This window comes from Streptomyces sp. NPDC026062 (assembly GCF_055568375.1).
The window spans coordinates 1-52,342 of sequence record NZ_JBVHOQ010000049.1 but is presented as its reverse complement, the minus strand read 5'-3'; the positions used below and the strand labels follow the sequence as shown (position 1 = coordinate 52,342).

At 69.3% G+C, this 52,342-nt stretch carries 46 protein-coding genes, 2 pseudogenes and 1 CRISPR repeat array; of the genes and pseudogenes, 37 read left to right on the top strand and 11 right to left on the bottom strand.

The genetic code is table 11. The features are described from left to right. Nucleotides 1-66: 66 nt before the first annotated feature. From ACZ4LX_RS32705 to ACZ4LX_RS32695, 3 genes are all read right to left on the bottom strand, one after another. Nucleotides 67-732 (bottom strand): tyrosine-type recombinase/integrase, encoded by a 666-nt coding sequence (locus ACZ4LX_RS32705; RefSeq protein ID WP_467650538.1) that lies wholly within the window; start codon nt 730-732, stop codon nt 67-69. Between the two features lie 189 nt (nt 733-921). Further along, nucleotides 922-1,227 carry a MarR family transcriptional regulator gene (locus ACZ4LX_RS32700; protein ID WP_467650537.1) on the bottom strand — a complete coding sequence of 102 codons (306 nt, stop codon included), beginning with the start codon at nt 1,225-1,227 and terminating at the stop codon, nt 922-924. Between the two features lie 309 nt (nt 1,228-1,536). Then, complete coding sequence (locus tag ACZ4LX_RS32695) at nt 1,537-2,913, bottom strand: hypothetical protein (RefSeq protein ID WP_467650536.1); 1,377 nt, start codon at nt 2,911-2,913, stop codon at nt 1,537-1,539. A gap of 196 nt (nt 2,914-3,109) precedes the next feature. Here ACZ4LX_RS32695 and ACZ4LX_RS32690 point away from each other — a divergent pair, with 196 nt between their 5' ends. The 10 genes from ACZ4LX_RS32690 (at nt 3,110) to ACZ4LX_RS32645 (ending at nt 15,426) form a co-directional block, all read left to right on the top strand. Then, nucleotides 3,110-3,322, top strand: a complete 213-nt coding sequence (locus ACZ4LX_RS32690) for a hypothetical protein (protein ID WP_467650535.1) — start codon at nt 3,110-3,112, stop codon at nt 3,320-3,322. Nucleotides 3,323-3,568: 246 nt separating this feature from the next. Then, nucleotides 3,569-3,979 (top strand): DUF6415 family natural product biosynthesis protein, encoded by a 411-nt coding sequence (locus tag ACZ4LX_RS32685; RefSeq protein ID WP_458336861.1) that lies wholly within the window; start codon nt 3,569-3,571, stop codon nt 3,977-3,979. Between the two features lie 226 nt (nt 3,980-4,205). Then, the gene (locus ACZ4LX_RS32680; RefSeq protein ID WP_467650534.1) at nt 4,206-5,105 is read left to right on the top strand and encodes an endonuclease/exonuclease/phosphatase family protein; all 900 of its coding nucleotides are present in this window, start codon (nt 4,206-4,208) and stop codon (nt 5,103-5,105) included. Between the two features lie 221 nt (nt 5,106-5,326). Beyond that, nucleotides 5,327-6,064: a peptidase gene (locus ACZ4LX_RS32675; RefSeq protein ID WP_467650533.1), complete on the top strand. Its 738-nt coding sequence runs from the start codon at nt 5,327-5,329 to the stop codon at nt 6,062-6,064. Next, complete coding sequence (locus tag ACZ4LX_RS32670; RefSeq protein ID WP_467650532.1) at nt 6,061-7,158, top strand: GntR family transcriptional regulator; 1,098 nt, start codon at nt 6,061-6,063, stop codon at nt 7,156-7,158. The genes ACZ4LX_RS32675 and ACZ4LX_RS32670 overlap by 4 nt, the downstream gene beginning before the upstream one ends. Before the next feature lie 132 nt (nt 7,159-7,290). Then, nucleotides 7,291-7,464, top strand: coding sequence for an FxLD family lanthipeptide (locus ACZ4LX_RS32665; RefSeq protein ID WP_458336857.1), 174 nt, complete (start codon nt 7,291-7,293; stop codon nt 7,462-7,464). A 235-nt stretch (nt 7,465-7,699) separates the two neighbouring features. Beyond that, nucleotides 7,700-10,639 (top strand): lantibiotic dehydratase, encoded by a 2,940-nt coding sequence (locus ACZ4LX_RS32660; RefSeq protein ID WP_467650540.1) that lies wholly within the window; start codon nt 7,700-7,702, stop codon nt 10,637-10,639. Next, on the top strand, nt 10,636-11,904 hold the full coding sequence (locus ACZ4LX_RS32655) for a lanthionine synthetase C family protein (RefSeq protein WP_467650531.1): 1,269 nt from the start codon (nt 10,636-10,638) through the stop codon (nt 11,902-11,904). The genes ACZ4LX_RS32660 and ACZ4LX_RS32655 overlap by 4 nt, the downstream gene beginning before the upstream one ends. Before the next feature lie 16 nt (nt 11,905-11,920). Further along, on the top strand, nt 11,921-14,002 hold the full coding sequence (gene fxlM, locus ACZ4LX_RS32650; protein WP_467650530.1) for a methyltransferase, FxLD system: 2,082 nt from the start codon (nt 11,921-11,923) through the stop codon (nt 14,000-14,002). Between the two features lie 266 nt (nt 14,003-14,268). Then, nucleotides 14,269-15,426: a hypothetical protein gene (locus ACZ4LX_RS32645; RefSeq protein WP_467650529.1), complete on the top strand. Its 1,158-nt coding sequence runs from the start codon at nt 14,269-14,271 to the stop codon at nt 15,424-15,426. Nucleotides 15,427-15,826: 400 nt separating this feature from the next. On the opposite strand, the gene ACZ4LX_RS32640 is transcribed toward ACZ4LX_RS32645, so the two are convergent. Then, nucleotides 15,827-16,069: a DUF397 domain-containing protein gene (locus tag ACZ4LX_RS32640; protein ID WP_458336853.1), complete on the bottom strand. Its 243-nt coding sequence runs from the start codon at nt 16,067-16,069 to the stop codon at nt 15,827-15,829. Beyond that, the gene (locus ACZ4LX_RS32635; protein ID WP_458336852.1) at nt 16,066-16,920 is read right to left on the bottom strand and encodes a helix-turn-helix domain-containing protein; all 855 of its coding nucleotides are present in this window, start codon (nt 16,918-16,920) and stop codon (nt 16,066-16,068) included. The genes ACZ4LX_RS32640 and ACZ4LX_RS32635 overlap by 4 nt, the downstream gene beginning before the upstream one ends. Nucleotides 16,921-17,308: 388 nt before the next feature. On the opposite strand from ACZ4LX_RS32635, the gene ACZ4LX_RS32630 reads away from it, so the two are divergent. Next, a complete protein-coding gene (locus ACZ4LX_RS32630) occupies nt 17,309-17,818 on the top strand; it encodes a hypothetical protein (RefSeq protein ID WP_467650528.1) in 510 nt (169 codons plus the stop codon). 38 nt (nt 17,819-17,856) lie between these two features. Here ACZ4LX_RS32630 and ACZ4LX_RS32625 read toward each other — a convergent pair whose 3' ends face one another. After that, a complete protein-coding gene (locus ACZ4LX_RS32625; RefSeq protein ID WP_458336850.1) occupies nt 17,857-18,780 on the bottom strand; it encodes a formylglycine-generating enzyme family protein in 924 nt (307 codons plus the stop codon). Nucleotides 18,781-18,783: 3 nt separating this feature from the next. Further along, on the bottom strand, nt 18,784-19,566 hold the full coding sequence (locus ACZ4LX_RS32620) for an aminotransferase class IV family protein (protein WP_467650527.1): 783 nt from the start codon (nt 19,564-19,566) through the stop codon (nt 18,784-18,786). Nucleotides 19,567-20,070: 504 nt separating this feature from the next. On the opposite strand from ACZ4LX_RS32620, the gene ACZ4LX_RS32615 reads away from it, so the two are divergent. From ACZ4LX_RS32615 to ACZ4LX_RS32510, 22 genes are all read left to right on the top strand, one after another. Then, entirely contained in the window at nt 20,071-21,903 is a 1,833-nt protein-coding gene (locus ACZ4LX_RS32615; protein WP_467650526.1) for a glycoside hydrolase family 15 protein, read from the top strand. A gap of 213 nt (nt 21,904-22,116) precedes the next feature. Next, on the top strand, nt 22,117-23,628 hold the full coding sequence (locus ACZ4LX_RS32610; RefSeq protein ID WP_467650525.1) for a sensor histidine kinase: 1,512 nt from the start codon (nt 22,117-22,119) through the stop codon (nt 23,626-23,628). 68 nt (nt 23,629-23,696) lie between these two features. After that, on the top strand, nt 23,697-24,215 hold the full coding sequence (locus ACZ4LX_RS32605; protein ID WP_467650524.1) for a roadblock/LC7 domain-containing protein: 519 nt from the start codon (nt 23,697-23,699) through the stop codon (nt 24,213-24,215). Continuing rightward, nucleotides 24,212-24,643, top strand: coding sequence for a DUF742 domain-containing protein (locus ACZ4LX_RS32600; RefSeq protein ID WP_467650523.1), 432 nt, complete (start codon nt 24,212-24,214; stop codon nt 24,641-24,643). Before ACZ4LX_RS32605 ends, ACZ4LX_RS32600 begins: the two co-directional genes overlap by 4 nt. A gap of 7 nt (nt 24,644-24,650) precedes the next feature. Continuing rightward, entirely contained in the window at nt 24,651-25,283 is a 633-nt protein-coding gene (locus ACZ4LX_RS32595) for a GTP-binding protein (RefSeq protein ID WP_458336844.1), read from the top strand. After that, on the top strand, nt 25,283-25,927 hold the full coding sequence (locus ACZ4LX_RS32590; protein WP_467650522.1) for a GAF domain-containing protein: 645 nt from the start codon (nt 25,283-25,285) through the stop codon (nt 25,925-25,927). Before ACZ4LX_RS32595 ends, ACZ4LX_RS32590 begins: the two co-directional genes overlap by 1 nt. Nucleotides 25,928-26,012: 85 nt before the next feature. After that, the gene (locus ACZ4LX_RS32585; protein WP_467650521.1) at nt 26,013-27,257 is read left to right on the top strand and encodes an acyl-CoA dehydrogenase family protein; all 1,245 of its coding nucleotides are present in this window, start codon (nt 26,013-26,015) and stop codon (nt 27,255-27,257) included. A gap of 127 nt (nt 27,258-27,384) precedes the next feature. Then, entirely contained in the window at nt 27,385-27,876 is a 492-nt protein-coding gene (locus ACZ4LX_RS32580; RefSeq protein WP_458336841.1) for a DNA-binding protein, read from the top strand. 53 nt (nt 27,877-27,929) lie between these two features. Further along, nucleotides 27,930-28,493, top strand: a complete 564-nt coding sequence (locus ACZ4LX_RS32575) for a hypothetical protein (protein ID WP_467650539.1) — start codon at nt 27,930-27,932, stop codon at nt 28,491-28,493. Next, on the top strand, nt 28,490-29,065 hold the full coding sequence (locus tag ACZ4LX_RS32570) for a DUF6624 domain-containing protein (protein ID WP_467650520.1): 576 nt from the start codon (nt 28,490-28,492) through the stop codon (nt 29,063-29,065). Before ACZ4LX_RS32575 ends, ACZ4LX_RS32570 begins: the two co-directional genes overlap by 4 nt. A gap of 74 nt (nt 29,066-29,139) precedes the next feature. After that, nucleotides 29,140-29,625, top strand: a complete 486-nt coding sequence (locus ACZ4LX_RS32565) for a DUF6082 family protein (RefSeq protein WP_467650519.1) — start codon at nt 29,140-29,142, stop codon at nt 29,623-29,625. Nucleotides 29,626-30,017: 392 nt separating this feature from the next. Continuing rightward, a complete protein-coding gene (locus ACZ4LX_RS32560) occupies nt 30,018-31,124 on the top strand; it encodes a hypothetical protein (protein WP_467650518.1) in 1,107 nt (368 codons plus the stop codon). Further along, the gene (locus ACZ4LX_RS32555) at nt 31,111-32,160 is read left to right on the top strand and encodes an enolase C-terminal domain-like protein (RefSeq protein WP_467650517.1); all 1,050 of its coding nucleotides are present in this window, start codon (nt 31,111-31,113) and stop codon (nt 32,158-32,160) included. Before ACZ4LX_RS32560 ends, ACZ4LX_RS32555 begins: the two co-directional genes overlap by 14 nt. Then, nucleotides 32,160-32,609 carry a hypothetical protein gene (locus tag ACZ4LX_RS32550; protein ID WP_467650516.1) on the top strand — a complete coding sequence of 150 codons (450 nt, stop codon included), beginning with the start codon at nt 32,160-32,162 and terminating at the stop codon, nt 32,607-32,609. The genes ACZ4LX_RS32555 and ACZ4LX_RS32550 overlap by 1 nt, the downstream gene beginning before the upstream one ends. Then, nucleotides 32,606-33,304 carry an HAD family hydrolase gene (locus tag ACZ4LX_RS32545; RefSeq protein ID WP_467650515.1) on the top strand — a complete coding sequence of 233 codons (699 nt, stop codon included), beginning with the start codon at nt 32,606-32,608 and terminating at the stop codon, nt 33,302-33,304. The genes ACZ4LX_RS32550 and ACZ4LX_RS32545 overlap by 4 nt, the downstream gene beginning before the upstream one ends. Further along, complete coding sequence (locus ACZ4LX_RS32540) at nt 33,301-34,080, top strand: class I SAM-dependent methyltransferase (protein WP_467650514.1); 780 nt, start codon at nt 33,301-33,303, stop codon at nt 34,078-34,080. Before ACZ4LX_RS32545 ends, ACZ4LX_RS32540 begins: the two co-directional genes overlap by 4 nt. Nucleotides 34,081-34,160: 80 nt before the next feature. Next, nucleotides 34,161-34,931: a phytanoyl-CoA dioxygenase family protein gene (locus tag ACZ4LX_RS32535; RefSeq protein WP_467650513.1), complete on the top strand. Its 771-nt coding sequence runs from the start codon at nt 34,161-34,163 to the stop codon at nt 34,929-34,931. Beyond that, nucleotides 34,928-35,599 (top strand): L-threonylcarbamoyladenylate synthase, encoded by a 672-nt coding sequence (locus ACZ4LX_RS32530; protein WP_467650512.1) that lies wholly within the window; start codon nt 34,928-34,930, stop codon nt 35,597-35,599. Before ACZ4LX_RS32535 ends, ACZ4LX_RS32530 begins: the two co-directional genes overlap by 4 nt. Further along, a complete protein-coding gene (locus ACZ4LX_RS32525; RefSeq protein WP_467650511.1) occupies nt 35,589-37,709 on the top strand; it encodes a phosphoketolase family protein in 2,121 nt (706 codons plus the stop codon). Before ACZ4LX_RS32530 ends, ACZ4LX_RS32525 begins: the two co-directional genes overlap by 11 nt. Beyond that, entirely contained in the window at nt 37,706-38,542 is an 837-nt protein-coding gene (locus ACZ4LX_RS32520; protein ID WP_467650510.1) for a phytanoyl-CoA dioxygenase family protein, read from the top strand. The genes ACZ4LX_RS32525 and ACZ4LX_RS32520 overlap by 4 nt, the downstream gene beginning before the upstream one ends. After that, a complete protein-coding gene (locus ACZ4LX_RS32515; RefSeq protein WP_467650509.1) occupies nt 38,539-39,228 on the top strand; it encodes a helix-turn-helix transcriptional regulator in 690 nt (229 codons plus the stop codon). The genes ACZ4LX_RS32520 and ACZ4LX_RS32515 overlap by 4 nt, the downstream gene beginning before the upstream one ends. Before the next feature lie 247 nt (nt 39,229-39,475). Further along, nucleotides 39,476-39,907, top strand: coding sequence for a hypothetical protein (locus tag ACZ4LX_RS32510; RefSeq protein WP_467650508.1), 432 nt, complete (start codon nt 39,476-39,478; stop codon nt 39,905-39,907). Between the two features lie 239 nt (nt 39,908-40,146). On the opposite strand, the pseudogene ACZ4LX_RS32505 reads toward ACZ4LX_RS32510, so the two are convergent. The 3 genes and pseudogenes from ACZ4LX_RS32505 to ACZ4LX_RS32495 all read right to left on the bottom strand — a co-directional run bounded on the left by ACZ4LX_RS32505 (nt 40,147) and on the right by ACZ4LX_RS32495 (nt 43,267). Further along, a pseudogene (locus ACZ4LX_RS32505) lies at nt 40,147-41,487 on the bottom strand (amidase family protein). 98 nt (nt 41,488-41,585) lie between these two features. Then, nucleotides 41,586-42,794 (bottom strand): MAB_1171c family putative transporter, encoded by a 1,209-nt coding sequence (locus ACZ4LX_RS32500; protein WP_467650507.1) that lies wholly within the window; start codon nt 42,792-42,794, stop codon nt 41,586-41,588. Next, nucleotides 42,791-43,267: a hypothetical protein gene (locus tag ACZ4LX_RS32495; RefSeq protein ID WP_467650506.1), complete on the bottom strand. Its 477-nt coding sequence runs from the start codon at nt 43,265-43,267 to the stop codon at nt 42,791-42,793. Before ACZ4LX_RS32495 ends, ACZ4LX_RS32500 begins: the two co-directional genes overlap by 4 nt. Nucleotides 43,268-43,290: 23 nt before the next feature. After that, nucleotides 43,291-46,430: a CRISPR direct-repeat array (repeat unit 29 nt; unit sequence CGGCTCACCTCCGCTCGCGCGGAGAGCAC). 172 nt (nt 46,431-46,602) lie between these two features. Here ACZ4LX_RS32495 and ACZ4LX_RS32490 point away from each other — a divergent pair. From ACZ4LX_RS32490 to ACZ4LX_RS32475, 4 genes are all read left to right on the top strand, one after another. Next, the gene (locus ACZ4LX_RS32490) at nt 46,603-46,917 is read left to right on the top strand and encodes a CRISPR-associated endonuclease Cas3'' (protein WP_467650505.1); all 315 of its coding nucleotides are present in this window, start codon (nt 46,603-46,605) and stop codon (nt 46,915-46,917) included. A 359-nt stretch (nt 46,918-47,276) separates the two neighbouring features. Then, nucleotides 47,277-48,413 (top strand): serine/threonine-protein kinase, encoded by a 1,137-nt coding sequence (locus ACZ4LX_RS32485; protein WP_329539150.1) that lies wholly within the window; start codon nt 47,277-47,279, stop codon nt 48,411-48,413. Between the two features lie 130 nt (nt 48,414-48,543). Then, nucleotides 48,544-51,594, top strand: coding sequence for an SNF2-related protein (locus ACZ4LX_RS32480; RefSeq protein ID WP_467650504.1), 3,051 nt, complete (start codon nt 48,544-48,546; stop codon nt 51,592-51,594). After that, entirely contained in the window at nt 51,591-52,283 is a 693-nt protein-coding gene (locus ACZ4LX_RS32475) for a hypothetical protein (protein WP_467650503.1), read from the top strand. Before ACZ4LX_RS32480 ends, ACZ4LX_RS32475 begins: the two co-directional genes overlap by 4 nt. Here the strand turns inward: ACZ4LX_RS32475 and ACZ4LX_RS32470 are convergent. After that, nucleotides 52,261-52,342: pseudogene (locus ACZ4LX_RS32470) on the bottom strand (IS5/IS1182 family transposase); the annotation flags it as partial. The gene ACZ4LX_RS32475 and the pseudogene ACZ4LX_RS32470 sit on opposite strands and share 23 nt — an antisense overlap.

Below are 52,342 nucleotides of genomic sequence, written 5' to 3'. Positions count from 1 at the left end.
CCGCAAGCAACCGCACAGCCTCCTGCGCGTCCGGCGACCAGGTCCGCGCATCCCCCACCAGATCACTCACACACCGTCAACGAGCCTGAACCCAAAGCGTTTCGGATCAATAATACCGTGGATGAATTTCTGAACCTCCTGAACATTCCAAGGCACCACCTCCTCTTTAGTCTTCCTCTCTTCCTTGCGCGCCCGCCGGGGAATGGTCACGTGCGCAGCGACATTGACATACACCAATCGCCGGGTAACGGCTCTTCCCAGCGCTTCCTTCAATCGGGCGAGGCTCATATCGACACTCGTGACACCCAGTGGAGTCGCGGCCTTCTTCCCACGCATACGGCCGTGCGCCAGCGCCCAGTCCCTCCACTCTTCTACGTCCTCCTCAGTAAGCTCCTGAAGGCGGATGTTGCCGAGCCTCCCCCGAACGCGATTCAAGGTGATCTCGTAGCTGTAGATGGTGGTCTCTTCGAGATCCTGTGCCTTCATGACCAGCCACCGATCAAGCCACTCATTCACGGTGATCTTGTTGGGTGGAACAAGCGACCCCTCGTGGCGCCGATTGGTTACGTTCGCGTACTCTGCCCTAGCTTCCTTCAACGTGTCGAAGGTGCGCCTCAGCTGTTTACGCTTGCCCGTCTCGGGGTCGATTCCTACGTCGACGACAAATCGATATCGAATCCTCCCCTTCGAGTCCGGCGGAAGCTTCTTTATGGGATCCGGCAGTGCGATCACCCTCCTCGAAAACGTCTATACACATCCACAAAGCCGCCTCCACCCACATCAGGGGTTGAAAAACGACGGCTCTATTCGCCACGGCTCCACCGCCAAGCACAGCCGGGTGCGAACTCCCTCAATGGTCTGCACGATCCCCGGTTTCGGTAACCGGCGATCGTGGCCTATATTCCGCCCAGCATTCGTCGGCTACGAGGCCAGCCGGTAAGAGCTGAGTGCAGGGTTGGCGTCGTCTTCGACCAGAATCACCAGCCCGTCCGCAGTAAGTCGGCCGAGGTTGCGAGTCACGACTCGTTCGGTCTCACCGACCCCTCGGGCGACGGCGCGGGCCTCAGCACCAGGGTGGGCCACGACGTGCGCGAGCACCAACAGGTCTTGGCGATGCCCGCGCTGCACCAGGTCCTCGCCGAAGAGGCCGGCGGCGCAGACGCATAGGCACAGGGCTATGGAGAGGGCTGCGTAGTCGGCTTTCGTCTGGGCGGTCCATGCGTTCATGGCGCCGAGCGCCAGGAGGATCGAAGCGGTGACGCGGGCCGATTGAAGTGCAACTTTCGGCAGGTGGGCCTCCTTACTGGGACCATGTCGCGAGGCAGCTGAGAGATACCGGGGCGGCACGCTGGTCTCCGGCCGTTAAGAGCGCCTCTGACCTGGTGTTCTCCGGGGAGGTTGTAGGTTGACATGGCCACCCGAGGTGGTTCCAGTACTCCGTGGCTCTTTCTCGTCTGCCGAGGGCGAATCTGCCCTCGGGCCTACGGGGAAGTAGGTTGTGCTGTCGCGGCGGGACGAGGAGGCGGTCGCAGGGGGTCAGCGGCGGTCGCTCAGGAAATCGCGGGCCCGTTCGTCGAGTTCGGCGGCGCAGCGCAGTCCGCGGGTGCGGAAGCGGGACAGATCGCGGCGCATGTTGCCCACGGCCTTGTGCGTCCGGTTCGACTGCACGCCGTCCATGTGGTCGATGGCCCGGCCCCAGGTGGCGCATGCCTGCTCGATGCTGCCTTCGGCGGCCTGCATCTCGGCCTGGGCAACCAGGTCGAGGGCGACGATCCGTGCGTAGGTGCCCGGAGGGCGGCTCGTCGCCGCCGCCCCGTACATCGCCGCGGCCCGGCGCCGGTCCCCGAGCGTCTCAAAGACTTTCGCCGACCGGCTGTGCACAGTGGCGGCAGGCGGGCCCCACGACAGCGCCCAGAACGGCACGTCGTCGCCTTTCGCCGAGCTCAGGGCGGTGCGGGCGCGCTCGACTTCCCGCACCGCTTCCTGTCGCTGGCCTGCTTTGGCGAGGGCGTGGGCATGGGTGACGGCGAACAGCGCCTCGGTCTGGGTGTCGACCCGCCCGTGGATCTGGTCGACGGCGCTCGCGGCCAGGGCCAGGCAGTGCTCTGGGCGGTGCAGCTTCATGCCCTGCTGGGACATAGTCCTCATCACGAACGCGGCGTGCCCGGTGAACCCCGACTCGCGGGCCAGGGCGTACGACTGGAGGTAGTACCTCTGCGCGAGCCCTTGTTCCCCGCCGTCATAGGCTCGCCAGCCGGCCTGGTGCACACCCACGGCGGCGGCGGACAGCATGTGCCGGTGGTCGTCCTCGGAGCTGAACCGGCCCCGGCACAGGGCCGCGACGTCCGACATCAGGTATTGCACGAGAGCAGATCGGCCGTGCTGGCCGCCGTGGCGCTCGTCCATCACGGCGAACATCGCGACCATGTCGCGCACCGCGGCGACGTCGGCGTGCCCGACCCGGGCGCCGGTGCGGGCCTTGGCCGCGCGGGAGGCGATATCACCGACGTGCTCCAGCGGCAGGACGGCGGCGGCCACTGAGTACGCGGCGCCGGACAGGAAGCGTCGGCGGTCCAAGTCACCCCTCCAGATCGGTATCAGGGCCTCCAGCGGGTCGTTGCCAAGGGACAGCCCGATGCTGTCATTCTCCCAGCCGGCCGGGACCGGCAGGCCGAGATCCTCCGGGGTCAGGGTCCTGCCCAGGCGGCGGGCGAGGGCGACCGTCAGGTAGCGACCGGTTTGCCCTGACGGCATTGCCCCGGCGATCCAGTGGTCCACCGTCGACTTGTTCGTCCGCAGGGCCTCACCGTTCTCGGCGGCGACCTGGCGGACCGCGTGGGCGAGCGCAGCGTACGTCCATCCTGATTCGGCGACGAGCTCCCGCAGCCTCTCGTTCGGTAACCGCTGGGTCATGATCGCCCCCGTATACCTCGTATACCCATCCGTCCTTCCCAACCGTACCGACGAAGGGTCACTACGGGTTAACTGTTGGTCATGCCCGGCAGCGCGGCAGCCCGGATTCCCAGGGCCGCCGAACTGCAGGGACGGAGCACGAAGGAGGTCCGCCATAGGGACCGTCACAAGGACCCCGGCCTACTAGGCGCCCGCCGTGCTGGACGTCGGCTACGTCGTCGAGGTGACGTTGGGCGCCCAGAACTTCGACACCGCCGACGACACGCAGTACAAGAACGCCTGCTTCTCGGGTCCGCCGGGCCGGACGGAGTGCACGCCGCTCCGCCCGGCCCGGCCCAAGGGGCGCCGGGCCTGCCACACCTGTGCTGGGGCACAGACGGGCGGGCCCGGCGCTCTTTCCCGTTCCTGACCAGGCACGACGACGGGGGAGGAGACGACGGCGATGCGGTGGAGCATGCGGCCCCATGGTGTACCAGTCAGTTTTACTGACGGGTCAACGTCATCTGAAGGTCATTCCCAAGCCGTGTGGCGCCGGTGTTTGCTGGTTACCGCGCCGTCACCTGAAGTGACCGGTACCGGTCGACGCGATGCCGCGCGTTCTGATTCCCCCACCCATGTGGCCAGAAGATTCGTGATGAACCCGAGGAGTTGCGTCATGGCTGGTACTGGATCCGCGCCGGGTTCGCTGCGCAACCAGATGGCGAACGCTTCCGAGACGGTGACGCTGGTATTGGATGATGCCTCGCCCCTACCTGAGTCCGCCGAGGACGTCGAGGACCTCGCCTTGCGACTGCGCGGCCACATCGCCCAGCTCGCCATCATGGTGAAACCGCAGCTGGCCGTGACGGAGGCTCAGAGACTTGCTGCCCAGGTTGTCCCGAACGGCTATCTGGAATGCCGAGTCCACCTGGTCGCTCTCGCACGGGCGACTCAGGCGCTGACCATGGCGGTCGCGGAAGAGTCGGCACAGCCCAGGGGGAAAAGTGGCGGAATTCCGGTCGCCCTGCTGCGCGCAACCGTTTTCCTGGCGGTCGCCGCCATTCTGATACTCGCCGCGGTGGTGTAGTGATCCCGGTGCAGTTCCCGACTCTGCCCCACACATCGACTATTCCCCTCTGCCACAAACCATCGCCGCGAGATTGATCCAGTAGGCGCCTGCTTTCACTGCTCGGCCCGCACTCCATCCGCACCCCGAGACGACAAGCTGACCCAAAAGCCGTCACGTAAGGCACCAGCCGTCACCATGCACACGAATACACCCGCATCAATCAGTAACTAAAGAGGGACTATTAATGCTCATCAACGTGGCGCTCTGCAACTTCGAGAACAATGGTGGCGGGGACTTAAGTCTGTGGCGAAGGATGCATGAGCGCCTTGCGTCACTCGACCCGCACCTGTTACTGCGCCAGGAAATGTGGGATGCCCAGGACAACAACAACGCGCTCGCGAACGCGGCCGAATCCAAACTGGGCATGACCGGCTTCATCGGCCGTGAATGCTGCACAGCGCTCTACCACGACCCGACGGTGTTCACTCCGGTCGGCGAACACCCGATGACGGGCCCGATGTGGGTGCTCCCGCCGACCGTGCGCAGCATGAACCTCCGTGGGACGGGCAAGCGCGCCGTCCCTATAGTCGTCGGCTCGTACCACCTCAACTACGGCTCCCCCACAACGCGCTTGGCGGAGGCCGAACGGCTGACGCAGTGGGGCGACAAGTGGGTCAAGGTCGATGACGGCCGACTCGTCCACTACCCGGCGCTCCTCGGTGGCGACAACAACAGCTACCCCACCCCCGGGGTCGCCGGCGACCCGGCCTTGCCCGTCCTGGAGAACATCCCCGACGAGCCCCACCGGGCCCACCGTTCCTACATCGGCCCGGACGGGGTGCGCCGGATGGACGACCGACCGGACGACACCTTGCGCACTGCCGGGCTGCATGATGTCGCCCGTCACCTCGCCACCTCGACGGGTGACACTTCCGCCGTCGCGCCGACGGTCGACGCCTACGACACCCACGGGCCGGACGCTCGCATTGACCGGATCTACGCCAGTGCGGAAGTCCTGCCCGCCGTCCGCGAGGTCGAGGTTGTCGACATGAAGGGCCTGTCCGACCACCACACGGTCGTGCTGCGCCTGGATCGGGACATCCTCACCGACATCCTCAACCATCCGATCACCCGGGCGGCGTGAGTCATCACCATGCCCGAGTCGGCCATCGCGGACGCGACGACCTGCCTCCGGCGGCACTGGGGGCTCAAGGCGGTGCCGTCGGCGCGGTTGTATCCGCCGAACCTCGTGCAGGCGCTGGACCGTCTCCCCCGGGGCCCGATCGGCGTTGTCCTGTCTGGCGGCAACGTCGGCTGGCACCTACCAATCCCTGCTGGCCTCCTCCATGCAAAGGACCGACCCCTATGCCTACCACGTTTCAGTGCTGTACTGAGCCCGGCCGGGTGCACAGCCCGGTACCGCCGCTGACGCAGTACGCCAGCCCGAACCTGATCGCCGCCATCGCCCACCACGGCCACGACCCCGCCGACGACCCCGCCTGGGCCCACTCCGGCGCGCCGACCCAGCAGGAATACGGTCAGTGGGCCCCCCACCTGTGCGGGATGGTGTGCATGCAGATGGCGCTGCTCCACCGCGACTGGGCGACACCGACCCTGTGGAGTCTGCGCGAGGGCGCCGTACGGGCCGGCGCCTACGAGGTGACCGGCGACAGGATCAAGGGGCTGATCTACAGGCCGTTTGTCGACTTTGCCGAGCGGGCGCACCGCATGCCGGCCGAGGCGCACCCCACGCTGTCCATGGTCGAGCTCATGGTGCTGTGCGGGGCCGGGCGGATGGTCATGGCCAGCGTGTCCAAGGAGATCCGGACGCCGGACGTGACGCCCCGCCGGAAGGGCGGACACCTCGTCCTCGTCCGCGGCATCAGCGACGAGCGGGTGTACTTCAATAACCCCTCCGGCCACACCGCCCTGACCAGGAAGGCGGCACTTCCTCTCGATATTTTCGAGCAGTACTTCGGGAACCGCGGCGTCAGCCTCGACACGCGCAACGTGACCCCCAGCCCCTCTCCGGCTGGGATCTCCACGTGCGCGCCCGCCACTCCGGCTCCGGGGGCGCGGCCGGACCGCGAGGGGCAGTTATGACACAGCACCTCTCGTGGTTGGAGGGGGCCGACCGCGGCGAGCGGCTGGCCGGCTCGTCGTCACGGAACATCGGTGCCAGACGGGCCCACCAGGCCATGACGACGCTCCTGGGCATGGGCGTCTACCCACCAGGCAGCAAGCTCCCCCGGCGCAAGGACCTGTGCACCCAGCTCGACGTCTCCCAACTGTCCCTGCGGGACGCCCTGCACGCACTGGCCGACGAAAGACTGATCGACGCCCTCCCCACGGGGGAATACGTCGTACGAGCCATGGACACTTTCGGCCTCTCCCCGCGCGTGGAGTCGGAGCACCGCGCCGATCCTGCCCCGGAAACGGCGGTGGAGATCGTCTGGGAGCGCATTGTGTCCGGCGCGATCAAGCCCGGCGGCTTCATAGCCGAGCTGCCGGGGACGGTCAGCATCGGTGACCCCGATGTGTCGCCCAGTCTCGACCCTCTGATTGCCGAGGGGTTCCTGGTCGACGTGCCGGGCGTCGGTATCCACATGCCCCTCCTGGAAGGACCTCAGATCCGGCGGCTCGTGTGGGCGCGCATCGTGGCCGGCGTGATCAAGCCGGGAAGGCCCATATCGGGTGAGATGCCGTGGCAGATCGACATCAGCAGCGCGGCGCAGAGGTCCGCACTCGACCCTCTGATTGCCGAGGGGTTCCTGGTCGACGTGCCGGGCGTCGGTATCCACATGCCCGCGATGAGGGGAAGGCAACTCCTCAAGATCGTGCGCGCGCGCATCGATACGGGGGTCATCAAGCCCGGAGACTACGTCTACTGGCCGTTGAGACGAGAGTTCGGGATCGACTGGGTCAGCGCATGGTCCGCGCTCGGGCCCCTTGTCGCAGAAGGACTGCTGGCCTACGTGCCGAGGCGCGGACTCCGTCGACCCCACCACGTCGAAAACGCCGCACTTGAATCCATACCCCAACGATGCTCAGCCGGACTGACTGCCGGTATCCCTTCCGAAGGAATTGAAGGACGGATGACTCCGTCCTGGGGGCGTCGACCAGCGAGCCAAGCACCACCGGGTCGCACGCCCCGCATTCCCGCTGCCGGCCCACCTCCCCAGGTGAGACCGGATTAACTTCCCGCCGCGGCATCGCGTCGGGTTGGCCAGAACCCGGCGGACGGAGCCAGCCCTCCGGCTGCGCTCCGGCCTTCCGCCCCTGGCAGCGCCACCGACTCAGCAACGCTCAACCATCAATGAGGAGTTGACATGACGCGCACCATCACGCAGAGCACCACCCAGATCCAGGAGGCCGCGACCCAAGAGGACGGGTTCACCCTGAACGTCAGCCTCCTGGAGGTCTCCGACGCCGCCGGGCTGACCAACCTGACCGACGACAACTGCGGCACCACCTGCGGCGCCTGCACCACCAACGTCGCCTGACCCGGTCCACCCGGCCTGACCTGACCGGGGCCGCCACACCGATGGTGTGTCGGCCCCGGCTGCCCTTCCCGCTCGGCTCCAGGAGGCATTCGTGACTGCACCACCGGCGTTCCGGGCCGGGGAGATCGCCCTCGTTCGCGCGGTCGCACGACCAGCCACGGCCGAGACTCCCTTCCCGGACTTCGACGACCGGTCTCTGCGAGTCACCGGTCAGGAGGACATCACCGCCGAACGGCTGGCGTGGGTGCGCGCTGTCTGGAGCAATGCCGCGCTGGCCGAGACCGTACGGCACGCCAGCCCGGACCTGGGGGCCCAGATCGAGGCCCTGTGCGCGTCTCGGGCTCCCTCCGGGCGGGACGTGCGGCGTTCCGGCCTCTCTCTGGCCCGATACCTGTTGAGGGCTGGGCACCGGTCCACGCCATTCGGTCTGTTCGCCGGTGTGACCACCGCCGCCTTCGGCGACCGGACGGCCGCTGCCTGGGGCGAAGATCATGTGGTCATCGCGCGGGCCGGTGCCGAGTGGCTGTCCCGGCTGGTCGAGCAGCTGGAGAACAGTGGAGAGCTGCTGCCGTGGCTGTCAGTCATGGTGAACAGCACGGCCTTCGTACGAGACGGGTTCTTGGTCGTCCCGTACCAGGACGACGGTCGGCGGGCGGTGGAGGCGTCGATCGAGTTGTCCGCGCCGGTGCGCAGTGCTCTTTCCGCAGCGGAGGAGCCGGTCCGGTTCGAGGACTTGGCCGAGAAGCTGGGCGCGGAGTACCCCGGTGTGGTGCCCGAGCGGGTCCACGGGCTGCTGGTCGAGCTGATCCGGAGGCGCGTGCTGATCACGAACCTTCAGGCGCCGGCAACCGAGACCGACGCCCTCGGCTATGTCCTCGCCCAGCTCGAAGCGGCCCGGACCGGCGTCCTTGCCCCGCTCGCCGGGACGATCGACGGCCTCCGGGCCGTACACGCAGCGCTGCCGAGATGCGTCTCGGCGGATGGCCGGGAAGATGTGGCTGCCCGGATGCGGCGGTTGGTTCCGGGCCTTCGGCGTCACCCGCTGGCGCTCGACCTCCGCCTCGACGCACACATTCAACTCCCGGACGAAGTGGCGCGTGAGGTCGAGCGGGCCGCCACCGTCCTCACCCGGCTAAGCGCCCGCCCGTACGGGGCTCGCGGGTTGGGTGAGTACCACCAGCGGTTCTATGAGCGGTACGGCATCGGCACGATGGTGTCCCTCCTCGACGTCGTCGCCGACAGCGGCATCGGCTACCCCGCTGGCTACCCCGGGGCCCCTGCCGGCGCCCGACGACGGCGGATCTCCCCTCGCGACGACGTCCTGGTCCGCCTCGCCCAAACCGCCGCGCTCGACGGGCACGACGAGGTGGTGCTCACCGACGAGATGGTGGACGCCCTGGACGTGGGGCCGACGGACCCGCGGGTGCCGCCGCACCTGGAGATCGGCGTGCGGCTGCACGCGGCGAGCATCGACGAGGTACAGCGCGGCCGGTTCACCGTGGAGGTCACGAGCGTGTCCCGGGGCGCCGGGGTGAGCACCGGCCGCTTCGCCGATGTCCTGGATCCCGCCGCGCGCAAGGCACTGGCCAGGGAGCTGGCCGACCTACCCACCGCCGATCTCGGCACCGACCCCGCCCAGCTCTCCTTCCCCCCGCTCCTTGCCGACACCGCGCACGTCACCCGGACCCCTCGCATCCTGCCGCTGCTGATCAGCCTGCAAGAGCACCGACCGCCCGAGGAGGGTGTGCTCACTCCGGCCGATATCGCGGTGGCCTGCGACGGCCGCCGGATGTACCTGGCCGCCCCGGCTCTCGGTCGTCGCATCGAGGCCGTGGGCATGCACGCACTCAACCTCACCGAGCACACGCCGCCGCTGGCCCGGCTGCTCACCGAGCTGTCCCGTGGCCAGTGCGCCCAGGTGACCACATTCGACTGGGGTGCCGCCGCGACGGCACCGTTCCTCCCGCGCCTGCGCTATGGCCGCATCGTGCTCTCCCCGGCCCGGTGGCGGCTGGAAGCGGCCGACCTGCCCGGCCCGGACCGTCCCACAGCGGAGTGGAACCTCGCGCTCGGTGAGTGGCACAGCCGCCGACGCCTGCCTCAGCACGTGCAGCTCGTCCAGGGCGACCGGCTTCTGCCCCTCGACCTCGCCCAGGCCGCCCACCGCAGTCTGATGCGCCAGCACCTCGACCGCGCCTCGGCCGTGGTGCTCACCGAAGCACCGGGGCCGCAGGCGTACGGCTGGAGCCAGGGCCGGGCCCACGAGATCATCGTCCCCCTCAAGGCGACCCTGGCCGCCGCGTGGCCGCCGCTGCCCCAGCCCAGCCCAGCCCGCGTCCTCACCCCGGCCCAGTCGCAGACGCCGGGCGCGTCGTCGGTGCTGCTGGCCGCCCTGTACGGGGACCTGCGCCGGCAGGACGCCGTACTGGCCCGGCACGTCCCCGACCTCATCCGCCGGCTCGGTTCTCCCCCGTGGTGGTTCATCCGGTTCCGCGACCCCGACCAGCACCTTCGCCTGCGCATCGCTCTGGCGGACCCGGATGGCTTCGCGGACGCCGCCCGTACGGTGAGCGCGTGGGCCGACGAACTGCGCACGGCCGGGCTGCTGGCGGATCTGCGGTACCCCACGTCCTACCGGGAGATGGGCCGCTGGGGCTCCGGGAGCGCTTGGGACGCCGCCGAGGAGGTGTTCCGGACGGACTCGCGGGCCGTCGTCGCCCAACTCTCCCAGCTCCGGCGCCCGCAGCAGCGCACGCTGGTGGCCGCCCACACCTTCGCAATCACCTCGGCGTTCCTCGGCGGCCAGCGTGCCGGCGCGCGTTGGCTGATCGACCACATCCCGCACCGGGCGCCGGAACCGGTCCCGAGGCCGCAGTTCGCCGAGGCCGTCCGCCTGGCCGACCCGCACGACGACTGGGCCGCGCTCCGCGCGGTACCCGGCGGCGAGGCGATCGTGTCGGGCTGGGCCGACCGCGATGCCGCGCTTGCCGCCTACCGCACGCACCTGCCGGGCCCTGACACCGAGGGCATCGCCCTGGACGACGTCCTGACCTCCTTGCAGCACACCCACTTCGTGCGGCACGTGGCGGTCAACTTCCCCGAGGAGAAGATCTGTCTCCGCCTCGCCCGTGCCGCCGCCCTGGCCTTCAACTCCCGCCCCAGGAGGGCCCGGTGAACCACGACACCGCCCTCGGCCTGTCGGCGGGCATCGCCGACAGGCTCGCCCACCCCGCCACCGCGCCCGACCCGGTGAACACGGAGACCGCCCGGCAGCACCTTGCTCTCGGCCCGATCGGCATCGCTCTGCTGCACATCGAGCGGGCCGCGGCCGGCCTCGGGCCCTGGCAACGCGCCCACGACTGGCTCGCGACCGCCACCCGCCGGCCGGTCACCAGCGGCACCGACAGCCACCCCTTCTACGGCGCCCCCGCACTCGCGCACGTCCTGGCCTGCGCCGCCGAAGCACTCCCCGGCGCCTACGCACGCGACCTCGCCCTGCTGGACCGGCAGCTCCACTACGACGTCGAGCGCCGCCTGAACGCCGCGCACCGCCGGATCGACACCGGACAGCTCCCGGCGCTCGCCGAGTTCGACGCGATTCGCGGGCTGACCGGCTTCGGCGGCTACCTCCTGCGCCGCGACCCGGCGGGCCCGGCCCTGCGATCGGTCCTCGACTACTGCGTACGCCTGACCGAACCGATCACCCAGGACGTGGACACCCTGCCGGGGTGGTGGACGCTCACCGGGCCCTCCGGGCAGCCGGACGACCGCTTTCCCGGCGGCCACGGCAACACCGGCATGGCCCACGGCATCGGCTCCGTCCTGGCCCTGCTCGCGCTCTGCGCCCGTCGCGGCACCACGGTCAGAGGCCACCGCCAGGCCATGCGCACCGTCCTGGCCTGGCTCGACCGCTGGACCACCGCCGCCTCAACGGGCCGAACCTGGCCGTACTGGATCACCCGTGACGAGCTGCGCACCGGCTGGCGCGCACCCGCCGGTCCCCAGCGGCCCTCCTGGTGCTACGGAACCGCCGGCATAGCGCGCGCCCAACAGCTCGCCGCCCTCGCCCTCGGCGATCCCGCCCGCCGAGCGGTCGCCGAGCACGCCCACTTGGACGCCGTCACCGACCCCGACCAGCTACGGGCCACCACGGACTTTGGCCTGTGCCACGGCTTCGCCGGACTCGCCCACCTCACCGTCCGTACCGCCGCCGACGCCGCACCCGAAACCGCGAACCAGCTCCGCGCCGCTCTGCCCGACCTGCTCGCCCCCCTGCTGCCACTCGGCTCGAAACCCGAGGAAGCCGGAGCGGCACTCGTCGACAGCCCCGCCGGCGCCGGGCTCCTCGACGGCGCCGCCGGCATCGGGCTCGGCCTCCTCACCGCTTCCGGCACCACCGCGCCCCACACCCACTGGGACGCCTTCCTACTCATCGCCTGAACCCGAGAGGACCTTGATGCCCGCCCACCACTGGCAGCAGCACCAGATCACCTTCCCCGACCGGCAAACCGCGCGCGCCGCCATCACCGACCGCCTCGCCCCCGTCCTGATCGAGGCAGAAGCCGACCTGCAGCTCAGCGGCTGGTGGTACATGAACAAGCAGCCCTGGCCCCTGCGTTACCTGGCCGACCAACCGGCCCCGGCCGTAGCGGCGCTGCTGGAAGACCTGGTAGCGGACGGCATCGCGTCCTCCTGGACGACCGGGATCTACGAGCCGGAGACCGACGCCTTCGGCGGCCCGGCAGCCATGCAGGCCGCGCACGACCTCTTCCACGAGGACAGCCGCCAACTCCTCACCTACGCCTCCGGCCCCGGCCGATTGGGAAGGTCGGAGACGGCCGTCCTGCTGATGAGCAGCATGATGCGCGCCGCGAACCTCGACTGGTTCGAGCAGGGCGACGTGTGGAGCAAAGGCGCCGAACTGCGTCCCGCCGTCACCGGCCCCGGCCGCGAACAGTCCGTCGCCCTGCTGCCGGCCGTGCGGAAGCTGATGTCCACCGAGGCGCGCAGCCTGTGCCGTGCAGGCGGTCCGCTGGACGGACAAGCGGAGTGGGTCGCCGCGTTCGAACGAGCGGGTACGACCCTGGCCTACCTGGCGGCACAGGGCGAGTTGACCCGTGGCCTGCGCGCCGTCGTCGCCCATCACGTGATCTTCCACGCCAACCGTGCCGGCCTGCCCTCCGCAGATCAGCACGCCTTGTTCCACATCGCACGAGAGGTAGTCATGGGATCGAGTGACAACACCGCGTCCGCAGCGGTGAACGACTCCGCCGCCGATAGCGTCAGCCTGGTGAACACCGACACGCTCATCACGCCCGAAGCCGAAGCCAAACGCCTGCGCAACGCGTTGGTCGACCAGATCCAGGCCGAGGGCCACGCCCGCACCCCCGCCGTCGAGGACGCCCTTCGCACGGTCCCGAGGCACCGGTTCGTCCCCGACGCACCGCTCACCGACGCCTACGCCAACGCGCCGGTGAACATCAAGTACGACACCGACGGCACGTCGATCTCCTGCGCCTCCCAGCCGAGCGTCGTCGCCCTCATGCTCGACCAGCTCCAGGCCCAGCCCGGCGAGCGCATCCTCGAACTCGGTGCCGGCACCGGCTACAACGCCGCCCTGATCGGGCACCTCGTCGGCCCCGACGGACACGTCACCACCATCGACGTCGACGACGACCTCGTCGAAGGCGCCCGCGCCCACCTCGCCGACACCGGCTTCACCAACGTCCAGGCCCTCACCCGCGACGGCGCCCTGGGCCACGCCGAGGGAGCACCGTACGACCGGATCATCGCCACCGTCGGCGCTCACGGCATCCCGCCCGCCTGGCTCGAACAGCTCGCCCCCGGCGGCCGGCTCGTCACGCCCCAGCGCCTCACGGGAAGCGTCTCGCGCTCCATCGTCTACCAGGAGCGCGACGGCCGCTGGATCTCGTCCGGCTCGCAGATGAACACCTTCATGCCACTGCGTCGCGGCATCGCCGACGACGACCGCCGCGTCATCCCTCTTTCCACGCAGAGCACCGTGCGCCTCCAGGCCCCCGCCGGACAGCAGATCGACGCCGACGCCCTCGCCGGGGTCCTGGAACAGCCGCGGACCGAGCAGTGGACCGAGATGAAGGTCCGCGCCATGGAGAGCCCGGAGTGGATGGAGCTCTTCGTCTCCTGCTCCCTGCCCTCCGGACTGATCCGCATGCTGTTCCCCCAGACCGCCAAGGGCACCGTGCTCACCGAGGACCCCTATCCCTCCTCCACGGCCGCCGTGGACAAGGGCGCGCTCACCTACCTCACCCGGCGCCTGCTGGACGAGAAGACACCCGAGGGCGGCAAGCTCTGGGAGTTCGGCGTCGTCGGCCACGGCCCCGGCACCGAGGAACTCGCCTCCCAGGTCACCGACGCCATCCGCACCTGGGACCGGGAGTACCGAGGCCGGGAAGCCACCTTCGAGCTCCTGCCGCTCGACGCGCCCCCCACCGACCAGCAGCCCGGCACGTTCGTCCTCGAAACCCCGCTCAACCGCGTGCTCGTCACCTGGCAGTAACCCCCAGGTGCGGGGCCCCCCCCCCCCCGCGGGGCCGCCCCCCCCCCCCCCCGGGTGCGACCCCCGGGGCCCCCCGGGCCCCGCGGCCCCCCCCAGCCCGCCACGGGCCCCGCGCGCCCCCCCCCCCCGACCAGCCCCCCGGGTGTGCGCTCACTCTAAACCCCCCCACGGGGGTGGCTCTACCGGTGTCCCCCCCCCGGGGGGGGCCCCCCCCCCCGCGGGCGCCCCCCCACCCCGCTCCCCCGTTTCCCTACCCGGGAGTCCCCATGGACCCGTACGCCTCCATAGCCCGGCGCTTCCCCCTCATCTCCCGCTTCCGCCCCGCCTGCCTGCCACTGCCGCAGCGCGTCCGCGCCCTGGTCGAGCTCTCCGCCACGGCCCAAACAAAGGCGGACCAGGGCCTGGCGTCCGCGGTCTACAACCAGGCCGCGCTCCTTGCCTCCGACCTCGGCCTGCCCGACCTCGCTCGCCAGTGGTGCCATCAGCACGCCGCCGCCTACCTCCACGCCACCCCCCTCCCCGGCATGACCGCGATCCGAGCCCTGGAACCCGTCGTCAACCTCGCTCGGCTCCAGATCCGTGCCGGGAACACCGAAGACGGCCGCCACCGCCTCCTCGAACTCTTCGATGCCGTCAGCAGCTCTGTCCCCGCCGAGTTCGAAGGCGTTCGCATCCCCGCGGAACTGACCACCAGCGACGCCGACCGCGACGAGGTACGAGCCTGGCTTTGGCGGGTGATCCTCTCCGACGGCACCCGCACCCTGACCGTCGCCGGCCATTGGACCGAGGCCCTGGCCCACATCGAGCAGCACCGCGGCCTCGGACTGCGGATGCTGGACGGCCGGCAGGTCGCCGTACTCGCCGCCCTTCACGCCGACGCCGACCACGCCGCCAGTCTCGTCGCCGAGACGACACCCGGCGAACCCTGGGAGAACGCCGTCACCGCCTGCCTGGCCGTGCTGTGCCATCGAGCCGCCCACCGCCCCGTCGACGGCCTCCTCCCCGAGCTGGTGAACACCTACGTGCAGCGCGAACCCGACATCGGCACGACCGTCTTCGACACACGCCTCGGGCTGACCGTCCTGGACCTCCTCGACCAGACCGACAGCCCCGCAGCACATCACGTCGCCGAGGAATTGCACCGCCGGACCATGGCCGCGACCGACGGCTACGCCGCCCGTGAGTGCCTTGCCAACCCCTGGTTCACCAACCTGATGCCCTCTGGGAGAACGAACACTGTCCGCGACCTGGTCCACGCGTGCGGGCTGGACGACGGAGGGCTACCTCCGACCCTGGTCGCCACGGTAGTTAGTGCGCTTCGGGCCAGCAGCGAAGTGATCCGTGAAAGCGTGGCATCGTTATGTCCCCTTCAGGGGAGGTCCCAAAACGAGGGGTTCGTCAACGAGAAGGGTGCCGGCCTGTGAGCGACACCGTCGGCAACTGTCCCTGATTGCCCCGGACGTGTCCCCGCACACCCGAGGCCGCTCCGGTCCGACCTGCAGCTTGTCGCGCAGTCGGTCAAGGGGAGGCGGGATCAGCGATGGTGTGTGGGCACGCACGGTATTCCACTCGGATCACGGGGCGTAGAGAACTCCGTGGCCTCGGACGCCGTGCCCGTCACGTCCCGCCCCCGCCACGCCCCTGACAGACCACCACAAAGCGAGCGTCAACCGGCAACCCCGAAGCCTTATCGCGACCGCACCCGCAGTCGTGGCTGCATTGAACCCGCTGTCACCTACTCAGGCTGCGCTCAGCCTGCTCCGCATCCCCCGCCATGGGCGGGGAATGCGGACCGCTCTCGCACGGACGAGGTGCAGCGGAAAGTCAGTCGACCACGTCGAAGTCCACGAGGCCGGCTTTCACCGTGCCGATGAACGAGGCGTACGCACCGTGAGGTAGTGCCAGCGCCGGGCCCTGCTTGTCCTTGGAGTCACGGACTCCGATCAGTTCGCCTCGATGGGCAACCTCCACGCAGTTACCACCGCCCTGGTCGCTGTACGAAGACTTGACCCAAGAACCTTCCGGAGCGAGCCCCTCGGAGGGGACGGGCTTCGTGTGATCAGTCATTTCCACAGTTTCTTCTCGAGTTCCATCAGGAATGACGGCGTCTGGGAGGGCCCTGGCGCCGCCTTAACCATGGCATCGAACTGCCTCTGGTACTGCCCCACATCGGAGGGCTTCGACCACATGGTGATGGATCTGTGGCCGTCGCTCTGCACGACCGCGTCCAACTCATCGAACTCCAGCACCGTGAAGCAGAACGCTGCACGATAGGTGGCCAGGGCTTCGGGGATGATCTGCACCTCGACGTTGTCCTGCTCGCACAGACGGATGATCTCCGCGTACTGGCGGCGCATCACCTCTGGGCTGCCGATCTTCGTACGCAACGTGCTCTCAGTGAGGATGATGTGCACTTCGCGCCCACTGTCGAGCAAAGCCTTGCGCTCCATGCGGGCCTGCACGCTGCCCTCGACCGCGTCAGTCGTCCGCTCCTCCACGACCTTGGCGGAGCCCATCAGCGCGCTCGCGTACTTCTCCTCCTGGAGCAGGCCGTGCACCACGTTGTTCTCGAAGCCTCGGATGCGCACCGACTCGCGCTCAAGGCCGAGGTAGCGGGGCATTCCCGAGGGAAGCACGTTCCTGTAGGTCGTCAACGGCTCGCTCTTCAAGGAGTCGCGCTGCATCTGGAGTAGGACGTCACGGTCGTTCGGCTCTATGACGCCATACTCGTCCAGCAACGCTTCGAGGTCCGCCAACTTCGGGAGCGGGATCTCGCCGGCCTCCACCCGACTGAGCTTCGAGCGAGAGAAGCCCAGCTTCGTGGAGACAGCTTCGGCGGTATAGGAGTCCGCCTCGCCGCCATCCTCGGCCTGCCTCTTCTTCCGCTCGCGCAGTACGCGCAGTTCCTTGCCGAGCATGACCCGCAGGTACGTGGGTCCTCGTCGTGCCGCCACCTGTCCCCTCACTTCGTCGCTGAGTGCACCAAGTTTCCTACTCTGCCGCCCAGATCGCGGTGCCTGTGTGTCAGCCAGCGCTCCCTGTCCGGAGTTTCGCACGACGCGTCCTCTCTGCAACACCCCCTGTCCGCCAAGTGGCACATGCCAATTGGTGCCCTTTCGGGGATTCCCTTGAATGTTAATTAGCGCGCGCAGCAAGGTAGTTGTGTCGACCGGGCCACGGCTTCGGTCAGTCACTGCTGGGGGCGCTCACCTCTGGCTGTATCGCGCGACGCGTTGCCATCCAAGGACCGCGAAGGTAGCCGCCGCGCCCGGCACCCCCACACCCCGCCAAGAGCCGAGGTCCGTGATGCGCGAGAGCACCGCCCCCAGAAAGCTCATCTCCTGGATGGATCGGGAGCGCGATCTCGAAGAGTGGCTGAGCCCCGGCCGGTTCCGCGTCAGCACGGGCGCATACGGCTTCCTCGCGGCTGCCCGCCGGGACAACCTCGAACGGATCGTGGCGCGGGCTCGTACCCGCGGGCGGATGCCACGTGTGTGTCTGTACGCGCTCGCCTTCGGGGGCCAGGAGCCCCGGCACTCCTTCAGCGCGGCTGCGGCCTGCGCGGTACGCCAGTGCTGGCAGGTTGGAGCAGGCCAGTCCTATGCCGACCACCACGGCGCCGGTGCTCCTACGACGCGGCCTGGTTGGTGCGGCGTAAGGCGGCAGATCCTCGCTGGATACGCGGATGGGGTCGTCGTGGTTACGGCTGACGTCATCAGTTCTGATATGGAGGGGTACCGGCAGGAACTCGACTGGTTCGAGCACAAGGGCTTCGTCGCCGTGGTGATCCCCGAGACTGGCCGGGGGCAGGCATGACAGCCCATGCCGTCTATATTCGGCGTGCCGACCACGCCCTACGGGGCAGCGACGCACCGGAAGCCGGTGTCGTTGTCCTTCATCGACGTAGCCGCCGCGTTCAGCAGGGAAGGCGCTGCCCGTTCGATCGGAGAGGTGAACGCGGAGCCCTTCAAGTGACGCCGTCCGTTGCCGGGCTCCTCTTCGGTGCCACACCACTCCCAGACGTTGCCGCACATGTCGAAAATACCGAACGGGCTGGCGCCGGACTGGTAACGGGAGACCGGGGTCGTCGCGTCGATGCCGGACTCGGCCGTGTTCGCCTTCGCCGCTGTCGGCTCGTTGCCCCAGGGGTAGATACGCCCGCGCGGTCCGCGAGCTGCCTTCTCCCACTGCCGGGAGGAAGGCAGAGACTTCCCGGCCCAACGGGCGTACGCAGTCGCATCGTGCCAGGTCACCCACACCACGGGGTGAGAGGCCAGCGTGACAGGGCATTGGCCTTCGGGCCAATGCTGAGGCGGTTGGTGCCTGGTGGCCAGCACGAACTTCGCGTAGTCCTCGTTGGTCGTCGGGTAGACGTCCATGAGGAAGCGCTCCAGCCACACCGAGCGATTATCCGGCCCGCAGAGGAAGATGCCCTCTTCGACGAGAGCCATAATCTTCCCATCGACCGGGTGCCGACGAGTACTCGGATCTCTGCGGAGGAGTTCCTCGGCGCGCTCGTCGTGCTCAACAGCGGCGCGTTCGGTCATGAGTGCGGCGAATCGCTGCTGAACGTCGGGTGGGGCCTGGGCAAGCAGCGTGTCCAGGGCCGTCTGGTTGTCGAGTTCGAGCTCGATGGTCTCCCCCCGACGTTTCCATCGGGGGATCTGGCGAGGGTTCACACCGACCAGGTCAGCAAAGTCCTTCTGTCTTTTACGCATGGCAATGCGCAGCAACTCGGCCTCGCGGCCGGTCCACCTGGTCACCCCCGCCATGGCCATGCCCTAGAGGGTCTCGCCAGGAATCGACAGGTATGTCTTCTGAAGTTGCCTCAAAACGGGGTGATCTACGGGCAACTCGGTGTCATCGATCGCGGCCAGGGGGCGGACGCCGATCGACGTGTTCGTGGCGAAGGCTGCGGCCATACCCTTCGCTTGAGCCAGGGTGACGGTTGCGGTGCGGTGTTCGCCTTGCTGCTGGAGCAGGGCCATTGTGACGCCGGGAAGTACGGGAGCGGCGGGCCACACGATGGTGCCCTCCTGGTCGACAAAGGCCACGTTCCACGTGCCGCCTTCGGAGACGAAGCCGTCGCGGCCGAAGAACAGAGCATCGTCGAAGCCCGCTCGCTGAGCCGTGCCCCGAGCGTGAAGGGCTCCGAAGAGGCCGATGTGCTTCACCTGGGGCAGGTCACGCTCGTACAGCTGACTCTGCGCGCGCAGCGGGGCCGAAGGCAGGGCGCCGGCTCCGCGTACGGACACGAGTACATGCGGTTCGTTGGCGTCGGCCGGGTGCCCCATCTCGACCTTCGGGTCGTAGATCGTGACGCGTACGACGCAGGGGAGGGTCTCTCCCTCCAGAGCCTGTCGGACGTACTCGCGGACGCGGTCGGCATTCAGGGTCGCATGCCACACGATCTCGCAGTCTCGCGTGAGGCGTTCCAGATGCAGCGTCAATCCGCGGATGCTGCCGTCGGAGTCGACGCGCATGGACGTGAAGTGCCCGACGTTCGTGAGCGCCAAGGGGAGCAGGTCGTCTACGGATACGGGCTTTCCATCGAGAGTCACCATGACGCCCAGCATGTCAGGACCGCCTGCTCCAGCGGCACCCCAATCCTTGTTACTGACGAGTCAACGTCATCTGAAAGTCATTCCCAAGCCGTCGCGGCGAGGTGTTCGCTGGTCACCACGCAATCACGTCGAGTGATCAGCGTCGCTGCCGTGCCCTTCTGTGCTGCCCACCCGGAGAAGGCGCCGACAGGCCCTGTTTCGGGGATCGGACCGGTCGCAGGCGAGCCCAGTTGGTTTGATGCGAAAAGGAGTTATGTCATGCGTCTGCCGTTGCCGTCCCGTTCGGACGCTGGCCAGAGCGTTGCCGCGAGCGGCCAGGGCGGTAGGGACGCCGCACCTGGCACGCAACGCAATCCGGCGGCGACCGAGGCCCCTCAGGGCAAGGGCTCCTTGCTAGGAAAGAGCCAGCCTCTCGCGCCTCCGTCCCCCTTACCTGCCGTTCCAGGCCCCTTCGGCGGCCCCGAAGTTCCCCCTGACATCACGGGGCCAACGGAGATCAACACGATGAAGCGTCATCCGCGCATCGAGCAGTACGGCTTGATCGGCGATATGCAGACCAGTGCCCACGTCTGCGACGACGGCTCGATAGATTGGTTGTGCCTGCCACGGTTCGACTCGCCGGCCTGCTTCGCCGGCCTGCTCGGCACGCAGAAGCACGGCTCCTGGCAGATCGCCCCGGCCCCGCCTGCCGGTCGGTCCGACGCCGGAGCGGTCGCCGAGCGCCGGTACCGCGACGACTCGCTCGTCCTCGACTCGCTGTGGCGCACTCCGACCGGGTCGGCCCGGGTGCGTGACTTCATGCCACCGCGCGACGGCGCGCCCCAGGTGATCCGGATCGTCGAGGGCGTGACCGGCGAGGTGCAGATGGTCTCGGCCCTGTGCCCGCGTCCGGGCTACGGCAGCGTCAGCCCGTGGATTCACGAGGTCGGGGGCCGCATGGTCGCGGAGGCCGGTGCGGACGCGCTGTGGCTCGACACCAGCGTTCGGCAAGTGGAGAAGGACGGCGTCATCGTCAGTTCCTTCACCGTCACAGCCGGGCAGAGCACGGCGTTCGTACTCAGTTGGTGCCCCTCCCACACAGCCGCCCCGGACCTTCCCGACCCGGAGGCCGCGCTCGCCCAGACGCTCGCCTTCTGGCGGGACTGGACGCAGGCGTGCACCTACGACGGGCCCTACCGCGAAGCCGTGATCCGTTCCTCGATCGCACTGAAGGCAATGACCTACGCACCGAGCGGAGGGATCGTCGCGGCGCCGACCACGTCGCTGCCCGAGGAGGTCGGAGGCAGCCGGAACTGGGACTACCGCTTCACCTGGCTGCGCGACGCCTCCACGACCCTTGCCGCCCTGCTGGGGATAGGAAGGCGGCAAGAGGCCCAGGCATGGCGGCGATGGCTACTGCGGGCGGTGGCCGGTGATCCGGAGAACCTACAGATCATGTACGGGATCACCGGAGACCGTGACCTGCGGGAGCGAGAGCTGCCCTGGCTTCCGGGGTACGAGGGGTCAGCCCCGGTGCGCGTGGGGAACGGGGCGGCAGATCAGCTGCAGCTCGATGTGTACGGCGAGGTGATCGAGACTCTGTACCTCGCGCACCAGAGCGGTGTCGCCCACTGCGCCGACACCGCGGTCCTGCACCGGCGCCTCATCGAGCACCTGGTCCAGCGCTGGCAGGAGCCGGACGAAGGAATCTGGGAGATCCGCGGGGCACGCCGGCACTTCGTGCATTCCAAGGTGATGGCCTGGGTGGCCATCGACCGCACCATCCGCCTTGTTGAGGCCGGGGCCCTCGACATGGCCTTGGGCCCACTGGTCGAACTGCGTAAGACGATTCACCACGAGGTCTGCACTCGGGGATTCGACCCGGTCCGCAACACCTTCACCCAGTCCTACGGCTCTCAGGAGTTGGACGCCGCCACGCTGCTGATCCCTCGGGTCGGGTTCCTTCCGCCCAGCGACCCGCGCGTGATCGGCACCGTGGACGCGGTGGGCCGGGAGCTGGGAACGCCGGACGGACTCCTGCACCGGTACCCGACAACCGGCAAGCGCGCCGGGGTCGATGGCCTGGAGGGCGACGAAGGCAGCTTCATCCTCTGTTCATTCTGGTTCGTCGACGCCTTGGCGCTGACGGGCCGCCTCGACGAGGCTCACGCCCTGTTCGAGCGTCTGCTCGCGCTGCGCAACGATCTCGGGCTCCTGGCCGAGGAGTACGACTCCGTCCAGCAGCGTCAACTCGGGAATTTCCCACAAGCGTTCAGCCACATGGGCCTGGTCCAGAGCGCCCTGCTCCTCCACCTGCTGTCCATGCAGTCCTCCCCTCGTGTGGCATCTCCCGAATGACCTGTCGTCTTCCCGGCGGCGGGATCCGCCGCGTGGCCACACGGCAGTTCCGAGGAAGCGGACACGTTCACGGAACCGAACCGTGGACGCCGCCTCACCGAGGCGATGTCGCGGTTCCGACACCCCGTTCCACCTCACGCCGACCGCGACCGGCCTGCAGGGACCTGACGTCTCAGTACGCCTAGCAGCCCTTTTCCACTGACGAGGATTTCCATGTCTGATAGCGCGTTCCCGACACGGCCGGCCGTGACCGGCCACCGCCGACGGCGGCCTCCACCGATCGACCTCTTCGCCGTGCACTGCGTTCGCCGTGCCGTGGTGCTGCCCCTGCTGCTCCTTGCGTCTCTGCTGGGCACCTTCTTCGCCCTCTGGTCGACCTCCGCAGTGGTGCTGGGCTGGCTCTTGGCCGGCCTCGCCTGTGGGCTGACCGGCACCGCGCTGGTGGCGGCGCGTGGAGCGCACTCCGCCGCCGGCGCCCTGCAGAGGGCCGAAGAGGAACGGCGGGCAGCTGAGCTGACCGCGGTCGCCGGGGTTGTGGCGGCCGTCGAGAAGTCGGTGCTGTGGTCGGCGGACGAGCTGTGCCGAGGGGCTCGCCCTCCCCTACCCGACATGCGGATGCCGCAGCCGGCCAGTGCGGTCACTGAGGTGAGCAAGGCGCTGACTGCGCTCCAGGTGGAGGCCGTTGCCTCGCTGATACGTGTGCACGACGAATCCCAGTCCGCCGTCCTGCTGGAAGTACTCCGGCGCCTGGCCATGCGGGAACACGCTCTGGTTGGAAAGGCGCTGGAGGCACTGACCCAGCTGGAGAAACTGACCGACGACCCGGAGCTGCTGGCAAAGATCTTCGAGATCGATCACCTCGTTACACGGGTGCGCCGACAGGTGGAGAGCACAGCGGTGCTGGGCGGACAGTCCCTGCGTAGCGTGCGCCAGCCGGTTTCCGTCACGACCACGCTGCGCGGCGCCATCTCCGAGGTGGTGCAGTACCCGCGCGTCATGGTCGCCGCCGGGCCGGTAGGCACTGAGCTGGGACTTCCGGGGCACGTGGGTCCGGATCTGACGCACCTGTTGGCCGAGTTGATCGAGAACGCCTGCGAGTGCTCCGATCCGGTGACGAAGGTGACCGTGCGGGCGGAACGGGTGCCGAACGGGCTGGCGATCGAGGTCGAGGACCGGGCCATCCCCATGCATCCGCAGACCCGCGCGCAGATGAACCATCTCCTCAAGGCCCCCGACCAGGTCGACGTCAGCGGCCAGGTACGAGCCGGACAGCTCGGCCTGCTGGTAGCCGCGAAGATCGCCCAGTCGCACGGACTGTCCGTTCTCCTGCAGGAGAACGCGACAAAAGGCACCACAGCCCTGGTCGTCATCCCGACCCGGCTCCTCGTAGCGATCGCCCCCGTCGACTACGCCGACGCCCGCAAACAGGAGAGTCGCCCCTCCGCCCCATCGCCTCAACAGCCCGTTCCGGCGGCTCAACCCTCTGCGGGCCAAGTCGGACGCCCGATGGACGCAGGAGGGCTGTCGGCCAGAGAGGCCGGGCACCCGGCTCCCGATCTCCCTCGGCGTCCACGCCAATCCGCATCGTTCCGTCCCCAGCGAGGGCGGGACCAGGCCCCCTCGACTGCGCCGAGGCCCGGACTCGCAGGCGCCTTCCGCAACGGCGTCCAGGCCAGCCGGAGCACCAGCTCGCCCCCCGACCCGGCTGAGCAGCCCAGGTTCTGACGCCCCAGCCCTCGCAGTGGCCCCGAACCGACCCACCAGCCCTTCTCCCTTCTGGAGCGACGATTCCCATGAGCACTCACCCCGAGATGACCCACGTGACCGGCAGCGCGTCCGAATCGAAGGCCGAGGTGACGCCAAGCGGCATGCGGGGCGACATGCTCTGGCTGCTGCGACACTTCGCCAACGAGGTTCCGGGCGTCATGCACGCGGTCCTGCTGTCACGGGACGGGTTGCGGCTGCTGGACAGCGAAGTCGACAAGGACTGGGCCGACGAGCTCTCGGCCGCACTCAGTGGAGTGGCCTCGCTCGCGTCGAACATCACTGGCCCCAGCCACAAGAAGCGGCCGTCCAGGCAGGTCATCATCGAGCGAGATGATTGCCTGTTCTTCGTCCAGAGCGCCGGTCGCAGCGCGGCCTTCGACAACCGCCCCGGCGACCGGGGCCTGGTGGACACGATCCTCGCCGTCGTCGCCGCCACGGACGCAGACGCGGGCAACGTCGGTTTCGAAATTGGCCGGCTGGTACAGAAATTCGCCCCGTACATGAAGATCCCCGTCCGAGTAGGCGCAGGTGACGAGGTCCGGTGAGCACCCACGGCGAGGCAGCCGAGGATGCGACGTTCGTCCGGACCTACACGCTGACACGCGGGCGCACCAGGCCGCGGCATCTGATGGCCCTGGACACGGTCCTGGAGGCCGGCCCCGGACGGCCCGGCCCAGGTCAGGCCAGGGAATGCGAAGAGATCCGCACTCTGTGCCGGGAGCACCGGCGTTCGGTGACTGAGTTGGCGGGACGACTCGGCCGTCCTGTCACCGCCGTCAAGATTCTCGTCTCTGACCTCCTGGACGCCCACGCCCTGGTCGTCTCCGTCACCGATGCCTATTCCTCTTCCGACACCGACGCGGACGCGGACCCGGACGCGGACGAACGACCCACAACCGATCTATTGGCGGCCCTCTCGGCGGGCCTGAAGAGGAAGTGGCCCAATGCCACCATCTATCCCCAGGCCGGGTGACCCAGACATGGATCTGCGAAGTCCGTCGTGCGCGCAGTCCGCTGCGCCGACTGTGCTGAAGATTGTGATCGCCGGTGGTTTGGGCGCGGGCAAGACCACCGCCGTGGGCGCGGTCAGCGAGATCACCCCGCTGAGCACAGAGGAGTACCTGACCTCAGCCAGCGCTGACGTGGACAACCTGGAGGGCGTCGAGGCCAAGCGGATGACCACGGTCGCCTTCGACTTCGGCCGCCTCAGCCTGCCCGACGCGTCCGTTCCTCTTGAGTTGTTCCTTTTTGGCACGCCCGGCCAGGACCGGTTCGTCGACCTCTGGTACGACCTCTCCCGCGGTGCAGTCGGCGCTGTTGTTCTAGTCGACACCCGCCGACTGGAGAGCAGCTTCCCCCCCGTCAGCTTCTTCGAGGACATCGGGCTGCCTTTCGTGATCGCCGTCAACCACTTCGACGGAGCCTACCGATACCACCCCGAACAGGTTCGCGACGCCCTCGGACTGCAGCCCTTCGTCCCAGTGGTCTCATGCGACGCCCGCGATCCGAGTCTCGTCGCCGGCGTCCTGCTGACCCTCGTCAGCCATGCCATGAACAACGCACCGGACGACCCCACTCGCCCCACATCCGCCACCACCCTCCAGGACGCCTGATGTCGTATCAGCCCGACGGCCCCCGCTTCGTGCCCCAGCCCGCGTCGCCCGCTTTGTCCTTGCCTCAACGCGGCATGCGTGACGGCGCCCACGTGCTGCCGATCCCGACTGGCGCCGCCGTTGCCGGTTCGACGGCTCGGCAGGCGAGCGAACTGGCGCAGCGGTACGAGCTGCTAGAGCGCCTTGGCGTGTCCACCACTCCCAGCCAGGACTTCGACGACCTGGCCCGCGACATGGCCGAACGGGCAGGCTTTCTGTACGGGTTCGTGAACCTGCTCCTGGAAAGGCAAACCTTCGTCGGACTGCACCAGCCGCCGGCGGACAGCGGGTACGTAATCGTCGGCCGCACCATGAGCCACAACCACGGCTGGTGCCCGGAGGTCGTGGCACGCAGGAAGGCACTCCCGCTGCACGACGTGCACGCCAGCCCGCGCTTCAGCAGCAACCATGTGGTCGACGCGGTCGGAATCCAGTCCTACTTCGGCGCACCGCTCATCCACGAGAGCGGCACCGTGCTGGGCACGGTCTGCGTCATCGACCCCGAGAAGCGGCCTCTGAGCGACGCCCGCCGGATCAGAGACATCACCATCAGCAGCGGTGCACAGGTGATCCATGACATCACCACCGCGCCCGCCCGCCGCTAGCCCGTTCCGCAACCCCCACCCGGGAGGGGCTTAAGAAACCCGGCCGCTCCACCGCACGCACTTCACCAGGGAGAGGGATACGACCATGCCCGCCACACCGCCTCCGGCGCTGCACCCCTATCTCACCGCCCGCCACGAACTGCTGTGGAACGAGGCGGACGCCTTCGCGGCCGAGTACATCGCTCCGCGCGTCGTACGGATGGAAGCCGCTCCGGGCAGGGTGGAGCGCAAGGTCGCCGATCTGATGGCCGCGCGGGGCTGGTTCGCCGTCACCGTCCCGACCGCCTTCGGTGGCCTGGGCGCCGGGCACGTGGCCAAGACAGTCCTGATCCACCGTATCGGCTGCATCTCTGCGGCAGCCGCGGCCATCCTCCAGGCCACCCTGATCCCCGTCGGTGCCCTGCTGCACTTCGCCACGCACGAGCAGAAGGGCCGCTGGCTGCCGGGGGTGGTGGACGGATCGATGCTCCTGACCATCGCGGTAACCGAACCGGGCGCGGGCGGGCACATCGGCGGCATCGAGACAACCGCCGAGCGCACCGGCAATCACTGGGTGATCACCGGCAGCAAGATCCACATCGGAAACAGCCACATCGCCGACTCCCACCTCGTGCTCGCGCGCACCGCCGAGGTCGGGGTGCGCACCTCGCACGCGCTGACCGCGTTCATGGTCGAATCCGACCGCCCTGGGATCTCCGTCGCCGATCACCGGCCCAGTCTGGGCCTGCACGGCTTCTCCGCCGGCCGCCTCGACCTCGACCGCGTCCGCGTTCCTGTCGACAACATGGTCGGCGAGGTCGGCCAAGGACTGAGCGTGGCACAGAGCAGCAGCATCCTGTACGGCCGCCCCAACCTGGCCGCCGTCAGCCTCGGCATCCACGAGGCAGTCGCGGCCACCACGACCTCGTACCTCAAGGGTCGGCCCCGCTACCGGAGCGCCCTGTCCGATCTGCCGGTCCTGCGGGACCGAGTCGGCGACATGGAGGCACGCCTTCGCGCGGCACGCATCCTGGCCTACCAGTCAGTGCACCTGCTCGACCAGGGCCTTTCCTGCGACGCAGAACTGATCAACGCGAAGTACCTGGGCCACCAGTGGGCCATGACGTCCACCCAGGACGCCATGGAACTGCACGGAGCCCACGCCCTCGACCGCGAGTACCCCCTGCAGCGCCTCTGGCGCGACATCCAGCACACCCACCCCCCGGCCGGAACCGGTGAGGTCCAGCGAATACGCCTAGCCGACGCCGCCTTCGACGAGGACGGCATCCAGTGGTCCGAGCGTCTCGCCGCCGAAACCACCTGGGCGCAACCCGACCCCACGGCCGCATGAGCCCCCGTGCGCGGCACCCCGTGAATCCCGACCGCCGCGCACGGGCCCGTGCCGCCGGCCCCCGTCCCCCGCGGGCGCCGGCGGCACCCCTTCCTGAATCCGTCCGCCCAGCCGAGAAGAGACACGCGTGAACCCGTCCACGACGACCGGCGCACCGATTACACCGCTGAAGCCGACCCACCAGCTCATCGCCCAGCATCTTGTTGACGGTCACACCGCCCAAGGCATCGCCACGCGGACCGGGCTGTCGCCCCACACGGTCCGTCAGTACATCCGTGACATTCGGATGAACGTCCACTGTCCGCCTCGCTGCAAGCCGCAGGTGCTCGTGCATCTTCTGCTGGCCGCCGAGCAGGTCGACCCGCCCACCTCGGAGCGGACGGCCCCTGGATTCAACGCGGAGCAGCAGCAGCTTCTGAAGGCGGTCGCCGAGCATAGCGCCGACCGTGACATCGCCCGAGCCGCCAGGATCCCCCCGGCAAATCTCCGGTCCGCACGCGCCAAACTGCTCGACGAGGCGGGCGCCTCCGATGTCATCCAGCTCGTCGTCCTGGCCCACGCCTGGCACCTGCTGGGCGCCAGGTCGCTCGGCACCGCGGAGGGCGGTGCGAACCAGTGAACACGCCTCCCCCGCAACAGCGACGCGCACCAGAATCAGCAGCCGTGTACGAGATGCGAACTCTGTGCACGGACGCCGAGCGTGACGAGGCCGTCGCGCTCGTCCAGGACCGTCAGCGCTGGCTCACTCTGCGCGGCCTGCCGGTGCCCGCACGCGCCGACGTCCCGGCCCTGTTCCGCGACTCGAACGCGGAGCCGGCCGGACTGTTCGAGGACGGCGTCCTGCTGGCCTGCATGATCCCGCAGCGCACGCCCGAGATCAGCTGGGGGCAGGGCCCGAGCCTCTTCCTTAGCAGTCTCCACACCCTGCCCGACCGCTCCGACTACACCATCCGGCTGATCACCCTGTGGGCCGCCGACTTCGCCGCCCGAGTCGACCTGCCCCTCGTGCGCGCTGAGGCTCTGGCCCGCCGGCCCCTCGACGGTGATCCGATCGCCCCCGTCCTCCAACGGCTTACCGACATGGGCTGGGACGTGCGGGGAGAAGGCACCGGACAGCACGATGAACGAGTCGCCCGCCTCGAACTCATTGCCGAGCGGCGCTGGGGACTGAGCGCGCTCATCGGCTGCCAGGTCCACGAGCCGCGCTCTGCCACACGCAGCCGGAGCATCGCGTGACGGCAGCCGAACCGTTGCGACCGGACCTCGCCCGCGAACTCATCGACCGAGCCACAAAGGCGGCAGCGCGCAGAGCCAAGCGCGTGCGCAACCAACTCGACTCCGTCCAGCTCGGCCAGGACCGTCACGCCGACCACGCCGACACCAAGGTGCTGCGTCGAGTCCTGGCTGAGCACGACTGGCCCGGCCACCGCCTCGTCGGCGCCGAAGCCGCACGCGCCGCCTGGAGCCTGGCTCTTCACTCCGACGACGAGGCCGACTTCCAGCGTGCCGCCACCACCCTCCTGGAGCGTGCAGTCCAGGACGGCGACGCGCGTATTCAACACTGGGCCCACCTCTACGACCGCACCCTGCTCAACAGCGGTCGCCCCCAGGAGTTCGGAACTCAATTGTTCCTCAGCGCAACAGGGGTTGAGCTGTGCCCGGTGCGCGTGCCCGACTCCCTGGACCAGCGAAGGGCTTCCGTCGGGCTGTCACCCATCGCCGCGGCTCTGGAGACGGTGCGTCGCCGGATATCTCAGGCTTCCCAGGCCGACGACTCCCCGACCGTCGTGCTCGCGGAGGTCGCATGACCCAACGAGCGCCGCCCACTCCACCGATCCGCCGCACCCACCGATCCCCCTCATACGAAAAGGACCGTTGCCGTATGAAGCTCACCACCGCTGTCCTCGCCGCCGGCGCCGCAGTCTCCCTCGCGACCACCATGGTCGGATCCGCCCTGCTCCGGCAGAACGCGCGGCACCAGGCCGAACAGAACGAGGCGACCCTCGCGGGCAACCAGATCGAATGGCTGGCGCAAGTGTCCACCACCCCTGACCTCGCCGAAATCTGGAAGCCCGAGGGCATGGATACCGAGGAGTACATGCGGCTCATGTCGGCCAACCGGCTCCTCTGCTCGTTCAGCCTGCGCGACCGCCTCGGCTTCGTCCCGAAGGGGCACCTTCCCTTGCACGCCGCGTGGATCATGAAAAGCGACGTCAGCCGCCGGTACTGGAAGCACTTCGGCGACCTCCGCGCCCAGGAGGCCGAGGGCGACGAGCGGGCCGAGCACTTCACCCGGGTATTGGACCACGCCGCCGAGAACGCCCTCCGATCCCGCCGCAGGGGCGTACCGCCGCACTGTTCAGGGTGATCGACACGATCGCGGGCGCCGACGTACGCCTCGGCGCCGCCCAACGGCACTCCGCGCTGGCGTCACCCGCGACGCAGAACTATCGGAGGCAGAGCACCAGTGCCTCCAAGGAGCCCTCACCCCGGCCCACCTGTTCGGTCGGTCGACCACACGGCGAGTCGGCGGGCAGGTCTGGGCCTCGTACGAAATGACGCCACGAAGAGTGCCCGTTCAGCGTGGCAGGGATACCACCTCGGTCCGACCTGCACCAGCAGATCCCCCGCAACCTTGAACACCGCGCAAAGCGGGCGCGCGATGGCGAGTACCACCCCGTCCGACCGATACCCACCGCTAGGCCCAGGTACAACGCGCGCAACAGCTCCAGCAACCGCCTACCTGACATGGAGTAATTCATGACCTCTCGCTCCGCAACCCAGCCCATAGCCGTCGGTAGTGAGCGCCTGCAGCAACTGGAGCAGTCCGCCCTGGACCACAACGTCCCCGTCGAGGACGTGTTGCTGATCGCCGTCAACCTGTACGGGATCACCTCCGACCAGGACCGCAACCGGGCCCGGGTCAACCTCCACCTCAATCGCCGTCCCGACGTGCCCTGGCAGGTCATCGTCCCGCTGAACCGGCCGGCCTCGCCATTCCTACTCCGGGGCGACGAGCTGTCGCTGAACGGTGAGGTGGTCGCGCACGTCGAGCGCATCGACGCCGACGAGGCGGTCGGCGGGTACTTCCGCAACGGCGGCCGGGCCGCGACCCTCAACCCGAACGCGCGCAGCCGGTGCGTCGGATGCGGCTGGTGCCCCAACACGCTGGAGGCCGCCGCCGACCCGAAGATGCAGGAGGAGCAGGGGCTCGACGCCCTGCTGCGCGCCCTCGGCGAGCAGCACCCCCGCCGCAACCTGGCCGAACTCACCGAGGTCACCGTCTCCACCGGCTGTTTCGAGCGTGAGGAGGCCGCCGTCGACCATCTGACCGCCCTGCGGCCCGCCCTGGAACGGGCCGGCGTCACGGCCCGGATCGGCTTCCTCACCTCCGTGCTGCGCAGCGACGAGGCGTTCGCGACGATCGCCTCGCAGGTGTCGCCGTTCGTGCTCCGGCTGACGGCCGAGCACTTCACCAGGCGGGAGGCCCTGATGAAGGAGACCAAGGCCAGCCTGCTCCCGGAGCAGATGCCGGGCCTGCTGGCGCGGGCGAGGGCGGCGGGGCTGGACACCTCGTACACGTACATTGCCGGGATCGACCCGCTGGAAGACCTCGCGCGCGGGGTGAACGCTCTGGCGGGCGAGGTGAGCGAGTTCCCGAACTTCCAGGTCTTCCAGGCGCACACGCCGGTGATGCAGGTCATGCGGACGCCGGGCGCAGAACACGTGGATTACTACCTGCGGGCGCGTACGGCCATCGAGCGGGCGATGGCGCCGACCGGGCTGCGGCCGGTGGGCTGGGAGTGCTACCGGCCGCTGTGGTACTTCACCTACGCGGGAGAGGACCTCGTCGATGGGCCCCGCTGACGCGGTCATCGAGCGGGTACGGGTCGAGCACCTCGACGAGAGCGTGGCCGGCCAGTGGGAGAAGGGCGACAGCCGGTTCGCGGTGGTGGTCGAGGCCGGCGGGGTGACCGGGGCGTTCGCTCCGGTCGACGAGCTGCCCGCCGCGCTCATCGCCACCCGGCTCGGGCAGAGCGCGCTGGGCCACCCTGTGAACGACCACCGTGGCCTGCTGGACAGGCTCTTGGCCGAACTCGGTCCGCACGAGGCGGGGCTGGGCCGGTGGTCGGTGGGGGCGCTGGACTGCGCGGTGTGGGACCTGCACGGCCGCCTCGCCGACCTCCCGGTCGCGGCCCTGCTCAGCGACCGGCCCGCGCGGCAGGTACCCGTCTACGCATCCTGGCTCTCCCTGGATCTGAACGGGGCGTCGGCCGCCGACTCGGTCAGGGCGACCGCCGGCGAGGGGTTCGCCTTCACCAAGTGGGCCCTGCGCGACGCCGGAGCCCGCGAGATCGCACGGCTGGCCGAACGGGCAGCGCAGTGGGCGGGGCAGAGCGTGGCGGTGGACGCCCTGGGCACCTGGGGCCACCTGCGGACCATGGAGGTCGCACCACTCCTCGACCCGGAGGTGGTGCGCTGGGTGGAGGACCCGCTCGCGCGGACCGACCGGACCGCTTACACGCAACTTCTCGGTCACGCGAAAGGACTTCGGGTCGCGTTCGGCGAGCGGCTGTCCCACGGGGAGGACGCCAGGGCGCTACTGAAGAGCTGCCGGCCGGAGGCGTTCACGTTCGACGCGGTGTGGTGCGGCGGCATCACCGAGGCGCGAGGCTGGCTGGGCGCCGCCCACGACGCGAGGGTGCCGGTCCACCTGCACGGCCGGGCGTTCCTGCCCGCCGTGCACCTGGCCGCCGCCTTCCCCGGCGCGGCCGGGGCGGTGGAGTACCAGGTGGTGTGGGAGCCGAGACGCCAGCGGGCACTGCGCGGCACGCTCCGCCCCGACTGCGGACACGTCGCTCTCCCCGACCGGCCCGGCCTTGGGATGGAGGTGCGCCTGTAATGCCCAGGCACACAGGGGAGTTAGCGGTCCACGGCCGCCTGCGGCAGCACGAAGGGACGGCGCTGCTCGTCGTGGACGAGCGGCTGAGCGGACACGACACCTTCCTGTCCACCACCCTGCGCCTCGAACAGCCGGTGCACCTGCCCGAAGTCGCGGTCCGGATCCTCACGTTTGACGACGTCACCGTCCTTTCTCCCCTCGCCCCGGTCCTGCCGCAGCAGCGAGCCGGCGAGGAGTGGAGCGGCACGCTGCTGATTCCGCACGGCGCCCGCCCGCCGGCGATCCCCGACGACCTCGCCCAAGCGGCTGCCGAAGCCGGCGTCGACACCGGCGGCTGGTCGCCGGCCGAGGCCCGGCACCTGCTGACCTTCCTCGGCGAGGCCGCGTCCGCATCCGTGCGCACCGAGCGGATCGGCGTGATCATCACGGCTCTGGGAAGCCGTTCGTGAACGCGGCGCCGGTGCGGCTGGTGAGCCTCGATGTCGGGTACACCCTGGGCGAGCCGTCCGGGACGACGCTGACGCAGCACCTGGTGGCGCTGTCCCCGCGCCCGGCCCGGGAGGCGAAGCGGATCGCCCAGCGGATCCTGCATGCCCTGGGCCCGAGCGCCGACGCGACGGGGCCGCAGACGGTGTGCGCCGCCCTGGGCATCGCGCCGTCCGCCTTCCCCCGCGACCACCGCCCGCCCGCCTTCACCCTGTGGCCCGGCGCGGTGGAGGCGGTGGCCCGGATCGCCCGGGTGATACCGGTGGTCACCCTGTCGAACGTGAGTCACTGGGACGAGCGGGAGACCGACGTCGCCGCCCTCCTCGCCCCCCACCTACGAGCCCATCACCCCTCCTGGCAGACCGGGTTCGCCAAACCCGACCCGCGCGCCGTGGAGACTGTTGCCCGTCTTCACAACTGCGACCCCGCAGAGGTGCTGCACGTCGGCGACAGCCTCGACTACGACGTGCGCGGCGCCCTCGCCGCCGGAGCCCAGGCCCTGTGGATCACCCCGCACCCGCCGTCAACCGAAGCCCGCCGACTGCTGGCCGAGCACCCCGGCCAGGTCACGGTCGTGCCGAACCTCGCACGCGCGGTACGGCACATCGAGCAAACCCTCCTCCCATCAACCCACACGATCAGGAGCACCACCCCGTGAGCCAGTTCGACACCACCGCCCCGTACTACGCCGCCTACCGGCCCGGCATCCCGCAGGAAGCCGTCGAGCTGCTCGCCCGGCAGGTCGCCGGCAAGGAGCACCGGGCCCTGCTCGACCTCGGATCCGGCACCGGGCAGGTCCCCCTCGCCCTGGCCGAGACGATGACGGAGATCGACGTCGTCGAGCAGGACGCGGGGATGCTCGCCGAGGCCGACAAGGCCCTCACCGGACTGCCGGTCACCGTCCGCCTGCACAACTCCGCGGCCGAGGAGTTCACCCCGCCCGCCTCCTACCGGGCCGACCTCGTCACGGTGTGTCGCGCGTTCCACTGGATGGACCAGGACGTGGTGCTGTCGCGGCTGGAGGGCATGACCGCGCCGGACGCGACCGTCGCGGTCATGGGCGACGGCAGCCTGTGGACCGCGCGCACCGCGTGGACCGACGCCCTGCGGGCCCTGATCCAGGAGTACCTGGGCGAAGAGCGGCGGGCCGGTGCGGGCAAAACGTACGCGGCACACGACCGGCCGTACAGCGAGATCCTCGCCGAGTCCGCCTTCAGCCGGGTAGAGAAGCGCACCGTCGCCGTCGTGCGGAAGTGGACCACCGAGACGGTGATCGGCTACCTGTACTCAACGTCCTTCGCCGCCCGGCCGCTGTTCGGCGAGCGGGTCGACGACTTCGAGCACCGCGCCCGCGCCCTGCTCGACGAGCACGCCGCCGCCGGTGGTCTGACCGAGCACGCCTCATTCGAGGTCGTCCTCGGCCGACGCGGCTGACGCGCGCCTTCTTCTTCGCCGGGGCGGCCCGTCTTTCCGCCCCGGCCCCTGCCCCGTCCTTCCAGAAGGAGAGATCCACCATGCCTCGACCTGAGATATGGAGCGACGACGAGCAGAGTCTGTTCGTCGACGACGGCGTCCTCATACGCCGTGGCCTGGTCCACGGCGACGCTCTGTCCCGGGCCCGTAACCTCGTCGGCGGCTGGCTGAACGAGGCGTACGACCCCGCGCGGCTCACCGCCTACACCGAACGCAGCTTCGCCCCCGAGCTGGAAGAGCACCCCGACCTCCTAGCCCTCTACCACCGCAGTGGCCTGGTGGAGCTGGCCGGAGACCTGCTGTGGCCCGCGAGGACCGCCCCGGTCACCCGGGCGCAGATCCAGATCCGGCTTCCGCACGGCGCCGAGCAGCCGGTGAAGCGGATGCACGTCGACGGCGTCTCCTGCCCCCACCTGGAACCGTCCGACCTGCGCACGTTCGCCTTCATCATCGGCGTCGTCCTGGACGGCAGCGCCACTGCGGACGCCGGTGCTCTGCACTACGTGCCCGGCGGGCACCACCGGATGGCCCGCTACTTCGCCACGGACTGGACCCTGGGGCAGCCGGCCCAGACCCCCGACGACATCGACGCCCAGGACGGCACCGCCTTCACCGCCGAGCCCGGCGACGTGATCGTGATGCACCACCTCGTCCCGCACCGGGTCGGCATCAACACCAGCAGTACTCCAAGGGTGATGGCGTACTTCCGTATCCAGCACACCCAGCACCACGAACTCGCCCTGGACGCCCTGTCGGACCCGTGGCTGGAGTACCCGGCGCTCGCCGCCCTCGCCTACCCCGGCACCGCGTGAGAGGGCAGGGCATCGTGAACGTCCTCACCCCCGAGCAGCTCCCCGCCGCCGCCCGGCTCCTGTCTGCCGGGCAGCTGGTCGCCGTGCCCACCCCGCGCTGGTACATGCTCTGTGCCCGCGCCGCCGACCCGGCCGCCACGGACGCGGTCTTCCGCGCCAAGCAGCGCCCCACCGGCAAGCCGCTGCTGCTCCTACTCGACTCCCCGGCCACGGCCGAGGTCCTGTTCGACCTGAGCGTCGACGCCCGCCTCCTGGCCGGCGCCCTGTGGCCGGGAGACCTCGCGCTGCGCCTTCCGTGGAAGCCGGATGCGCAGGCCGTCGCGGCGGTCGGCTCCCCGGCGCTCGTCGGATGCCCCGACGGGATCCTGGGCCGCCTCGTCGCCCTGGCCGGCGAACCGCTCGCCGCCGCCGTGTGCAGCATCTCCGCCCCCACCGCCGGCGAGAAGGACCACCCGGCGCTCACCGCCGCCCAGGTCGCCGCCTTCGAACAGGCCACGAAGAGCGGGATCGCCGCGGTCGTCGACGGCGGGATCTGCCCGCACGGCCGGCACATGACCATCGTCGACTGCCCCGCGGGCGCCCCGGCCCGCCTGGAGCGGGAAGGCACCGTCCACGCCCGCGCCGTCGAAGCCGCCCTCACCGAGCCGGGAGGACCGCATGTGGGCTGACCTCGCCCGCCGCACGAACCGCCTGGTGCCCAACGCGTCGGTGGCCGCCGTCGCCGACGCGCTCGACTACCTCTGCCTCGCCCAGCTCTACCTGCGCGACAACCCGCTCCTGGCCAGGCCCCTGACCCCGGCCGACGTCAAGACGCGGCCGGCCGGGCACTGGGGGGTGTGCCCGCCCGTCAACCGGATGCTCGCCGCCCTGGGCCCGCTCCAGGCGGCCGTCCCCGACGGCTACGAACTGCACGTCCTGCACGGCGCCGGGCACGCCGGGCCCTCCGCCCTCGCCCACGCCTACCTCACCGGCCGACTCGGCCGCGCCCACCCCGACCTGGCCCAGGGCGAGGCCGGGCTGCGCGGACTCGTCGTGGGATTCCCCCGGGCCGACATCGGCGGGGAGATCACCCCGATGATCCCCGGCCACCTGCACACCGGAGGCCAACTCGGGCCCGCCCTCGCGATCGGACAGGGCACCGTCCTCGACGCGCCCCACCGGCTGTCAGTGGTCCTGATCGGCGACGGGGAGTGCGAGACCGGGACGGCCGCCGCCTCCTGGCTCGCCGCCCGCGCGCTGCACGGTACGGGCGACCACGGCACTGTCCTGCCCGTCGTCCTGATGAACGGGCAGAGGATGGGCGGGCCGAGCGTGCTGTCCAGCCTGAGCCGCGCCGAACTCACCGCCTATTTCACCGGCCTCGGCCACCGGCCCGTCTACAGCGACGGGCTCGATACCGGCCAGCTCCGCCAGGCGCTGGCCGACGCCCTCGGCGCCACCCAGCCCCTGGGCATCCCAGGCCCCTCCAGCGTCCTGGTGCTCACCCTGGACAAGGGCCACGGTGCGCCCGCCCACCTCGTCGGCACTCCGGCGGTCCACAAGACGCCGCTGCACGACCCGGCCGGCGTGCCCGCCGAGTTCGACGCGCTCGCCGACTGGCTGGCCTCCTACCAGCCCACCCAGCTCCTCACCCCCGGCGGCCAGCCCCGACCGCACCTGCTGCCCGCGCTCCCCGTACCCCGGCCCGAGCCCGCCGGCCTCCCGGCGCCGCGCGGCTGCGTCGCCGCCTCCGCCCAGGTCGCCGCGCACGCCGCCGGGCGTCCGTTCGCGCAGGTGGTCCCCGAGGTCCTGCGAGACCGTGCCGAACAGGGGCCGTTCCGCGTGTTCAGCCCCGACGAGCTTGCCTCCAACCGCCTCGACCTCACCGACGGACACGGACGCCCGGCGCCGTGGGCGGTGGAGGTCCTGAGCGAGGAGGTATGCCACGCCTGGGCCCAGGGCTACACCGAGACGGGCCGGCACGCCCTCGTCGCCACCTACGAGGCATTCGCGCCGATCACGCTCAGCCTCATCCAGCAGCAGCTCAAACACCGGTCCGTGCGTCGGCACATGGGGCTCGCCCCGCTGCCCAGCTTGGTCTACCTCATGACCAGCCTGGGCTGGCACAACACCCTCACCCACCAAAACCCCAGCCTCCCCACGGCACTTCTGGCCGGCGGCGACCCCACACTCCACATCCTCACCCCCGCCGACCCCGCGCGCACCGCCGCCGCCCTCACCTTCGCCCTACGCAAGCTCGACCGGTGCACGATCGTCGTCGCCGGCAAGCACACGCACTGCCATCACCCGCTGAAGACCATCGACGAGGAACTGCGGCACGGGATCGCGATCTGGCCCCACCTAACGCACCCCGGCCCCGGCGAGCCCGACCTGATCCTCGCCTCCGCCGGCGATCTGCCCGCCGAGGCCCTGACCACCCTCGCCCGGCGGCTGCGCGCCGAACGCCCCGGCCTGCGCCTGCGGTACGTCCACGTCCACGACCTCACGGCCCTCGCCGAGGACGGCACCCGCCCCCTCGCCCTCGCCCCGGACGCGTTCGCCCGCCACTTCGGCACCCGGGCACCGATCGTCCTGGCCACCAGCGGACACCCCGCCGACATCCACGCCCTCCTCGGCCGCCGCCACCCCGGACCCCGGCTCACCGTCCTCGGCTACCGCGACCCCGGCCGCCCCGTCTCCCAGGAACACCTCCGCCGGCTCAGCGGCCTCGACGACACCGGCCTGTGGAAGCTCGCCACCACCCTCACCGACACCCCGAAGGAGACTCCGGTCCCATGAGCACCCCGCCCCCGCCCGCCGCCCCCGACGCCGGCACCATCGACGCCTTCGAACGCGACGGGTACGCGATCATTCGCAACGCGATCACCCCGGATCTGCGCGACCGGCTCCTGACCGCCGCCGAAAAGCTGCTGGCCAGCGACATCACCCAGGGCCGCGACCAAGGAGGCGACGGCAAGGACGGCTTCCGCGGATGCCTCAACCTCGAACCCGCCTTCCTCCCGCTCCTCGCCAACCCGACCGTCCTGCCCACCGTCGTCCAGCTCCTCAGCCCGAACATCCACCTGCTCTCCGCCCACCTCATCGCCCTGCCCAGCGGCCCACCCCGCACCATCCGCATCCCCGAACGCCACGGCTGGCACCGCGACATGTACGGCGTCACCGCCGACCTCGGCTTCCCGAACACCCCCCGGATGGCGATCAAGGCCGCCCACTACCTCACCCCCGTCACCCCCGACTGCGGGCTGACCATGTTCCTCCCCGGCAGCCACCGCCTCACCGAAGAACCCGTCGTCCCCGACGGCGAGATCGACCCGCCCGGCGCCACCACCCCCGACATCACCGGCACCGACGCGGTCCTCTTCGAGAACCGCACCTGGCATACCGGGGGCATCAACCTCTCCGGCCGGCCCCGCATCGCCCTGATGCTCCAGTACGGATACCGCTGGCTCCACCCCGTCGACGACCCCGCCACCAATCTCCAAAAGGACCCCGCCCTCACCTCCATCGAGCAGCAGCTCCTCGGCCTGCCCGACCGCCGCCCGGACGGATCCCTCGCCAAGGGCAGCGGAGCCGCCCCCATCCGCTCCTGGTGGACAACCCTTGGCACATGAGGCCACCGCCCGATGCACTGGAAATGGGAGAACGCAAAAGCGTGACTGGCACCCCCATAGAACGCATCGCTGTCGCGGTGCATGCGCAGGACCCGATTTCGCGGGCTGGCGTGACCAGCCAATTGAGACCCCGCCCAGAGGTGACGCTGACGGAGTGGGAAGAGGGCACCGACCTCGTACCCCAGGTACTCCTGCTCGTGACAGACACAATCGATGAAGCCGTACTGCGGCTGCTGCGGCATATCCACCGCACCACACCAGCCCGAACTGTGCTGGTAGCGACGGACGTCGACAAGCAGAAGGTGGTGAGCGCAGCTGAAGGCGGAGTCGGCGGCATAGTTCGGCGTACGGATGCAACGCCGGAACACCTGGTGCACGTCATAGGCACCGTCGCGAAGGGGGACGGATACCTTCCCTCGGACCTGCTCGGACGCCTTCTGGAGGAGGTCGGCAAACTGCAGAGCAAGGTCCTCAGTCCGCGCGGACTGCATTTCACGGGCCTCGCACAGCGTGAGGTGGACGTTCTACGCCTCGTGGCTGAAGGCTACGACACCGCGGATATTGCGGCCACGTTGTCGTTCTCCGAACGCACCATCAAGAACGTTCTGCACTCGGTCGTGACACGACTGCAACTGCGGAATCGCTCTCACGCGGTGGCTTACGCCATGCGGCATGGACTCATATGACAACCGGTAAATGACTCCCTGCATTTGACCAGGAACTACAGGTTCGCTAACTCTTCGGCCCCGGGCAGCGGATGTGCGCCTCGTGTCCATGCGAGGGCCGGACGCCGCGTCCTAAAGCGCAAGAACATGCACACTTGGCCCCACCGGGCCAAAAAGCCGCGCAAGTTTCTGCAAGTCCAGGCGTCGACACATTCCGCCTGCCCACACTTCTCTTCGACCGCTACTCCCCTCCCAATGGAGGCACTTCGTGCCACCCACCTGGCCCCTAACCCTGGCCGCGACGGTCCTCACGGCCTTGGTACTCTCGCTGGCCGCAGCTGTCATCGCGGCAGTGGCGCTCAACCTGACCGAAGGGTCACCCTCTCCCTCCGCAGAGACACCGTCTCTCCCCAAGTACTCCCCGAAGCCGGCCGGGTACGTCGATGTCGTCACGGCGGCGAGCCGGGCGTACCCGTGCCTGAAGGGAACGCCGTACTGGGCTCCCGACGCAACCTTCTACTCCACTGCAGTTGACGGCCGATGGATAGAGCTCCCTGGCCCCGTGGCCAAGGGACAGGCCCCCGACACCGCCCCAGTGCTCACCCTGCGCCGCGATACCCTCCTGGGCGCTCTTCGGCCTGCCGACGCCCAGTCCCGCCGGATCCTCGACGCCCATCACTGCACTGCTAGCCGCCACTGACCGCCCAGGGCGGTATCCCGGCCTCGGCGGAAGTCGATCCGGGCTGGACGCTGCCTCCCCAAATCCGCCCGACGCGGCCGGCTCCATCGAGAGGAGCTCCTGCGGCGCCTCGGGGGCAACCGGCGCCAGGATGCCTGCGCGGTGGCCGTCATCCCCCGAGGCCCTGAACCACTTCTTCACTCGGTCTGAACCACCCGGTGCCGGTGAAGCCTCGATCGCCTGAAACGGTGGCGCCGAGATCATCCGCTCCATGACGGGGTGACGCCCTCGGCTCCGAGCAGGGACGCCAGGTACTCGGCCGCCACGAGCAGAGTGCGATCCGCGTACGCAGGTCCCACAAGCTGCACCCCGATCGGGAGGCCGCCGGCGCTGCGGCCAAGCGGCATGACCAGGCTGGGCAGCCCGACGTGGCTGGTGAGGTTGGCCCAGCCGGTCTGGTCGAAGAAGCTCCGGACGGCGCCGTCGACCGTGAGGGAACGGCTGCCGGCGGGAATCGCCGCCGTAGGAGCGGCAGGCGTGATGAGGACGTCGTACGGTCCCTCGGCGAAGAATCGGTGCCAGGTCCGCTTCAGTCAGAAGCGCTCCTCGTTGGCGCGTAGCCAGGCGCGGTGGGTCTGCGTGCGTTGGCGCAGGAAGGTGGCTCGTGGGCTCGCGTCGCCCGGGTCCAGATCACGGGCCGCGGCAAGTTCGACCGCGCCAGCGTCGTCGTCGGTGGTGGCGGTCGCGGTGGCGTGGAGGAGCTGCTCGAAGAGGCGGACGGAGTCGGCGAAGTCGACGGGGCCCGCAGTGCGGTGGACAGCGGCTCCGGCGGACGCGATTCTCGCTTCGAAAACGGCGAGGGCTTGGGCGGTTTCCCCGTCGATGGGACAGGCCGGGTCGTCTGCCCACATTGCCACGCGGAGTTGATCGAGCGGACGTTGCTTCGCGGTCAGCGTGACACCCCAGGGGGTGTTCTCGGCGGGTGATGGTGTCGTCAGTGCGGTGAGGAGCAGGTCGAGGTCGCGGGAGTGGCGGGCTACGGGTCCGGGGGTGAGCATGTCGCTGCTGGTGATCCATCCCGGCGGGCGAGGGATGTGGCCGCGGGCTGTGATGAGTCCGTGGGTGGGGCGCAGGCCGTAGACGCCGCAGTAGTGGGCGGGGAGCCGCAGAGAGCCGGCGAGGTCGCTGCCGAGGTCGGCGGGGGTCAGATGGGCGGCAACCGCGGCGGCGGGGCCTCCAGAGGAGCCACCGGTCGTGCGCTTGGGGTCGCGCGGGTTGAGAGTGGGGCCGAACAGGGCATTGTCGGTATGGAGGTCCTGGCAGTACGCCGGAACGTTGGTCTTACCCATGATGATGGCGCCTTGGTGGCGGAGTCGGGCAACCGCGTCGGCATCGTGTGTGGGGACGTGATCGGCGAGGTCTTCGGCGCCGCTCGTGGTGCGCAGGCCGGCGGTCTCGAAGCTGTCCTTGACCGTGAGGGGAAGGCCGTCGAGGATCCCGACGCTCGCTTTGCGTGCGCGGCGTTCGTCGGCCGCGTGTGCGGCGGCGCGGGCTGCCCCGTCGTCGCGGGTGACGACGGCGTTGATCAGGCTGGCATCCATCTGTGCCAGGTGGAGGTCGAGCAGCTCGCGACTGGAGATCTCGCCTCGCTCCAGGGCCTGGAGCTGGATGTGGGCCGGCTGGTGGGTGGGGTTGTTCGTCATCCGGGAACTCGCTCAAGGTGGGGGGCTCGTGCGGGCTGGCGGGGCAGGTTGCGGGCGACGTCAAGGAGGGCGTCGACGTCGTCCTTGGGCCGGGTGGTCTGGCGTCCGGAGTCGGCGAACTCGGTGAGCTGGTCGGGCGCAGGACGGGTTCCGGTGGCACGGGCGGAGATCCCGGCGAGGATCTGGTCCGCCGTGACGGCTGCGGACAGCTCGTGTCCGTGGAGGCCCCGGGCCCTGTGCCGGGTTTCGCTGGCCTCGCGGATGGACGCGTCGAGGTACTGGCGGATGACGAAGCGGCCGTCCCGGATCTCGACGACTCGGCGGTAGAGCCGGATTGAGATGTGCCGGAAGCGGCGCCGCTGGGCCGGATCGACCCTGTCGATCGGCAGCTCGATTTCTGGGGCCTCGCTGTAGAAGGCGAGCCACAGGGGGCGCAGGCCGTAGTAGCTGCGGTACTGCTTGATCCGGTACCGGATGCTCTGGGCTTGGTCGCTGATCGTGGGTACGAGCCAGCCGATCAACGTGAGCATGGCGCCGACATCGCCGCAGGTCCAGGCGACGCCCTCCCAATCCGCGAGGGACGTGTCGAAGGCACCGGCGATCACATTGCCGATGCGGACGGCGCTATATCCGAGGGTGACTGTCGCACCGAGCGCGATGATGCGCAGGCCGACGCGGACCGATCCCCGGACGCTGCGGCGGGCCAGGCGCCAGCAGGCTCGGGCGAGGAAGATCTCGCCGATGGTGTAGGCCGTGACGTACAGGGTGAGGTACGCGGCGTACCGGGCGTCGTGCGCGTAGTAGAGCGTGAAGTCGCTCGGGTGCGGGGCACTGGGCGTGAGCAGCGCGAACAGCACCAGCAGCGCGGCGATCGCCAAGAGGCCGGCACCGAGCCAGCGGCGACTTCGCCGGCGGGCGATCTCGGGCGGGGAACCCCAGTAGGTGAGGACTACCTGTTGGCAGGCCAGTAGCGCGATCACGCAGCCCTGTGAGAGGGGCACGGAGAGGTTGACGGTGCCGAGCACCCGGTCGAGATGGTTCCACATCGGCGTGATGGAGAACAGGAACGACAGCCCTGACAGCAGGAAGACGGCGGCAAGCGCGGCCGAGGCGGGGTCTCGGCGCCGGGTGAGTACGTCACGCAGAAGGCAGAGAAAGCCGAGCGTCGCAACAATCAGGCTGATGGGGTGGAGGAGGTCTTTCACCGCCGGGCCTCCCGTCGGCGCAGCAGTGTGTGCGTGACGCGGTCCTGTACGTCGTCCCCGGAGGACTCGTCGCTGCGCAGCCACCGGTCGATGATCTGGCGCTGGAGTAGCGAAGCGAGCTGTTCGGTGTCCCTCTCCTCGTCCTCGTCGTACTTGGTGCGGCCCAGCATCATCTGCACGGTGCCCGAGCTCACGTTGGTGAAGATCGTTTCAGAGAGTGCCGACGCTGGACGGTTTTCGTGGTGGCCGAGCAGCAGATGGCAGAACTCGTGGGCGATGGTGTGGTCCTGGTGCAGGGTGCTGGTCCGTGGGTCGTAGCCCACGTGAAACGCAGTTTCCGTGACGGCGCAGGCTCCGCAAACAGAGGGAGCCATCTCACGGGGCTCCAGGATCACCCGCCGTCCCGTGCGGCGGGTGATCTCACTGCTGAGATCGCGGATATTGGTGACGTGCGGGAGCTTCAGCTCGGCCAAAGGGTCAGGCCGGAGCAGCCTACGGGCTCACCTCCGCTCGCGCGGAGAGCACAGCGCTGGACAGGGCGATGGCCGCGCGGTCCACGGCTCACCTCCGCTCGCGCGGAGAGCACCCGACCATGGCGGAGTCCGACCCGCGCCGCACCGGCTCACCTCCGCTCGCGCGGAGAGCACAAGGACGCCGCCGACGCTGGAGGTGCGGCAGTCGGCTCACCTCCGCTCGCGCGGAGAGCACCGCGTGGAGAGTGTGCAGGTGCTCCCGGGCCTCGGCTCACCTCCGCTCGCGCGGAGAGCACCCGGTCGTCGTGAACTCCGGCTGGACCGGGGGCGGCTCACCTCCGCTCGCGCGGAGCACTGCCGGTCGACGTGCAGCCGCCGGTGCCCGACCGGCTCACCTCCGCTCGCGCGGAGAGCACAAGGACCCCGGGCCGCCCTGCGCCCGGGGTCCTGGCTCACCTCCGCTCGCGCGGAGAGCACTCACGCAGTTTCACGGCCATTCCCGTGTTCTCCGGCTCACCTCCGCTCGCGCGGAGAGCACGCCGTCAGGTACAGCCGGCGGTGCGCCGGAATCGGCTCACCTCCGCTCGCGCGGAGAGCACTCCAGGGTCGGCACCACCACGAGAATGCGGCCCGGCTCACCTCCGCTCGCGCGGAGAGCACGTGGTCCTCTCGGATCAGGCGGCCAGCAGGTGCGGCTCACCTCCGCTCGCGCGGAGAGCACGCCCCTGGGTTCCCCTCTGACGATGTCGAACACGGCTCACCTCCGCTCGCGCGGAGAGCACCGGGGTTGGGATCAGACCCGGCTCCGCCGACGCCGGCTCACCTCCGCTCGCGCGGAGAGCACTCCTTGCGGCGCGGCGCAGCAGCCTGGGCGGCCGGCTCACCTCCGCTCGCGCGGAGAGCACCTCGGTGTTCAGAGCCCGTTCCCTCCAGGAGGCGGCTCACCTCCGCTCGCGCGGAGAGCACAGGACGTACCTCGACACGATCCCCGGGCTCTCCGGCTCACCTCCGCTCGCGCGGAGAGCACCTCGACACCATCACCGCGATCACCCGCACCGACGGCTCACCTCCGCTCGCGCGGAGAGCACAGCAGCACGACGTCCGCCTACGGCGACGTGAGCGGCTCACCTCCGCTCGCGCGGAGAGCACGCGGGGAGTACCGGGTCAGGGAACGGCCGGTCCGGCTCACCTCCGCTCGCGCGGAGAGCACCCGGTGTGGATCGGTGACGGCGACGACGGCCCCGGCTCACCTCCGCTCGCGCGGAGAGCACAAACACCGCAACGGCCCCACCGCCACCATCACCGGCTCACCTCCGCTCGCGCGGAGAGCACCGCGCGCCGCCGCACCGTCGTCCACTTCGCCGCGGCTCACCTCCGCTCGCGCGGAGAGCACGCTGGGATTCCCACCAGGCAGGCATCGCCCGGCGGCTCACCTCCGCTCGCGCGGAGAGCACGCGGCGGCGTCCGCAACGGCGCCGGTGCACTGCGGCTCACCTCCGCTCGCGCGGAGAGCACTAACTAGAGAGTTCATTGACATAGCTAGAGAGCGGCTCACCTCCGCTCGCGCGGAGAGCACTGCCCCAGACCTCATTCGCCATAGTCACGGACCGGCTCACCTCCGCTCGCGCGGAGAGCACCCGTGAGGAGCAGCAATGACGCTCAGCCTCGACGGCTCACCTCCGCTCGCGCGGAGAGCACTCAGCCGACAGCAGCATCGCGCGGAGCACGGTCGGCTCACCTCCGCTCGCGCGGAGAGCACGTGTGGGCGCCGGCCACCGCACCGGCCTCCACCGGCTCACCTCCGCTCGCGCGGAGAGCACAACGTCGAAGGATGCGCAGCGGGCTCGTCGATCGGCTCACCTCCGCTCGCGCGGAGAGCACTCCCCCGCCGTCGACGCCCTCGAGTACGTGCTCGGCTCACCTCCGCTCGCGCGGAGAGCACGTGCGCATCCGGTTCGCCCCCAAGAGTGGCGACGGCTCACCTCCGCTCGCGCGGAGAGCACATCGTGGCCAGGTACTCCTCCCACCGCTCCAGCGGCTCACCTCCGCTCGCGCGGAGAGCACGTTCCACCTGAAGTTCTCGGCCTGTGGGTCCACGGCTCACCTCCGCTCGCGCGGAGAGCACCGCGCCGGATCGGCCGGCGGAACCCCGGCCGCCGGCTCACCTCCGCTCGCGCGGAGAGCACTCCATGAGCACCGCCGCCCTGCGCGTCTCCGCCGGCTCACCTCCGCTCGCGCGGAGAGCACCTCGGTCTGCGCCCGCTGCTTGTCGGCCTCCGCGGCTCACCTCCGCTCGCGCGGAGAGCACTTGATCTGTCCGACCGTCTTGATCCGGGCACGCGGCTCACCTCCGCTCGCGCGGAGAGCACGGTGCCCGCTGCACCGGCATGGACCCGGACCTCGGCTCACCTCCGCTCGCGCGGAGAGCACGATGTCGGCTGCGACGGCGACGGCGTCCGCGCCGGCTCACCTCCGCTCGCGCGGAGAGCACACCAGTCGTGCAACCACCCCACCCGGGGCTGGCGGCTCACCTCCGCTCGCGCGGAGAGCACTCGGTGTCTCACGCGCCACCGCCGGCCGTCGCCGGCTCACCTCCGCTCGCGCGGAGAGCACACTCGGGTGTGAAGCTCACGCTCGGTGAATTTCGGCTCACCTCCGCTCGCGCGGAGAGCACGAGCACGGTGTAGCCGTTCATGACACGGGCGCCGGCTCACCTCCGCTCGCGCGGAGAGCACCCTCCCTGCGGATGCTCTCCCAGCCATCACCGCGGCTCACCTCCGCTCGCGCGGAGAGCACGGTGACCAGTGGGCTACGGATTCTGCCTATTCCGGCTCACCTCCGCTCGCGCGGAGAGCACTGCAGCGCGCCCGCACGATCGCCGACGGTGACCGGCTCACCTCCGCTCGCGCGGAGAGCACGTGGAAGGCGCCGTTCATGCCGAAGTCGGCGAGCGGCTCACCTCCGCTCGCGCGGAGAGCACCGCCGGAGGAGGCGCAGGTAGCTGTCTCGCACCGGCTCACCTCCGCTCGCGCGGAGAGCACGCTGGGATTCCCACCAGGCAGGCATCGCCCGGCGGCTCACCTCCGCTCGCGCGGAGAGCACCCGGCCGTTGGTTGGTCGCCTCGCCGGGGTCTCGGCTCACCTCCGCTCGCGCGGAGAGCACCCTTCGCCACCTGCGCTTAAGGAAGCCCTTTGCAGTTCCTTTGCCAGAGGTGATGGCTCATCACGTTCTCTCTCGTAGGCATCGCGCAGCGAGTGTACGGCCCATCCCTCACACCGCCTCCTGTTCGGCGGATTTGGGCCCGTTGTCAGTGGGGGGTGCTATCTCTGTGCTCGTGGAGAAGAGCGATGCGTCGGCAGCCCCGAGGGGCTGTCTTGTGGATGCGCGTATGTGGGGTAAGGAACGCGGGCTGCCCCGGCCGTACCCGGTGATCTGTCATCTTCTGGATACGGGTGCCGTGTTCCGAGAGCTCTGGGATGTCGTCCTGAGTCAGGAGACCCGGGAGGCGGTGGCGAGTGCGCTTGGTCTGAGTGTGTCGGAATCCCGCGTCGTGGTCTCCTTCTGGGCTGCGTTGCATGACCTTGGCAAGATCACTCCTTCATTCCAGGCGCAGGTTCCCAGTTACTACGAACTGTTGCGCGAGGACTGACAGCGACCGAGTCGCCAACACGGTGTTCGACGATTACAAACCCGCGCCTGTGGCGACAGGAGGCATCGGCGGGAAGTACCGGCGTGTGCCGTACCACCTGCCTGACTCAGAGCCGCTGCCAGCGGGCCTGAGCCGTGAAGGCGATCTCACTTCTGGACATGGGCATGCAAAACGCCGTTTTCAAGCCAACGTCCGGCGCTCGGGGTCACACAGTCCCTCAGAGCCTGGATCATGGCCATCTCTCTTCTTCTCATGGTCACCGGGACGGGACTGGTTGCCGAGAGTGCCCGGAGACCAGGCAAACTAGCGGCGTAAGTGACCCAAGCAGATGCTGACGTGGAAAGGCGTGGACTGAGCTCATGACCGGGAGCCCCACTCAGATTGGCCGCTATACGGTGGCTCGGGAGCTCGGCTCCGGCGGCATGGGCGAGGTATATCTCGCGTACTCCCCCGCGGGCTCTCCCGTAGCTGTGAAGGTCATTCGCACCGACAAGCTGGACCCGGTCACGCGAGCGCGCTTCGAGAAGGAAGCTCTGATTGCTCGCACAGTGATCGGCACCAACCGGGTGGCGCGGTTCCTGGATGCTGATCCGTTCGCGGATCGTCCGTGGCTGGCGATGGAGTATGTGGCCGGCCGGACCCTGTTGGACTGCGTGGATAGTGACGGCACGCTGCCACTGCCGTTGGTGGCCAGCCTCGGCGCGCTCCTCGCCGAAGGGCTGAGTGCCGTGCACGATGCGGGGCTGCTGCACCGAGACCTGAAGCCTCAGAACGTCATGCTGGGCAGCGAAGGCCCGATAATCATCGACTTCGGGCTCAGTGCGTTCATGGACGCTGCCAAGGACACGCTGTCACATAGCGGGATGATCATCGGGACCGTGCGCTGCATGCCCCCGGAGCAGGCGAGCGGGCATCCGCAGGTGACGCCGGCGGCGGATGTGTACGCACTGGGCACGGTCCTCCTATACGCCGCGGCCCGGCACTATCCGTACGACGGACACCAGTGGGAAGCCGTCGCCATGCAGGTCTCGAACCCGGAGATCGGCCCGGACCTGAGCGGTGTGCCGGAAGGCTTCAAGGAGCTTCTCGCAGCGATGCTCGCTCACACGCCGGAAGGCCGGCCCACTCTGGCCAAGGTGGCGGACGCCTGCGCGGATCTCATGAAGGCAGCGGGCAGGACGCCTGCCGATGCGCGGCTCGCCCTCATCGACCGCACGACAGCAGCTGGCGGGAACACTCCGACGCCGGAACCGTCCTCTGCATCGATCGAGAAGCTGATTGATGAGCAGGCCGCGATCGTGGACCCGCACAACCTCGTCAGCCCACTCGACATTCGGCCTGCGCCGGAGGAGCCGGAAGCCGACGAAGAACTGGTACCTGAGCTGCCCACGCCACCTGTGAGGCCAAAAGCTCGCATCCTGCGGGAGCGGCCGGTGGCGTCGCAGCGGGTGGCGGGCGAACTACGGGAGCAGTACGCGGTGAATTCCACCCTTTGACGGCCCGAGGCCGCTATTGCCTGGTGGGAGACTTGCTGGAACGGGTTCGAGTGGCCGGCTGATCTGCTGGCGGCAGGCCCGTTAGAAGTTGAGCGGCGTGAGTGCCGCTGGTGAAGGATCGGAGCGGACGTTGAGCGTCGAGGCGGGAGCCGCGGGCGGCCAGAGCGATGCGGTGTGGGGTGCCTGGGAGCCCGACGAGCCCTCGCCCGAGCAACAGTCTCCCGCCACGTCCGGTTACGCCGCCGGAGCGCAGGTGGAGATCCGCGACGAGCTGTGGCTGGTCCGCAAGTGCCGGTCCACGGCCCGCGACGGGTGGATGGTCGAGGTCACCGGCATCTCCTCGTTCGTCCGTGGGGTCGAGGCCGTCTTCTACGACAAGCTCGATCTTGTGAGCGTGCTCGACCCCCACGAGACGCAACTGGTCGCGGACGACTCTGCCAACCATCGGAGAGCCCGCCTGTTCCTTGAGGCGATCATGCGGAAGACGTTCCTGCCTCAGACCGAGCATGGGCTGGCGCTGGCGGACAATTTCCTCATGGACCAGCAGGTCCACCAGCTGCGGCCGGCCGAACTCGCGCTGTCGATGAAGAACCCACGACCGCGGATCCTCATCGCGGACGTGGTGGGTCTGGGCAAGACCCTGGAGATCGGAGTGCTCCTTGCCGAGCTCATCCGGCGCGGTCGCGGCGAGAAGATCTTGGTCGTGACGCCGCAGCATGTTCTGGAGCAGTTCCAGCGTGAGTTGTGGACCCGGTTCGCGATCCCACTGGTGCGGCTGGACTCGACGGGGATCCAGCGGGTGCAGCAGGACATCCCCGCAGGCCGCAACCCGTTCGCGTATTTCAAGCGGGCGATCATCTCCGTGGACACGTTGAAGAGCGACGTGTACGCCCACCACCTGGAGCACACCGAGTGGGACGCCGTCGTCATCGACGAATCCCACAACCTCGTCAACCAGGGCACGAAGAACAACGCGCTCGCCCGGCTGCTGGCGAGGAAGACCGACGCGCTGGTCCTCGCCTCGGCCACGCCACACAACGGCGATGCCTCTTCATTCGCCGAGCTGGTCAAGATGCTGGACGAGGCGGCGATCGCCAACCCGAACCGGTACGAGGTCAAGGACCTCGACCATCTCTACATACGGCGTACGAAGACCACGGCGCAGGTACGCGAGTCCCTCAAGGGTGCCTGGGCGGACCGAGGCCCCTCCCAGCCGCTGCGAGCGCCAGCCGGTGAAAAGGAGCTTGCCGTCTTCCACGAGCTGGCCACGCGCTGGATTCCCGGTGATCCCGACCAGCCTTCGGTCAGCCGGCACCAGCTCGTGCCGTACCAGTTGCTGAAGGCGTTTCTTTCCTCGCACCGGGCCCTACGGGCGTCGATCAAGACGCGGATCGCGACGCTGGACAAGCCACCCGTCGAAAAGCCGGCCGACAAGAAGAAGCAGACCCGGCCGGTTGATCCGAAGGTCCGCGAGGCGGAGACCAAGCGGGAGCGCGCGGCTCTGGTGGAGTTGCAGCAGCTGAACGAGCAGATCCAGGACTCCGACTCGGCGAAGCTCACCGCGCTCCTGGCGGAGCTGCGCGAGATGGGTGTCGGTCCGGGCTCGGACACCCGGGTTGTTGTGTTCTCCGAGCGAATCCCCACCCTGAGGTGGCTGGCCGAGACCGTACCGGCCGCGCTCGGCTTTCCGAGCGGGACCAGCCCGGATGAGAGCAAGCCGTGGCTGGGCTTCGGCGGTGCGGTGCAGGTCATGCACGGCGAGGCCAGCAGCGACGAAGAGCAGCGGGACATCGTGGAGAAGTTCGGGCTGCGCGACGATCCGGTGCGCATCCTGTTTACCGGCGACGTTGCCTCCGAGGGTGTCAACCTGCACCAGCAGTGCCACCTGCTCGTGCACTACGACCTGCCGTGGTCACTGATCCGTATCGAGCAGCGCAACGGCCGCATCGACCGTTACGGCCAGGCGTACCCGCCACAGTTCCGGGCACTGGTTCTGACCAGCGACATCCCGTGGCGCACGGATGAGACCAGCGGGCAGCCGCGCACCCTCGATGACCGGCTGGTGGGCGAGAAGCTCCTGGGGCGCGAGGAAGAAGCCCACAAGATTGAGGGCTCGGCCGAGGCCGTCACCGGCCTGTATCGGGCCAAGGAGGAGGAGAACCGCCTCACCCAGGACCTGATCGCCGGCCGTACCGTCGAGGAGTCGATCAAGCAGTCCCAGCAGGGCGGTGCCGCCTTCCTGGCCGGGCTGCTCGGTCAGGTCGGTGCGGTCCCCGAACACCCCGAAGTACCGCGCGCGGTAGTGCCGACGCTCTTCCGCTCCACCGCCGACTATTTCGACGAGGCACTGCGGCAGGTCTGCCACCCCAACCCCGAGGACCAGCTGTCCCTGCGGCGCGACGATGATGGCACCATCGCCTTCGAGCCCCCGCGCGATCTGCTCTACCGGCTCAAGGCGCTACCCAAGTCGTACCTGGACGAGCAGCGGATCATGCCCCGTAAGACCGAACCGGGCCGACTGCGCGTCACCTTCTCCAAGGACCTCGCTGACGCGCGTCTGAAAGCGGCCCGGGAGACCTCCAAGTCCCAGTGGCCCAACGTCTCTTACGTATCGGACGTCCACCCGGTCCTTGACTGGCTGACCGACAAGGTCCTCGTCGAGATCGGCCGCCACCAGGCCCCGGTACTCGCCGCCGCCGTTGACTGTCCCACCTTCCTGGTGCAGGGCATCTACTCCAATGGTCAGGGCCGACCGACCATCGTGGAGTGGATGGCCGTCTCCGGCCTGCCCGAGGAACCGAACACAGTGGAGCTGACCGAAGAGGCCCTGGAGCGTTACGGAGTCGGCCCGAGCATGCCCGGCCGCGCCACTCCCCGGGATCTGCCTGGTCTGACCGCTCTGGTCCCCGCCGCGATCGATGAGGCCAAGAGGCACCTCGGCACGCTTGAGGAGCACTACCGCCAGCGCATCGAGAAGACCCTCGCCCCCTACCGCAAGCGCGTCACCCACTGGAAGCAGGACGCCCTCTCCGCCGGTCTGCGCCCGGACAAGCAGGGAGTCGGCCAAGCCGCGAGTGACCGGATGCGCCTGGCCAAGTCCCTGGAAACGAAGGGCGAGCCGATGCTGCGGCTCCTGGCTGTCCTGGAACCGCACACTGCTGAAGGGGGCACTGCACGATGAGCACCGACTTCGACTCCTTCGTCAATCGCGGCGAGTACCTGTCCGCGTACTACTTCGCCGAACAGCTCGGTGCCGACCTCAAAAAGGGACTGTTCGCCACCTGGACCCTACGCGAGGGCGACGAGAACGACCCGCGCAAGACCCCTCGCGAACAGGTACGCGCCCTGCGCTCCATGTACCTCGCCGAAGACGTACGCGCCTACTTCGCCGATGCGGCCGAACGCGATGCTGGTGACGATGCGCGACTCCATACGCACAACAACCCTGAGTGGGCCAAGCGGCTCACTGAGTGGCACCAGACCGTGCTGCGCGCCCTCGGATACGACGCCACCCCAAATGAACTCACCGTGCACCGCGCCGGACGCGAGCACACCCTGCCCGTCGCCTACCACGGCCACGGCATCATCGCGCTCGACTGCGGCTGGGCCGCCGACAACGACACCGCCCTGGGTGCCGACGGCTCCGGACGCCTCCTGTCGCCCCTGCGCGTCAGCGCGAGCGAGAGTTACGAGACGGGCGCGGATCTAGCCTCCTGGCTCTTCGAAAGCGAGCTGGACGAGCCCGACGGCGCTCACCCCCGGTTCGTTCTACTGCTTATCGGCGGTGTGATCCTGCTCGCCGACCGCCGGTCCTGGCGCGAAGGCCGCTACCTCTCAGTGAGCATTTTCAGCGTTGCCTCTCCAGGGTGAGGACGGCTTTCGTGATGACGCTCATGCGGTTGGGGCTGATGCGGGATCTTCGGAAGATC

What these genes read in the sequence shown, in the direction of transcription:
- ACZ4LX_RS32595 (WP_458336844.1), top strand. Translation starts at nt 24,651, where the DNA reads ATGGATCTGCGAAGTCCGTCGTGCGCGCAGTCCGCTGCGCCGACTGTG.
- ACZ4LX_RS32550 (WP_467650516.1), top strand. Translation starts at nt 32,160, where the DNA reads ATGCCCAGGCACACAGGGGAGTTAGCGGTCCACGGCCGCCTGCGGCAG.
- ACZ4LX_RS32520 (WP_467650510.1), top strand. Translation starts at nt 37,706, where the DNA reads ATGAGCACCCCGCCCCCGCCCGCCGCCCCCGACGCCGGCACCATCGAC.
- ACZ4LX_RS32625 (WP_458336850.1), bottom strand. Translation starts at nt 18,780, where the DNA reads ATGGCCATGGCGGGGGTGACCAGGTGGACCGGCCGCGAGGCCGAGTTG.
- ACZ4LX_RS32535 (WP_467650513.1), top strand. Translation starts at nt 34,161, where the DNA reads ATGCCTCGACCTGAGATATGGAGCGACGACGAGCAGAGTCTGTTCGTC.
- ACZ4LX_RS32670 (WP_467650532.1), top strand. Translation starts at nt 6,061, where the DNA reads ATGACACAGCACCTCTCGTGGTTGGAGGGGGCCGACCGCGGCGAGCGG.
- ACZ4LX_RS32680 (WP_467650534.1), top strand. Translation starts at nt 4,206, where the DNA reads ATGCTCATCAACGTGGCGCTCTGCAACTTCGAGAACAATGGTGGCGGG.
- ACZ4LX_RS32665 (WP_458336857.1), top strand. Translation starts at nt 7,291, where the DNA reads ATGACGCGCACCATCACGCAGAGCACCACCCAGATCCAGGAGGCCGCG.
- ACZ4LX_RS32575 (WP_467650539.1), top strand. Translation starts at nt 27,930, where the DNA reads ATGCGAACTCTGTGCACGGACGCCGAGCGTGACGAGGCCGTCGCGCTC.
- ACZ4LX_RS32585 (WP_467650521.1), top strand. Translation starts at nt 26,013, where the DNA reads ATGCCCGCCACACCGCCTCCGGCGCTGCACCCCTATCTCACCGCCCGC.
- ACZ4LX_RS32485 (WP_329539150.1), top strand. Translation starts at nt 47,277, where the DNA reads ATGACCGGGAGCCCCACTCAGATTGGCCGCTATACGGTGGCTCGGGAG.
- ACZ4LX_RS32555 (WP_467650517.1), top strand. Translation starts at nt 31,111, where the DNA reads ATGGGCCCCGCTGACGCGGTCATCGAGCGGGTACGGGTCGAGCACCTC.
- ACZ4LX_RS32645 (WP_467650529.1), top strand. Translation starts at nt 14,269, where the DNA reads ATGGACCCGTACGCCTCCATAGCCCGGCGCTTCCCCCTCATCTCCCGC.
- ACZ4LX_RS32630 (WP_467650528.1), top strand. Translation starts at nt 17,309, where the DNA reads ATGCGCGAGAGCACCGCCCCCAGAAAGCTCATCTCCTGGATGGATCGG.
- ACZ4LX_RS32565 (WP_467650519.1), top strand. Translation starts at nt 29,140, where the DNA reads ATGAAGCTCACCACCGCTGTCCTCGCCGCCGGCGCCGCAGTCTCCCTC.
- ACZ4LX_RS32700 (WP_467650537.1), bottom strand. Translation starts at nt 1,227, where the DNA reads ATGAACGCATGGACCGCCCAGACGAAAGCCGACTACGCAGCCCTCTCC.
- ACZ4LX_RS32695 (WP_467650536.1), bottom strand. Translation starts at nt 2,913, where the DNA reads ATGACCCAGCGGTTACCGAACGAGAGGCTGCGGGAGCTCGTCGCCGAA.
- ACZ4LX_RS32560 (WP_467650518.1), top strand. Translation starts at nt 30,018, where the DNA reads ATGACCTCTCGCTCCGCAACCCAGCCCATAGCCGTCGGTAGTGAGCGC.
- ACZ4LX_RS32590 (WP_467650522.1), top strand. Translation starts at nt 25,283, where the DNA reads ATGTCGTATCAGCCCGACGGCCCCCGCTTCGTGCCCCAGCCCGCGTCG.
- ACZ4LX_RS32675 (WP_467650533.1), top strand. Translation starts at nt 5,327, where the DNA reads ATGCCTACCACGTTTCAGTGCTGTACTGAGCCCGGCCGGGTGCACAGC.
- ACZ4LX_RS32615 (WP_467650526.1), top strand. Translation starts at nt 20,071, where the DNA reads ATGAAGCGTCATCCGCGCATCGAGCAGTACGGCTTGATCGGCGATATG.
- ACZ4LX_RS32515 (WP_467650509.1), top strand. Translation starts at nt 38,539, where the DNA reads ATGAGGCCACCGCCCGATGCACTGGAAATGGGAGAACGCAAAAGCGTG.
- ACZ4LX_RS32685 (WP_458336861.1), top strand. Translation starts at nt 3,569, where the DNA reads ATGGCTGGTACTGGATCCGCGCCGGGTTCGCTGCGCAACCAGATGGCG.
- ACZ4LX_RS32605 (WP_467650524.1), top strand. Translation starts at nt 23,697, where the DNA reads ATGAGCACTCACCCCGAGATGACCCACGTGACCGGCAGCGCGTCCGAA.
- ACZ4LX_RS32620 (WP_467650527.1), bottom strand. Translation starts at nt 19,566, where the DNA reads ATGGTGACTCTCGATGGAAAGCCCGTATCCGTAGACGACCTGCTCCCC.
- ACZ4LX_RS32475 (WP_467650503.1), top strand. Translation starts at nt 51,591, where the DNA reads ATGAGCACCGACTTCGACTCCTTCGTCAATCGCGGCGAGTACCTGTCC.
- ACZ4LX_RS32640 (WP_458336853.1), bottom strand. Translation starts at nt 16,069, where the DNA reads ATGACTGATCACACGAAGCCCGTCCCCTCCGAGGGGCTCGCTCCGGAA.
- fxlM (WP_467650530.1), top strand. Translation starts at nt 11,921, where the DNA reads ATGCCCGCCCACCACTGGCAGCAGCACCAGATCACCTTCCCCGACCGG.
- ACZ4LX_RS32610 (WP_467650525.1), top strand. Translation starts at nt 22,117, where the DNA reads ATGTCTGATAGCGCGTTCCCGACACGGCCGGCCGTGACCGGCCACCGC.
- ACZ4LX_RS32525 (WP_467650511.1), top strand. Translation starts at nt 35,589, where the DNA reads ATGTGGGCTGACCTCGCCCGCCGCACGAACCGCCTGGTGCCCAACGCG.
- ACZ4LX_RS32635 (WP_458336852.1), bottom strand. Translation starts at nt 16,920, where the DNA reads ATGCTCGGCAAGGAACTGCGCGTACTGCGCGAGCGGAAGAAGAGGCAG.